Source organism: Bacillus sp. S4 (assembly GCF_040838205.1).
GTDB classification, from domain to species: Bacteria; Bacillota; Bacilli; order Bacillales; family Bacillaceae_G; genus Bacillus_A; species Bacillus_A cereus_U.
In genome coordinates, this window is sequence record NZ_JBFPJI010000009.1 from 1 (window position 1) to 46910 (window position 46910).

A 46910-nucleotide genomic window follows, 5' to 3' on the forward strand; every position below is an offset into this window, starting at 1 on the left:
CAACGGACTTTGACTCCGTCATGCGCTGGTTCGAATCCAGCTAGCCCAGCCATTTACGAGCCATTAGCTCAGTTGGTAGAGCATCTGACTTTTAATCAGAGGGTCGAAGGTTCGAATCCTTCATGGCTCACCATTTTCGCGGAAGTAGTTCAGTGGTAGAATACAACCTTGCCAAGGTTGGGGTCGCGGGTTCGAATCCCGTCTTCCGCTTAATTACTAAGGGGCCTTAGCTCAGCTGGGAGAGCGCCTGCCTTGCACGCAGGAGGTCAGCGGTTCGATCCCGCTAGGCTCCATATAAATAGGGAAAGCTTACATCAAATGATGTAAGCTTTTTTTGTGTTTAAATTCCATTTCAAAAGGAAACTTTTTCATATATCGTTTAAAATGAAAAAAGGGGATTGAATAAGGGGGAGGTAATTATGAAAGTTGTCATTGCATCGGATTCATATAAAGAAAGCTTGAAAGCTATAGAGGTATGTGAAGCCATTGAAAGAGGCTTTGCAGCAATTTTTCCTAAAGCAGAGTATGTTAAAGTACCAATTGGAGATGGAGGCGAAGGAACGGTTGAATCTCTTGTTGGCGCTACAATGGGGAGAATTATATCACTTAATGTGACAGGGCCGCTTGGAGAGAGCGTGCAAGCCTTTTATGGTATGTCTAAAGATAAGAAGACAGCATTTATTGAAATGGCGGCAGCATCAGGATTACAACACGTTCCAACTGAAAAGAGAAACCCACTTATTACAACGACAAAAGGGACAGGCGAACTTATATTACATGCATTAGATCAAGGAGCCAAACACATTATTTTAGGGCTTGGAGGAAGTGCTACAAATGATGGTGGGGCTGGTATGCTATCTGCCTTAGGCGCAAGATTTATAAATAAGAAAGGTGAGATAATAGAACCCTCTGGAGGGACATTGCATTGGATAACCACTGTTGACCTTTCTAGGATTGATTCACGCCTGGAGGATATAAAGTTAGAAGCAGCATGTGATGTAGATAACCCTTTAGTTGGACTGAGCGGGGCGTCTTTTGTATTTGCGAGACAAAAAGGTGCGAATGTAGAGATGATGAAAGAGCTAGATGAGAATTTAAAACATTATGCTAATATACTTAAACAACATGTGTCTTTTGATGTATCTGAGATACCGGGTGCGGGGGCAGCTGGAGGAATGGGAGCTGCTGTCGTTGCAGTGCTAAAGGGACAGCTAAGAAAAGGGATTGAAATTGTATTAGATTACACAAATTTTGATAAGTGTATAGAGGGTGCCGATCTTATTGTAACTGGTGAGGGAAGAATAGATGAACAAACAGCTTATGGAAAAGCTCCTGTTGGTGTCGCGAAGCGGGCGAAATGTCGTCATATCCCTGTAATTGCTATTGGTGGATCTGTATCTCCGAACTATGCAATTGTTTATGAAAAGGGAATTGATGCAGTGTTTAGTATTACAGCTAGTCCAATGACATTAGAAGAAGCATATAAAGCGGCAGAAGAGAATATCGAAATGACAGCAAAAAATATTGCAGCAGTGTGGAAACTAGCATCAGAAAAACGCTTCTAAATGTAGAAGTGTTTTTTTGTTCAGTTATTTGAGGATATTTTGTGTAATTCTAGGTGGTGATGGAGAAAAGCACTGATAAAAATATTAGCTGATAGAAAAGTTAGTTGGTTCATTAAGTTAACTTTATACATAGAATAGTTTTTAAATTGGGATTCTAACGTAAATATAAGTGAATAAAATGTATATCCATGCAGAAAAATGTCGAGTTGAGTCAGACTATATAAAAGATTTAAAATATTTAGTGAAGGCATAAAAGGGGGATACTATCTATGAAAAAAGAAATCTCAGTTATTGGAGTTCCAATGGATTTAGGACAGATGCGTCGCGGGGTTGATATGGGACCAAGCGCAATCCGTTATGCAGGGGTAATTGAAAGAATCGAAGAAATTGGATATAACGTAAAAGATATGGGAGATATATGTATAGAGAGAGAAAAAGAAATAGCTGAAAATACAAAGTTAAGAAACCTTACACAAGTTGCAACTGTATGTAATGAATTAGCAAGTAAGGTTGATCATATTATAGAAGAAGGTCGTTTTCCACTTGTATTGGGCGGCGATCATAGTATTGCTATCGGTACGTTAGCTGGTGTAGCGAAACATTATAAAAATTTAGGTGTTATTTGGTATGATGCACACGGTGATTTAAATACAGAAGAGACTTCACCATCTGGAAATATTCATGGTATGTCACTTGCTGCAAGTTTAGGATATGGGCATTCTTCACTTGTAGACTTATATGGGGCATATCCAAAGGTGAAGAAAGAGAACGTTGTAATTATCGGTGCACGTGCATTAGATGAAGGAGAAAAAGACTTTATTCGTGAAGAAGGCATTAAAGTATTCTCAATGCATGAAATTGATCGTATGGGTATGACGGCTGTTATGGAAGAAACAATTGCGTATTTATCTCATACTGATGGTGTTCATTTATCATTAGATTTAGATGGGCTTGATCCTCATGACGCACCAGGAGTTGGAACACCTGTAATTGGTGGTCTATCTTATCGCGAAAGCCACTTAGCGATGGAGATGTTAGCAGAAGCTGATATTGTTACATCTGCTGAATTTGTTGAAGTAAATACAATTTTAGATGAGAGAAACAGAACAGCAACAACAGCGGTTGCTTTAATGGGTTCTTTATTCGGTGAAAAACTGAAATAAATGTAAGAAAAGCAACTGTGAAGTTGCTTTTTTTATTGGAAAATAGGCGTATAATAACTTGTATTACACTGTGGGATAAGAAAGTTTGACATCTTACCAATTTAAGCTAAGGAGGCGTTTGTAATTGTCGTTTGTTTCATGTATGGTATAATTAACTAGTTGTTGGAAATACATACAGATAGAGCATAAAATAATATTTCAATATATGGATAGAATTGCTCGTAAGTAGGAGGAAGGGTTAGCATGCCTTTTGAAGATACGACCATTTTGAAATATCTTAGTACGGCATTAGATATTGCTGTTGTATGGTTTATTATATATAAGCTAATTCTTATAATCCGTGGCACGAAGGCTGTTCAACTTTTAAAAGGTATTACAGTTATTATTGTCGTCCGGATGATTAGTATTTTACTTGAATTGCATACGCTATATTGGCTAACGGAACAAGTATTAACGTGGGGATTCTTAGCTGTTATTATTATCTTTCAGCCAGAATTGCGAAGAGCACTTGAGCAGCTAGGAAGAGGTAGCTTGTTTTCGCGTGTAGGAACTCACGAGGACGATGAACCTGAAATTGTTGCAACAGCGATAGCGAAAGCAACGGAATATATGGGAAAACGTAGAATTGGTGCATTAATTACGTTGTCAAAAGAGACTGGGATGGGTGACTATGTGGAAACGGGTATTCCGCTGAACGCAAATGTGTCATCAGAATTACTCATTAATATTTTTATCCCTAATACGCCTCTTCATGATGGAGCAGTAATTATGCAGGGAAGTACAATTAAAGCAGCAGCATGTTATCTTCCGCTATCAGAAAGTCCGTTTATTTCTAAGGAGTTAGGAACAAGGCATCGCGCTGCAATGGGAGTTAGTGAAGTTACTGATAGTATTACAGTAGTTGTGTCGGAAGAAACGGGTCAAATTTCTTTAACGAAAAACGGTGAGTTACATCGTGATTTGAAGACAGAACAGCTGAAGGATATGTTGTTAGCTGAATTTAGTGGGAACGAAAAAACGACTTCTTCGTCTTTATGGAATTGGAGGAGAAAGCGTCATGGATAAGTTAATGGAGAATCATTGGTTTTTAAAAGGAATCTCATTACTATTGGCGTGTATGCTTTTTATGTCAGCAACTTTAACTGAAAAAAATACGACATCGAGTATATTACCTTTCGTAAATGAAACGAAAGAAACATTAACTGATTATCCTATTACCCTTAAGTATGATGAAGAGAAATATATTGTAAGTGGTATTCCAGCAGGTGGAGTCAAGGTGAAGTTGGAAGGCCCAAAATCAGCAGTTGCTACAGCAAAAGCAAAAAAACAATTTGATATATCAGTTGATTTGCGAGATAGTCCAAAAGGAACTTATGAAGTTTCTTTAAAAGCGAATGGGCTTCCAGAGGATGTGAAAGGAACAGTCCAACCAGCAACAATTAAAGTCACCCTTCATGAAAAAGCGAAAAAGTATGTTCATGTAGATTTAAAATTATCAAATGAAGACCAGATGCCAGCAGGTGCTACTCTTGAAAAATCAGTTATTAAGCCTGATACTGTTGAGGTAGTTGGGACGAAAGAAGAAATAGAAAGTATTTCATCTGCTAAGGCATATATCGATTTAAAAGGTGTTAATAAAACTGTTACAAAAACACCAGAAGTTACATTATATAATAAAGAAGGAAAACGCTTAAATGTAAGAACAAATCCATCTAAAATTAGTGTAACGTTGAATGTAGCAACGCAAGCTACAGCAAATAACGTCGAAAAAACAGTTCCTTTAACATATGCGAAAAAAGGGAATTTACCAGAAGGTTTAGCTGTTACAAATATTAGTGTTGAACCAAAAGAAGTAACGATAGCAGGTCCAAAAGACATTTTGGATAATATACAATCTATAGAGGGGGTCGAGGTAGATCTTAGTCAATTGACGGATGCTACAACATTCGATGCCTCTGTTTTATTGCCAAAAGGTGTAACAAGTGCAAAACCAAATCAAGTGAAGGTTTCCGTAGGGGTACAAAAGGTAAAACAAACGAAAAGTAAAACTATTGATGGTATCCCGATTCAAAAAAATGGAATTCCGAATGATGTTACTGCTCAGCTACTTTCGCCACAAGATGGAAAGATAAGCGTTGATATTTCAGGAGAAGCAAGTATAGTAGATAAAATAACAGCAGCTCAAATAACAGCAGCGATTAATCTGCAAAATGTATCTCCGGGGACGAAGGATGTTTCTATTCAAGTGAGCGGTCCTGGTAATATTTCGATAGAAGCAAAACAAAAAAGTGCTAAAGTCACAATTGTGAAGAAAGAAAAGCCGGATAAAGAAGTACAAGGTAATATTGAACCACCAGATTCAAAAAACAATCAAGAAAATCAAACTGAAAAACCAAAAAATCCTGAATCGGATCCAGAAAAGGATCAGGAAAAAGATAAAAATAAAGAACAAGAAAAAGATAAAGAACAAGACAAAGAAAAAGACAAAGAAAACGGCCAAGAAACGAGCCAAGAACCAATAGTAGATAATCAAAAAGAGCACGAAAAAGGAGCGAATAATAATGGGTAAATATTTTGGTACAGACGGAGTACGCGGGGTTGCAAATAAGGAATTAACACCTGAATTAGCATTCAAAATTGGACGTTTTGGCGGCTATGTATTAACAAAAGATACAGATCGTCCAAAAGTAATTATTGGTCGTGATACACGTGTATCTGGACATATGTTAGAAGGAGCTTTAGTAGCAGGTCTATTATCAACTGGAGCAGAAGTAATGCGTCTTGGTGTTATTTCTACACCAGGTGTGGCTTATTTAACAAAAGCTTTAGATGCACAAGCGGGTGTTATGATTTCTGCATCTCATAATCCAGTACAAGATAACGGAATTAAGTTCTTCGGTTCAGATGGTTTCAAATTAACAGATGAGCAAGAAGCAGAAATTGAAGCATTATTAGACAAAGAAGTTGACGAGTTACCACGTCCAACAGGTACTAACCTTGGCCAAGTGAGTGATTACTTTGAAGGTGGACAAAAATATTTACAATACATTAAACAAACTGTAGAGGAAGATTTCTCTGGTTTACATATCGCTTTAGATTGCGCACACGGTGCGACTTCTTCTTTAGCTCCATACTTATTTGCAGACTTAGAAGCTGATATTTCAACGATGGGAACTTCTCCAAACGGTATGAATATTAACGAAGGCGTAGGATCTACACATCCAGAAGTCTTAGCTGAATTAGTAAAAGAAAAAGGTGCGGATATCGGACTTGCTTTTGATGGTGATGGCGACCGTTTAATCGCTGTAGATGAAAAAGGAAACATCGTTGATGGCGATCAAATTATGTTTATTTGCGCGAAGTATATGAAAGAAACTGGTCAATTAAAACATAATACAGTTGTTTCAACAGTTATGAGTAACTTAGGTTTCTACAAAGCACTTGAAGCAAACAGTATTACAAGTGATAAAACAGCAGTTGGTGACCGCTACGTAATGGAAGAAATGAAACGTGGTGGATATAACCTGGGTGGAGAACAATCAGGTCACATTATCTTACTTGATTACATTACAACTGGTGATGGAATGTTAAGTGCACTTCAACTTGTAAACATCATGAAAATGACGAAAAAGCCATTATCTGAACTTGCAGGTGAGATGACAAAATTCCCACAATTACTAGTAAACGTTCGTGTAACAGATAAAAAACTAGCATTAGAAAATGAAAAAATTAAAGAAATTATTCGTGTTGTAGAGGAAGAAATGAACGGAGACGGTCGTATTCTTGTTCGTCCATCGGGAACAGAACCACTTATTCGTGTAATGGCAGAAGCACCGACACAAGAAATTTGTGATGGGTATGTACATCGTATTGTAGAAGTTGTGAAAGCTGAAGTTGGCGTTGAATAATTAGCCGATTTTATTTAAAAGGAGCACAAAAAGTGCTCCTTTTTCATATGTTTTATAGACAATGAAAAAAATTTCATTGACGATTTATATTGTTTGTTATACGATGGTCTTGTTCTTTTTCTCAAAGGAAATATTGTGAATTATAAAAGCGCCAGAACTACAAGTAGTGTAGTTGACGAGGTGGAGTTTATCGAGATTTCGGCGGATGACTCCCGGTTGTTCATCACAACCGCAAACTTTTACTTAAAACATTAAGGTGACTTAGTGGACAAAGGTGAAAGTGTGATGAGAGAAGAGGAACGGATGAATACTAGCTGTATAAGTATATACGGACTTTAACCCAATCGAGAGGAAGGTGAAAGCCGTTACAAGCTTACAGGGCTAGCAATATGTAATCCGTTTTTTAGTATAAATAAAAATGGTATCGGACTATGTCGTTACATGTTCGCAGAGCAGTGTAAGCATTTGTAACGGCGACTAAACATGTGTGGAATCGTAGGATTTATTGGAGAGCAAGATGCAAAGGAAATTTTATTAAAAGGTTTAGAAAAGTTAGAATATCGTGGATATGATTCAGCAGGTATTGCAGTACAAGCAGAGAACGGTGTTGTTGTATACAAAGAAAAAGGCCGTATTGCAAAACTTCGCGAAGTCGTAGAGGAGAATGTAGCAGCAAGCGTGGGAATCGGTCACACACGCTGGGCTACACATGGTGTTCCAAGCAAGCTAAACGCGCATCCGCATCAAAGTACATCAAAGCGTTTTACATTAGTTCATAACGGTGTAATTGAAAACTATGAGTTAGTGAAAAAGGAATATTTACAAGATGTAACGTTCGTAAGTGAAACAGATACAGAAATTATCGTGCAGCTTATGGAACAACAAGTAAGTACAGGACTAAGTGTAGAAGACGCGTTCCGTCAAACGTTATCTCTTTTACATGGTTCTTACGCAATTGGACTACTTGATGCTGAAAATCCAAACATGATTTATGTTGCTAAAAACAAAAGCCCGCTATTAGTAGGTGTTGGTGACAACTTTAATGTTGTGGCGAGCGACGCTATGGCGATGTTACAAGTTACAGATCAATTTATCGAGTTAATGGATAAAGAAATCGTAATTGTAACAAAAGAAAGCATTACAATTAAAAACTTACAAGGTGAAACGATTGAACGTGCACCGTTTACAGCGGAATTAGATGCAAGTGATATTGAAAAAGGAACGTATCCTCATTTCATGCTAAAAGAAATCGATGAGCAACCACTTGTAATCCGTAATATTATTCAAAAGTATCAAGGTGAAAATGGCGAGATTGAACTGGATGCAGATATCCGTAACGCAATTTTAGATAGCGATCGCATTTACATCATTGCATGCGGAACAAGTTATCATGCAGGTCTTGTTGGAAAGCAATTCATTGAAAAATTCGCGAAAGTACCAGTTGAAGTACACGTAGCAAGTGAATTCTCTTACAACATGCCATTATTAACAGAAAGACCGTTCTTCATTTACATTTCACAAAGTGGTGAAACAGCTGATAGCCGTGCAGTACTTGTGCAAACAAATGAAATGGGTCATAAAGCATTAACGATTACAAATGTACCTGGTTCTACGCTTTCTCGTGAAGCTGATTATACACTTCCGTTATATGCGGGACCAGAAATCGCAGTTGCATCGACGAAAGCATACACAGCACAGCTTGCAGTACTTTCAATCTTAGCGGCTGACATTGCAAAAGCAAAAGGTGAAGTTCTTGATTTCGATTTAACACACGAATTAGGACTTGTAGCAAATGCAATGGTAGTACTTTGTGATCAAAAAGAAGAAATGGACGCATTAGCAAAACAATTTTTAGCAACAACGCGTAACTGCTTCTTCATCGGACGTAGCGTAGACTTCTTCGTAGGTTTAGAAGGTGCGTTAAAACTAAAAGAAATCTCTTACATCCAAGCAGAAGGATTTGCTGGAGGAGAATTAAAACACGGTACAATCGCCTTAATCGAAAATGGTACACCAGTTATCGCACTTGCTACACAAGAGCACGTAAACCTTGGAATTCGTGGTAACGTGAAAGAAGTAGTAGCACGCGGAGCTAACCCATGTATCATCTCAATGAAAGGCTTAGAAATGGAAGGTGACAGCTTCGTATTACCAGCTGTACACGAAGCACTAGCACCGCTAGTAGCAGTTATTCCATTCCAACTTATTTCATACTACGCAGCGCTTCACCGCGAGTGTGATGTTGATAAGCCACGTAACTTAGCTAAGTCTGTTACGGTTGAGTAGGAAATTGGTAGAGTAACTAGTTTATTGTGGATTTAAAATAAAGTTGTGAAGCTTTGCCCTTTTGGATATTTTTATCTAAAGGGGTGTTTTTGTGTCGAAAAGAAAAAGAACAACTAAAATCGATAAGTGGCTTAAAGAGGTTAGTGAAGCAGATTATCAGCCTTGGCTTAAAATTTAAAGTGTTTCCTCATTAGGGTGTTCAACAAGATTAAAAGGTATAAAGACCGCCAGACAACAGGAATTTTTATCAGATTTGGAACGGAACTACTTTCATTTAACTGAATTTTCCGTTATCGTTTAGATATTCGTGAACAATTTCCTTTATTACCACAAGAAGAGGCGATTATTATTGCTGAAGAGCTTGGGATTAAACACCCAGCTGATCCAATTATTATGACAACGAACTTTTTATTAACAGTTAGTAAAGGTTGGGGTATTACAGTGGTGAAAGCTAAACACAGTTCTAAAGGGTTCAGCATATGGCAGAGGTTTTATCCCGCTAATTTCGGGCAGTAAGACTCCCCGAAATTCGGCGAATGCGAGGAAGTTAGGTGGGAGTCGGGCTGCCCGTAAAAACCCGATTGGTGGGGGCTAATAATCAGTGGGTGATGGAAACCATCCCCACTGATTAAAGTTTCACTTTATTGAACAAATTAGATTACTAGATATTACGAGGGGGTATTAATGAAAATGAAAGAAAAAACATATCTAAGTATAGAAGAGAGTATTTCATTACCAACCGTATCAAGTACAAACATAAGGGATGATGGCAAGAACGTAGCATTTGTTAAGAAGACGACTAACTGGAAAGACAATACATATAGGAATCATGTATGGGTATATGAAAAAGATAAGGGGCAGAGTAACCCATTAACAAATGGGGATATAGATAGTGCATGTCCATTATGGTCTCCAAATTCTAGGAACATCGCATACCTTAGCCCTGTTGGTAATGGGAAAAATCAGATCTTTGTTAAGTCGATAGATGGTTATGGCGTGGTTCAAATTACTGATGAGAAAGAAGGGGTCAGTAATTTTAAATGGGAGCCTACTGGCAAGGGTTTTTATTATGTTGCGCAGTCAAAAGAATGCGAGGAGATAAAGAAACGTAAGGAACTATATGGAGATTTTCAACATATAGGTAAGGAACACCAGAATAATTGTTTATACTACATTGAAATAGAAAAAGTGATACAAAATGATAAAGGGGAACGAGAAATTAGCGGTGTTTATCAATTAACGGAGGATAAGGATTTTTATATACATAACTTTGATATTTCAAATGATGGGACAAAGGTTGTATTTATGGCTACACCAAGCCTAAACGATCATATGAATGGTGATCTATACATAGTAGATGTTGAAGCTGAGGAACTACAAAAGATGAATGTAGATAAGTTGTTGGGCGGGAGCGTTTGCTTTTCTCCTGAGGGCAGCAAAATATGTTACTCAGCAAGCATAAGAGAGAAGGATTACTATAGAAACCATATACAAGAAAGTACATTAGAGATATATGATATGAATACTGGAGAGGTAATTCAGCCTCTAACAAACTTTGATAGTACGGTTATGCCATTACAGTGGACAGCTAAGGGGATTTTAATTAGATGGCAGGATAAAACTAACTATCGTATTGGATTGCTATGTGAGGATGGCACTGTGGAAATGTTAAGTGACAAAGTAGATGGCTTTATAATGGATGCTTCTATAACAAAGGATGGAAATCATATATCCTATAATAAAGCTATAACAAATGAAACCTTTGAAATCTATTTAGACGATAAAAAAATAACGGATGAAACTAGCTTTTTTAAAGGAAAACTGAAAAGTAACAGGGAAATAATCTCATGGAAAAGTAGGGATGGTCTTGAAATAGAGGGTGTTTTATCAACCCCAGTAGAGTTTGATGCCAATAAAAAATATCCCTTATTAGTAGTAATCCATGGTGGTCCAGCTTGGGCATCTTTTCCGATATTCTCAGACTGTTTTAATGAGAAATATCCGATTGAGCAGTTTATCGAAAAAGGTTTTATCGTTTTAGAGCCAAACTATAGAGGAAGTTCTGGTTATGGTAATGAGTTCTTAAAAGCAAACTATAGAAAACAGGGAATTGCTGACTACGATGATGTTATATCTGGAGTGGATAAACTAGTTGAAGAAGGGATTGCAGATAAAGATAGAGTAGGGGTTATGGGATGGAGCAACGGGGGATATATATCAGCTTTCTGTTCTACATTTAGTAATAGATTTAAAGCTATTTCAGTTGGAGGTGGAATTACTAACTGGAGTACCCATTATGTGAATACAGATATCCCTTACTTCATTAGGATGCATTTAGGAAATACTCCATGGAATGATCCAGAGATATATACGAAAACATCACCAATGACGTATATTAAATCAGCCTGTACGCCTACCTTAATCCAACATGGCGAAAAGGATGCAAGAATTCCAATTCTAAATGCATATGAGCTATATCAAGGATTAAGAGATATGGAAGTTGATACAGAATTAATTATATTTAAAGGAATGGCATATAGTTCTGACCAGCCAGGAATTCATGTGGCTATTATGAAGCAGAATTTGATGTGGTTTTCACACTATATTCTAGGAGAAAGTATGAAAGATTTTAGGGCTTTATAATGGATATTCTCACAGGATATATAAGGATGAAACAGTCGTCATAAGGAAGCTTTTTTCATATTTAGCTTGTGATTGTAGCTCTTGCTTCTGGTTCATCTGCAAGTATACGTATTATTAGATTTTCAGATAGCCTAACGTTTATATAAATATAAATTACTTCTATAGATAAATTTGTATTATATCGAATTGTGAATAGTTTAGGTGATTTATTGTATATCAAAAAACCGAAATCTGATTATAGATTTCGGTTTCGTTTTATCCCGCATTAACGGGCAGTAAAACTCCCACCTCAAAATTCGACTGGAGCAAAGAAGTTAGGTGGGAGTCGGGCTGCCCGTAAAAGCCCAATTGGTGAGGGCTAATAATCAGTGGGGGATGAACAAAACCCCACTGATTAAAGTTTCACTTTATGTGAGAAAATGATCGTGTTTCTTATTATTTGATATTTCAAAGATGAACTGTTCTTATGCAGTTTTACTTAATTTATATGCTTCACGGTTATTTTTTTTGAAAAGTTTTGGGAAAACATAACCATCTAATCCAATACATCCAGCATTCTGTCCTGCAACTAAAATGAACATAGTTAAAATAAGCAGGTTTGGGTTTACACTAACAGTTCCGCTTAATAAAAATGAAAGATTCATTATGATTCCGAAAAATGCAGCTGTTTTTGTTAATCCACCTAAAATCAAACCGAGACCTACTAAAATTTCTCCCCATTGAACTAAAAAGCTAAATAGGTCTGCGTTTGGAAGAACAAAATGTTGAAGGAAATCTGCCCACCAGCCTTGTACTGCAGGGTGACTACCTGATGCTTGAGCGATAGCGCCTTTTAGAAAACCACTTGCGTCAAAAGATTGTCCAAAAACTTTTCCTATTCCAGCAGCAAGCCATGCATATCCTATGTAAAGTCGTAAAAATAATAATATGAAAGTAGCCCGTTTATCAGTTCTTAAAAAATTGATAACCATTGAAATCCCTCCAGTATTCTATTTACATGTTTATTATATATCCATTGTGAATAAATTCACAATGGAGGAAATGTGAACGAAGATAGGTTGTGAGTAATTGTTTTATTTTTTGTAACATTTCATCTATTTTGGTAGACTAATAATAGAGATATATGGAGAGGGGGCAAAGACTCGATATGTGGATGAACTTGTAATGATTAGAAGTTGGATAGATGAATTTTTCTCTCTCATTAGCGAGGGTTTATTTAACTGTCTATAAATCATTCAAGGACTGCATATTTGGCTTGTACATCCCTTTTGTAAGGATAGATACCTATGTCGGGAAATTTATATCTCTCATATAAAATATGCGTCCTTTAATTTGGAGGAGTATATAATGAATCAATTAAAAAATAAAGTAGCAGTTGTTACAGGTGTTAGTCGTCTAGATGGTATTGGGGCAGCGATTTGTAAAGAATTAGCTGAAGCAGGATACGATATATTTTTTACGTATTGGACGAATTATGATAAAGAGATGCCTTGGGGCGTTGATCAAAATGAACAAATACAATTAAAAGAAGAGCTGATAAAGAACGGTGTTGAAGTATCAAGTATGGAGTTAGATTTAACTCGGAATGATGCGCCGGAACAACTTATAAATAAAGTTACTGAACAAATGGGGTACCCTGATATATTAATTAATAATGCAGCGTACTCTACGAATAATGATTTCTCCAATTTAACTGCTGAAGAGTTAGATAAACATTATATGGTAAATGTTCGCGGCACTACATTATTAAGTAGTAAGTTTGCTCAAGGATTTGATAAAAAATCCGGCGGTAGAATTGTTAATATTACTTCGGGGCAATTTAAAGGGCCTATGGCTGGAGAATTAGCGTATGCAACAACGAAGGGAGCTATCGATGCGCTCACTAGTACGTTGTCAGCAGAAGTGGCCCATCTAGGGATAACAGTGAATGCAATTAATCCAGGTCCAACTAATACAGGATGGATGACAGAAGAGATAAAGCAAGGATTAAAACCGATGTTTCCTTTTGGTAGAATAGGCGAACCGAAAGATGCAGCAAGGCTTATTAAGTTTTTAGTGAGCGAAGAAGCCGGATGGATTACAGGGCAGGTTATTCATTCAGAAGGTGGATTTAAGAGATAAATTTATAAATAAAAAGAAGGTATCTCATTTCAGTGAGATACCTTCTTTTTAATCTTTCTTCAATCTTCGTGCTATACCATTCCCTAATGACTGTAATCCTTGAACAAGAATGATTAAAATAAAGACTGTTGCATACATTACTTCAGGTTCGTAACGTAAATGACCGAATCGATATGCGAGATCACCAAGGCCTCCAGCACCTACAAGTCCAGCCATTGCTGTTGCACCGATTAAGCCAATCGTTGCGATTGTTAATCCAAGTACGAGAGATGGACGAGCTTCTTTAACCATGACGTGCCAAATGATTTTAATAGTAGAAACTCCCATCGCTTGATATGCTTCAATAACACCACGATCTACTTCTAGTAAAGCTGTCTCCATTAAACGTGCAATATAAGGGGCTGTGAAGACAACAAGTGGTACGATAACACCTTGCACGCCAATGGACGTTCCCATTAGAAACTTTGTAAAAGGTAAAATGAAGAATAATAGAATGATAAATGGAAGAGAACGAATGATATTAATAACTGTATTAAGAATAGGATAGATAATTTTATTTTCTCGCTGTCCACCAGGTCTCGTTAAAACAAGTGTGACACCGAGTGGTAATGCAATAAGGATAGATATAAGTAGTGAAATAGATGTCATTTGAAATGTTTGAATTGTTGCTTCCCATATTACGTTACCCCACTCATCCAAAAAGGACTTGTTTCCCATAATCTGTTCTACCTCCTTCTACGATAATTCCTTGTTCTTGTAAAAATGATAAGGCACGGTGTACTTCACTTTTTTCACCTTGCATATGAACGACCAGTTTCCCATATGCCTCATGTTTTAACTGCGTAATATTGCCTGATAAAATATTAGGATATACGTGGAAACGTTTTGTAGCGATAGCTAACGCGGGTTCTCCTGAAGCGGTTCCTATAAATGAAAGTGTTACGATTTCTCCAGTACTTTGTAGCTCTTTCTGTACCTCTTCTGGAATTTTAGCTGCAAATGCGCTATTTACAAATTTCTTCGTTGTTACATGTTGTGGGTTTGTAAAAATGTCCTTCACTGTTCCACTTTCAACGACAGATCCATGTTCCATTACAGCAACTTGGTCACAAATACGCTGGATGACATTCATTTCGTGTGTAATTAGCAAAATCGTAATTCCGATTTCTTCGTTGATCTTTAATAATAAATCAAGAATAGAATCGGTCGTTTCCGGATCTAATGCGCTCGTTGCTTCATCACTTAATAAAACTTCAGGCTCATGAGATAGTGCGCGAGCGATCGCTACACGCTGTTTTTGACCACCAGAAAGTTCACTTGGATAGGCATCTTTTCTATTGAAAAGATCAACAATACGTAAATACTTTTCTACCCTTTTTTCAATTTCATTTTTGGGAAGACCAGATAGACGTAAGGGTAGTGCGATGTTTTCATAAACGGTAACGGTTTTAAGTAAATTGAATCCTTGAAAAATCATGCCGATCTTTTGTCTCGCTTTTGCGAGTTCTTTTGTCGATAAGGTTGTTAAATCTTGTTCGTTTACAATGATATTTCCTGTCGTTGGTTTTTCTAATAAATTTACACAGCGAATTAATGTACTTTTACCAGCGCCGCTATATCCGATGATTCCAAATACTTCGCCCTTTTTTACTTTAAGGGAAGTTGGTTTAAGGGCCTCAACATTCCCTTTTTTTGTTGTAAATACTTTGGAGACGTTTTTTAATTCAATCATTATAGTCAGCTCCTACCAAGACGGTAAAATAGAACCATCGAATTTTTTCTCAATGAAATCTTTTACTTCTTTAGATTGATAAGCTTTCTTTAACTTATTTATAACTGCATCATCTTTATTTTCAGTACGAACAACGACCCAGTTCACATATGGTGAATCTTTTCCTTCGCGGAAAATCGAATCTTTTGCTGGACTTAATTTTGCACCTAATGCAAAGTTTGTATTAATCGCAGCTGCCTTCACTTCACCTAGCTGCGTTGGTAATTGAGATGCCTCTAATTCAACAATCTTTAAATTTTTCGGATTTTCAATTACATCTTTTGCAGTCGCTTTTTCTGTAGCTTTTGGATCCACTTTTAAAACCCCTGCTTTTTCAAATAGCTTTAAAGCACGAAGCTCATTTGTTGGATCATTTGGGACAGCAATTGCGTCGCCCTCTTTTAATTCTTTTATATCTTTTAAGTTTTTAGAGTATATACCCATAGGGAATGTTACTGTGGAAAATACTTCAGTTAATTTCATATTACGTTCAGTTTTAAATACGTCTAAATAAGATTTAGTTTGGTAGCTATTTACATCGAGGCTTTTTTCATCTAAAGATACGTTTGGTGCTACATAATCATTAAATACCTTTACATCGATTTGGAGGCCATCTTTTGCTGCAACTTCTTTCACCTTTTCAAAAATTTGTTCATGCGGTCCACCTGTTACACCAACGGTAATCTTTTTCTCATCTAATGCTTTTACCTCTTTATCAGAAGTAGCACCGCATGCGCCTAACAACAATACAGCTCCACTTACAATACTTACTAATACCTTTTTCATCTATAATTCCCCCTTAATATACGTTCCAAAATAAAAAGCACCTCTCAAAAATAAGAGAGGTGCCGAATAGACGAAATAGGTTCCTCTCTTATCTTCCAAAACGAAAATCGTTCTGCAGGAATTAGCACCTTAGCTTATACTTTATAAGCTCGGTTGCCGGGCATCATCGGGCCAGTCCCTCCGCCACTCTTGATAAGAGTATGTGTATGTAGTTTTTAAATATGGTACTAATAGTAAATCTTACAAAAAGAATTGTCAATGTTATTTTCTGAATATATTTTATTTTAAGGTAATAGAAACATTACCTTTTTTATGTCCGGTCTCTACGTACGTATGAGCCTTTGAAATTTCTTCTAACGGGTAAGTTTTATCAATAACTGGCTTTAATTTTTCTTCTTCCGTTAGCATTTTTAGTAGAAGCATATCTTCTTTGCTCACTTTTGCCATCGTTCCATTGACCGACACGTATTTACCGTTAGCGGTTAATGCTTTCTTACAATGGGATTTTTTAATTTTTCCAACTGCATCAAATATAATATCGTAGCGTTCAGCCCGCTTTGTAAAATCTTCTTTCGTATAATCAATTACGTGATTAGCTCCTAAAGATTGCACTAGTTCAAAATTTGAATTACTACAAACAGCTGTAACGGTCGCGCCAAAATATTTAGCAAGTTGTACGGCAGCTGTTCCTACTGAACCAGATGCGCCATATATAAGTACTTGTTGCCCTTTTCTTATACGTCCTTTTCTCAGGAAGTGTAATGCTGAAGTTCCGCCAAAAGGAATAACGGCAGCTTCTTCATACGTCACATTGGTAGGTTTTAATGATATCAATCCGCTTTCATGTACACATGTATATTCTGCATAACCACCGACATTAAGCTCTGTTAATGCGAAAACTTGGTCTCCTTTTTCAAATTGAGTTACATCTGTTCCTATTTCTTCGATTTCACCAGATAGCTCCACGCCGAGTATAGGTTTTCTTGGTTTTTTAAAACCTAATATAATCCGCATAGGAATCCAAAATAAAAGGGGGCTATTAAAGCCGCGCATTCTACAATCTCCAGTTGTTACACTTGTTGCGTGAATTTTAACTAATACCTCATTCTTTTTTGGAGTAGGTTTCTCTAAATCTTGAAGTTTGAGAACATTAGGCGGCCCATACTTTGTGCAAATAATTGCTTTCATAATGACCTCCTGAATTTAGTTGTTTTTATTTACAACATATTTAAGTATTTCTTTAAACATGTTGTTATTCGAGAAATAAAGTTAAATAGAAATATTAAAAATTATATAGATTTAAAAGGAAAATAGATGATACCCTTTTGGAAAGGAGGGAGAATTATGAAAAAACTTATTTTAACCTCTAGTTTAGTCCTTGCAGTTATTTTAGGTGCAGGGTGTAGTAATGAGAAAACAACAAAGACGGATGAACCGAAAAAAGAAGCCATGCAGAAAGAAAAGGAATTAGCAGCGAAGGATGTTTTCAAGAAAGCGAATGAAGCTTTTAAAAATGAAGAACATGTAACGATGGCATATGATGTAGGGATAAAAGCTGAAGGAACAGAGATGGATGTACTAAAGGCTAAAATGCAATTAGAGCCAAAGAAAAAGAATTCGCGTTCTGAAATGAATGTTTCTGGTACAGATGTTGTAGTGTATGCTGTGGATGGTAAAGTTGCTGGTCAGGTGAAAAATCCTAAAACAGGAGAAGTTATATCTGTACCGGAGGAGCAATTAAATGCTGGCGGGATGAAAGTCACTCAAGATATTATAGATAATTTAGAAGTGCCAGCAGTAGTTTTAGATAAAATGAAGATGGAGAAAAGCGGAGATAAATATAAGCTGAAGTTTATATTAAAAGGGCAAGAAACAGAGAGCATGCTAGCTAGCATGGATGAAACGCAGAAGAAAATGCTACAAGCACAAAATGCAAAGATAGAAGAAGTGGATGCAGAATATATCATTACAAAAGATTTTAAATATGAATCAGCGAAGATAGATATGATTATGAGTAGTAATGGTGAGGATAAGGCACACATTATTACGAATGCAAAATATACATCGTACGAAAAGTTTGAGCCAATACAGCTGCCAGCAGCAAAGTAACAGTCTTGATGAGGGAGGGACCTAAAATAAAGGGTCGCTCTCTTTTTTGTTAATACTTTTTTAAAGGAAAATAGGTAAAATATGAAGAGGAAGAACGTTAGAAAAGGAGAGTGCCATTTGAAAAAAAGAAAGATAGCAGTTGTCATTGTAGTATATACAGTGTTGCTCGCGACTTCTATATATACATATAAAGAGAAACTAGAACATCCTATTATGAGCGATGTAGGAAAGTTGCTTCCAACGAAAATTAAACGTGTTGAAAATGCTGAGGATGAAAGTTCATTAAAAAAGTTAGTGCAAGATGCAAATGTTTCTGGAGAGAAGATTTCTATTGCAGGTATGCAACATAGCCAAGGCGGGCAGACGTATTATCCGAACGGTACGATGCTTGATATGAAAGGGTATAATGAAATATTAGAATTCGATCCGGAGAAGAAGAGGATTAGGGTGTAAAGCGGTGTCACATGGAATGACATTCAAAAGAAAATCAATCCATATGGTCTTGCAGTTCAAGTGATGCAATCTCAAAATATTTTTACTGTTGGTGGTTCATTAAGTGTAAATGTACATGGGCGTGATATTCGTCATGAAGCATTGATTGATACAGTAGAGTCGTTCAGATTGTTAATGGCAGATGGTACAGTGCGTAATGTAAGTAGAGAAGAAAATGCTGATTTGTTTCCGTATGTAATTGGGGGATATGGATTGTTTGGTGTGATTTTAGATGTGACGCTACAGTTAACAAACGATGAATTGTATGAAACGCATACGAAGGTACTAGATTATAAAGAATACTCTTCATACTTTAAGAATAAAGTGCGAAGGGACGAGAATATACGTATGCATTTAGCACGTATTTCTGTTGCCTCAAATTCATTTTTAAAAGAAATGTATGTGACAGATTATGTACTAGCAGAAGATCAACAGAAGTTGAAAGAGTACAGCAAATTAAAAGAAGAAAATATTATAGCTGCGCCGAAATTCTTACTTGGATTATCACGTTATAGTGACTGGGGAAAGGGCGCATTTTGGGATATACAAAGAAGTTATTTTGAACGTACAGATGGTAAGTACGAAACTCGAAATAACGTAATGAGATCTGATAGTGCTTTTATGGAATACGATAATCCAAACTTGACCGAAGTTTTACAAGAGTACTTTGTACCGATAGATGGTTTTGCAGAGTATATAGATGATTTGCGAAGCGTTTTAAATGAAGAGGAATTAAACCTTCTTAACATTACAATCCGCTATGTAGAAAAGAATGAGAATGCGGTGCTATCTTATGCGAAAGATGATATGTTTGCGCTTGTGCTTCTAATTAATCAAGGGCGTTCTGAGGATGAAATAAAGAAAACAAAAGTGGTCATTCAGAAGATGATTGATGTTACTTTAAAGCATAATGGAAGTTATTATTTACCGTATTATTCTTATCCGGAAAAGGAGCAACTAAAGAAAGCGTATCCTCGCATAGAAGAATTCCTTCAGAAAAAGAAGGAAGTAGACCCAGAGGAAAGGTTTGTGAATTTATTTTATAAGGAGTATAGCAAATGACATATAGAAGATTTGTGGCCTCACAAAGCATTATTATGATGGCGGGTAGCATGGTATTTCCTTTTTATATACTATTGCTTCGAAATGTTGGAAATAGTTTCTCGCAATTTGGCTGGGCGTACGGTTTATTTGCCTTAACTTCAGCTCTAGTATATCCGTTAGTTGGAAGAACCTCTGATAGGATAGGTGATAGAAAGTTATTAATTATATACGCATGGTCCGTGGCTATATTAATGCTTTGTTTCCCTATTGCAACAGAAGTTTGGCATGTATACATTCTCCAAATTTTAATGGGTATTTTAGGTGCTGTGCAGCGTAATACGGAGAAGACATCGTTAGCACGAAAGGTAGCGCATAAGGAAGCTGGTTACGAAATTGGAAAATACCATGTATGGACATCAATTGGTGGCGGAGTAGCTATAATTGCAACTGGTTACCTAGTGGATTTCTTTACGATAGGGACTATTTTTTACATTGCTTCAGTTTTATATGTAGTGAGTGGAATTGTATTAAGTAGCAAAAAAATATAATCATACCCATTTTTACCTGATTACCCTTTATTTGTTATACTTATGGAGAAGACAAAAGAAAAGGGGACATTGCCTTTGATGAAATTTATAGTTTTAGCTATTCTCACTTTATTTTTGATTCCATGGACTAGAAGCGGTAATAAAATTCGCGCGGTGGATAAAGGAGGAAATGAGAAAGTTGTAAAGGGTAAGAAATCATCTATTTTAGTTATTCCTGTTTTATTTTGGATAGGTATTGCAATCTATGAATATTTTTGGCTAATTGATGATCGAGCAGATTCTATTCTTACTCATTATTCTGTTGCAGTAGCGATTTTAATTGGGCTTGTTTTATTCTCACAAGAGCAGGTAGGGAAATTAGAAGGTACGTTAAAAGGACTTCTAATGTTTGTTTTACTCGCAAGTTACGGCTATTTTGGTTATTTGCACGATATAGTAATCTCGCAAAAGAAATATGATTCGGTCGTGAAGGTAGAGAAAGATATTTCGGAGCCATTTACTGAAAATGACCAACCGTTTACAGTTCCGCCTAAAACAGCGGAAAATAAAATGAAAAAGGTATTTGGTGATATTCCGAAAGTAGCTTATTTTGAGCTAGGGGAATTAACGCCACAAATGGTAAATGGTGAAGCCTTGTATGTAGCACCGATAGAAGTTTCGGGATTTTTTAAAGCACGTAAAGCGGAAACAATTCCAGGTTACGTAACAATGTCAGGTACAAATCCTGATGCGGAAGCGAAATTACATCTTGGATATAAAATGAAGTATGTACCAAGCATGTTTTTCGGTAATAAATTAGAACGTGTTGTTCGAAAAGCAGAGCCAGATTTAGTTTTTAAAGGGAAACCAAAATTTGAAGTTGATGATAAAGGAAAACCGTATTATACAATGACATACGGTGAGTTTATTTCAGGAAGATCAGGGTTTGAAGTAGAAGGCGTTGTCGTTGTTGATGCACAAACAGGTGATGTGAAACGATATGATAAAGGGAATGCACCTAAATTCGTTGATGGTGTATTAAATCATGAAACAGCATCTACGTTAAATACGTACTTCGGAAAATATATTCACGGATTTTGGAATACGAAATTCTCACAAACTGACATGAAGATTCCGACTGAGTGGGGGACGAAGGAAGGCGTTACGCCAATCTTCGGAAAGGATGGTAAACTGTATTACTTTACAGATTTCACCTCTCCGAAAGAAGGAGTAGATTCTGCCCTCGGTTACTCATTAGTTGATGCACGTACAGGAAAGTTGTATTACTATAACGGAAAAGAAGTGAAGGGAATTATGGACGGTTCGGCTGCTACAGAAGTAGTGGATAATTCCTTTAAGAGAGAGAAATGGCATGGAACAATGCCGGTTATTTATAACGTATATGGTAAGCCTTCTTGGATTGTACCGGTTATTGATGACGGGGGATTAGTACGTGCTCATACTGTTATATATGCTTCTAATGCAAAAGTGTTTGCAACAGGTTCAACGCAAAAAGAAGCACTTGAGAATTATAAAAATGCGCTGAGTGGAAGTGGTGATTCATTTAGACCGACTTCAAATGGGAAAGAAGCGCAAAAAGAAGGTACTGTACAACGTGTGTATAAAGAAAAATCAGGTGAAAATACGATTGTGTACGTACTATTAGAAAACGAGCAAAAAGTATTCATGGTACCGGCGAAGAAATTCCCATATGCAATGTTTACAGAAGTAGGAGATCCAATTCAAATCACATATTTAGACACAGGAGAAATGATGGCATCTGTATCTAAATTTACAAATAGTAATTTGAAAAAGTAAAGCGATAGAGATTCTATCGCTTTTTTTACATTATTAAACAGGAAAATACGGTATACTTGACGTATATTTATGTTGTAACTATAATTGTTACGGTTAAGTAGTTATATGAAAGGGTGAATGGAAAAAGTGAATGAAGTTAATCACGAAGTATATAAACCTGTAAAAACAAACAGGTTATGGATGATTCTTGTATTAGGGACACTTACGGCAATTGGGCCATTATCTATTGATATGTATTTGCCTTCTTTACCAAAGTTAACGGATGATTTACAAACGAGTGCATCCCTTGCGCAGCTTACATTAACTGCTTGTCTGCTTGGGCTTTCAGTGGGACAGTTATTTGTTGGTTCAATTAGTGACATTTACGGAAGACGCAAACCTCTTATTATCGCTCTTATTATTTATGTTGCTGCTTCTTTACTTTGTGCTGTTGCACCATCTATTTGGAGTTTAGTACTTTTACGTTTCTTACAAGGTGCTTCAGGATCTGCTGGTATCGTTATATCACGTGCAATGGTACGTGATATGTATTCGGGTTCTGAAATGACGAAGTTTTTCTCACTGCTTATGCTAGTAAACGGAGCAGCACCTATTTTGGCACCGATTATTGGAGGGCAATTATTACAGTTCACATCATGGCGCGGCGTTTTTATCGTTCTTGGAGCAATTAGTGTATTCATGCTAATATCATCTACTTTCGTATTACGTGAAACATTACCTCCTGAAGAAAGAGAGACAGGTGGTTTGTCGGGAACGCTGGCGACATACGGAAAGCTTCTGAAAGATCGTTTATTTATGGGTTATGCATTGTCGCAAGGATTAGTAACAGCTGCAATGTTTGCTTATATTTCTGGTTCACCGTTCGTGTTGCAAAATATATACGGGGCATCACCACAACAGTTTAGTTTGTTCTTTGCAATTAACGGTATCGGTATTATTATTGCTAGCCAAGTTACTGGCCGCTTAGCAGGGAAAGTGAATGAGAAGACATTATTTGTTTCCGGTATTGTTATTGCGGCTGTTGGCGGTCTATCGTTACTACTTACAATCGTATTAGGAATAGGTCTAATCGGTGTTTTATGCTCGCTATTTCTCGTTGTATCAAGTGTTGGGGTTGTATCAACAACTGGCTTCTCGTTAGCGATGAGAAATCAAAAACAAGCAGCAGGAACAGCATCAGCTTTACTAGGTTTATTACAGTTCATTTCAGGAGCGCTTGTTGCACCGCTAGTAGGTATTGGCGGAAGTAATACAGCACTTCCTATGGGTGTTGTTATAGCTCTTTGTGAAATTGGTGCTGTGTTATGCTATTTATTCATGGCAAAAAGAAGTGAGCAGCAGTTTGAACTGCAACAAAAACAAAATTTAGAGGCTTAACAAAAAAGAGCTGATTCAAACATTTCTCTGAATCAGCTCTTTTTTTCATTTCTTTGAAATAACTCATACATATTATTCATGATCGCATCATATAAGAAAGCAAGTTTATCCCATACCCAGCGGTTACTGTCGACCTCTTTCTCCCCGCAGTCAATAATATCAGTATGATCTGTAATTCTATATGCCCTCTCAACGATAATAGGAGCAATCTTCGGTATGCGTGGAATTTCTTTTAAGACATCTGCAAAATTTCCAATGTAGACATGACCGATAATCTCGATTGTTAATGATTTATCCGATATATTTAGCACAGTATGAAATTGATTTGTATGTTGTTGTTTTAAATATTGGGCTAACTTAAATGGAGCATGTTGCTTTTTTAATACGCGGCGAAGGTTTTCTGTGTTTTCAATATGAAGTGATCTTTCACGAATAAGGACACGAATATCTTCTCCCATAAAAGGTATTGTATTGTACATAGGTGATTCTCCTTAAAAACTTAACTACGCTTGCGTTATGCATATGTAAGTCTAGCATGGTTTGTTCTCTATGTGTGCTTACAGTTTTGTAAGGTAGAGTGGTGAAGTTACTTGCATAAAGTGACGATAATGTGACAAAAATGTGTGTATATTTATTAAGAGATCATCTTAAGTGCAAAATTTAGGACGTTCTCGGTATAATAAAACAAGTGGAGATAAGAGAAACTGTAATTCGTAGTAGATGTAGATAAAAGGAGAATAAGAGATGAAGAAGGTTTTCGGTATTGCAATGCTTGGGGGTATGCTCCTTCTAGCGGGATGTAATGGAAATAAAGACACGAAAGATACGAAGGAACCGAAAGAAAAGGTAGAGCAATCTACTGAACAGACAGAAGATACGAAAGTGTATCGTGAGGTACATGAAAAGTATGATGCGAAGATGAACAAGGAAATTAATAAAGCGTTACAGTTATTTGAAGTGGCAAAAGAAAAGGGCGGTAAGGAAATAACTAATGCTAAATTTAAGGAAGACGTGCAAAATGTAACAACGGGCATGTTAGAAGATATAGATCATATGCGTAAAGAAATTCATGTACCGAAGTCGAAAGAACAAGAACATGAAATGTATGTTGGTTTCTTAAATGAATCAGAACAAGCGATGAAAAAATTACAGAAGTTAGCTAAAGAAGAAGATTCATCGTTGATTCGTGATATAGAAATTAATTTTTCAACAGCATCGACATACTATAAACGTTTTCAAACAGAAACGAAAAAATAACCTTGCGCATGCGCAAGGTTATTTTTTCTTCTTACCATCTCCGTCTTCATCCTCGCATACTAATACCTTCTGCTCTTCGTGAAATTCTGAAATTGTTTGTCCAGTAATATTATCGAAGGGTGTATAAAAAGAAGTGATACGTTTCTTTTTAATGAAGAGTTTATAGAAACCAATGATAACGAGTATGACAATTGTTAATGGCAATCCTATAGTAGCCAGAAGTAAGGGATCCATCTTATAACTCCTTTAAAGTAATTACCTTTATTATAAGTTAAAGTAGTGATTTTAAGAAATAATGCCATCAAAAACTGATTTTTCTAAATATATCCAATTAGATTGACTTTTCATTTTTTCAGAATTATAATTCAAAATATACAATTTGAACCAAATAATAATATAGCAATTTACTTATCCAGAGAGGTAGAGGGACTGGCCCTATGACACCTCAGCAGCGGGTTCTGTAATAGAACACCGTGCTAATTCCAGCAAGCAAGGCTTGAAAGATAAGTGATGGGCATAGTTTTATTAAGCCTTGATCTTATTTTTTAAGATCAAGGCTTTTTGTGTTTTAAGAAGTGGAAAAGGAGTAATAGGAACAAATATGTCAATAAAACAAAGTAAATTCATTTGTTTAGGGGGTTATCGAAGTGTATGTTATTAAAAAACTATCGGTTATGGTGTTTACGCTATGGGTCATTACGACAGTAACATTTTTAATTATGCATATTATTCCAGGGGATCCATTTTCGTCAGATGCGAAAATCTTTCCTGAAGAAGTGATACAAAACATGAGAGCTAAGTATCACCTGGATGAACCGTTATGGAATCAGTATGTTGCTTATTTGGATGGGGTAGTTCATTTTGATTTTGGTGAATCTGTTCAATCAACAGGTCAAGGTGTATCGGAAATTATAACAACTGGTTTTGGACCATCGGCAATTATTGGTTTACAAGCACTTGTTATTTCATTGTTAGTCGGAATTGCCGCAGGTACATTTGCCGCGCTATATCATGGGAAAGTGATTGATTATAGTGTGAGCTTGCTTGCGATTCTCGGTATTTCTATTCCTAGTTTTATTTTAGCGCCACTATTTATACAAGTGTTCGCCATCCAATTTGAATTACTACCAGTGGCGTCGTGGGGAACGTTTGAGCATACTGTATTACCTTCTTTCGCATTAGCGCTCGGGCCAATCGCAGTTATTACAAGATTTGTTCGCTCTAATATGATTGAAGTGTTGCAGAGTGATTATATTAAGCTAGCGAGAGCAAAAGGTATACCAATTAAGAAAATCATTATAAGACATGCTCTTCGAAATGCAATTGTTCCGGTACTTACATTTGTTGGCCCATTAATGGCTGGACTTTTAACAGGAACTTTCATTATTGAAAAAATCTTTTCAATTCCTGGTTTAGGAAAATATTTTGTAGATAGTATTTTTAACCGAGATTATCCGGTAATTATGGGAACAACCATTTTCTATAGTTCGCTATTAATTGTATGTATTTTTATTACAGATATCATTCATCGTATTGTTGATCCGCGTATTCGTTCTATTACGTAAGGAGGGGAATGTTTAAATGGGGGCTTATGAAATTAATGACCAGTTATTAACGAATGAAGAGAAAAAAGAATTAACGATAAATAAAGATCAGCAAACGATTAGCCGAAAAAAGGAAGTGTTTCGCAAGTTTATATCAAACCCTATAGCAGTTTTAGGGGCAGTGACGTTATTACTAATTATTGTTTTCTCGCTTATTGGCGAAAGTTTAACGTCATTTACTGCGAGTGAACAAGTAAAAGAAGCAACTAATTTACCGCCTAGTAGTGAGCATTGGTTCGGAACAGACGATTTAGGGAGAGATATTTGGGCGCGTACTTGGGCTGGTGGGAAAATTTCATTAACAGTTGGATTGGTAGCGGCAGCTCTTGATATAGGGCTTGGTGTACTTATCGGAGGTTTTAGTGGATATGTGAGAGGGCGTAATCGTCTTGGAACGTTAATTGATGAGTGGATTATAAGAGGGATTGAAGTGTTATACGGTATCCCATATTTATTAATTGTTATTTTACTATTAATCGTTATGAAACCAGGACTTTTTACAATTATAATCGCCCTTGCGTTAACGGGATGGATTGGCATGGCACGTCTCATTAGAGCACAAGTCTTGTCTTTAAAGCAAAGAGAATTTGTTGTCGCAGCAGAGCGATTAGGTACACCTCATATGAAAATTATATATGGGCATTTAATTCCAAACTTAACAGGGATTATTATCGTAAATTTATCATTTACAATTCCAGCAGCTATTTTCTCAGAATCATTTTTAAGTTTTATCGGACTTGGAGTACAATCACCAGCAGCGAGCTGGGGCACGATGACGAACGATGCACTCGGGACATTACTAAGCGGAGAATGGTGGCAACTTTTCTTCCCGGCAATCATGATTGCACTAATCATGTTCGCATTTAATGCGATTGGTGATGGTTTGCAAGATGCGATTGATCCGAAAATCGTAAAACGTAATCGAAAGGAGAAAAAACATGGCACAAATCTTATCTTTAGAAAACGTAACGTTGGCCGTTGAAAAAGAGAATAGTAAGCAAGCAATTGTGAAGCATGTTTCCTTTTCTATTAACGAAGGTGAAATAGTTGCACTTGTTGGAGAAAGTGGTTCAGGAAAAAGTGTTACAGCACAATCAATTATCGGCTTAAATCAAGAATCGATTCATATTGATGATGGAAATATATCTTTCCAATCAAAGGAATTAACGGATTTACAAGAATCAGAATGGAATCAAATTCGCGGGAAAGATATTTCCTTTATCTTTCAAGACCCGCTTTCCTCTTTAAATCCGACGATGAAGGTGGGAAGACAAATTACAGAAGTAATTGTGCAGCATGAAAAGAAATCGAAAAAAGAGGCAAAAGAAATTGCAATTAACTTACTAAATGATTTAGGGATACATGAAGCAGAGAAACGCTTTGAACAATACCCGTATCAGTTAAGCGGAGGTATGAGGCAGCGTATTTGTTTAGCAATTGCGTTTGCATGTCATCCGAAGCTCGTTATTGCAGATGAACCTACAACGGCGTTAGATGTAACAATTCAAAAACAAATTATGGGGTTATTAAAAGAGCGAAAAGAAAAACAAAATACTAGTATTTTGTTAATTACTCACGATTTGGCACTTGTGCGTGAAATAGCTGACCGAGTAATTGTTATGTACGGGGGGCGCATTGTTGAAAAAGGAACGATAGGGGAAGTAATTGGCTCTCCTAAGCATCCTTACACGAAAAGCTTATTGCAAGCAATTCCAAATATGGATGATTCAGAAAAGGTACTTAGAGCAATTGAGGGAACAACACCTTCAATTGAAACGTTAAATAGTTTTGGGTGCCCGTTTGTGAATCGTTGTCCAGTAGCGATAAAAGAATGTATTCATCGTTTCCCAGAGAGAACAACATATTCTGAGGAGCATAGTTCACATTGCTGGCAGCATATTCTGGAGCATAATAAAGCGAAATCAAAAGAGAAGGTGAATGCTTCATGACGACAGATTTAATAGCTGTAAAACAAGTCATAAAAACATATGGAAGTAAAAATAAAGAAATTGCGGCGCTAAAAGGTATATCACTTTCTATTCCGAAAGGAACAACTCTTGGCATTATCGGAGAAAGTGGTTCAGGAAAAACAACACTTGGTAAGCTCATAGCTGGGATTGAAAAACCAACGTCTGGTGAAATTGATTATAACGGTCAAGTTGTTCACACGCTGAAGTCAGCTAATAAGCGGAATTTCTTACAGAAAGTACAGTTTATTTTTCAAGATTCCACAGCTGCATTAAATCCGCGCTGGAAAGTACGCGATAGCGTAACGGAAGGATATATTTCATTCGGTTTAGGCGATAAAGGATTGAAAGATAAAGTCGCAGGTGATGCACTAGAGCGTGTTGGATTAGATAGACGATATATTGATCGTTATCCCCACGAATTTAGCGGTGGACAACGTCAACGTATTGCCATTGCAAGAGCGCTATTATGTGAGCCAGAAGTATTAATCCTTGATGAACCAATTTCAGCATTAGATGTTTCACTGCAAATCCAAATTGTACATTTGCTGCAAAAGATTCAAAAGGAACAAGGCTATACATATTTATTTATCGCACATGATTTACCGATGGTTCACTATTTATGTGAAAAAGTGGCTGTCTTATACAAAGGAGAACTTGTTGAATTTGGAAATACGGAAGAAGTATTCCGTAATCCACAACATTCTTATACAAAAACATTATTAGCATCAACACCAAAAATTTCAGGTTAAAGGAGAATGTAGGATGAAGAAGTTTTTACTGTTTGTCATTATGACTGTTTTAGCAATAACTTCTGTCGCTTGCGGTAAGAAAGAGACGCAAAAGGCAAGTGCTGGTAAAGGGGAGCGTTTTGTAACAAACCTTGGTAGTGATCCTTATACACTAGACGCAGCAATTTCAACAGATAATAACTCAAATTATGTCATTGAACACTTATTTGTAACTTTGTATAGACAGACAAGCGATGGGAAATTTGAAAGGGATTTAGTAGATAAAGAGGAAGCTGGGGCAGATGGAAAAGAGTATACGTTCTATTTGAAAAAAGGCTTAAAATGGTCTGATGGTTCCCCATTAACAGCAAAAGATTTTGAATTTGCTTGGAAGAGGATATTAAATCCTAAAACAGGTTCTATGAATGCGACAGAACTATATTTCATTAAAGGTGGAGAAGCGTTTAATACAGGAAAGGGTGCAGAAGATGCAGTAGGAATTCAAGCGATAGATGACGTAACTCTAAAGTTACAATTTGAACATCCAGTTTCGTCTATTAAACAAAAATTAGCACAGTCATTATATATTCCGCTTCATAAAAAATCTATTGATGAAAAAGGTAAATTAAAAGTAGATCCTAAAGAATTAATTACAAATGGTCCTTTCACGTTGAAAGAGTGGAAGCATAATCAAGCTATTATTCTAGAAAAAAATAAAGAGTTTTATGATAAAAAAGTAGCATCAAAAGAAATTGAATTCCGTATTATTTCTGAAGGGAAAACAGCGTATCAATTATACAAATCTGGAGAATTGGATTTATTATCTAACATACCGACAGATTTAGTTGAAAAGGAACAAAATAATAAAGAATTCAAAAAAATGCAAGACTACTCAACTCATATTTATTCATTTAATTCAGAGAAGCCACCATTTACAAATGCTAAAATTCGTAAAGCTTTTGCATTAGCTGTAGATCGTAAATTTATCGTAGAGAAAATATTAAAGAATAATGCGAAAGAAGCATATGGCTTTGTCCCAGAAGGAGCAAAAACAGAAGGTGGGCGCGATTTCCGTAAAGAGAAAGGCGATTATTTTAAATATGACCCTACAGCAGCTAAAACTCTATTAGAAGAAGGAATGAAAGAGGAAGGCTGGACTACTCTCCCAGAAGTAACAGTGAAATACTCAGATAAGAAAAAAATAGCTGAAGCACTTCAAGAAATGTTTAAGAAAAATCTTGGTGTAGATGTAAAACTAGAAGGTAAAGAATGGAAAAGTTACATTGATATGTATAAACAAAGTGATTTCCAACTTGCATATATGGGATGGGGGGGATCTACATTAGATCCAGCTGCTCAATTAGAGATTTATGCAGGTGATGGACCAAGCAACTATGCAAAATGGTTTAATAAAGACTTTGATAATTTAATTAATCAAGCAAAATCAGAACAAGATGAAAATAAACGCTTTGATTTATTACATCAAGCAGAAGATATTATGTTTACAGAATATCCTTTAATTCCGCTTATATTCCCAACAGACTCTTATTTACAAAAGTCATCGGTATCTGGATTGGAATACTTTGTAGGTTCTCAACCAAGTTTACGATATGCTAAAAAATAAAGAAGTAGGCAACCGCCTACTTTTTTATTTTATTTCGCGTTTATATTCTTTTTTCGTTCCATCAGAAAAGACAACTTCTAAATCGAATTTTTGGTAGTCTTTATCAAGTTTGAACACATTTACTACTTGATCGATTACTTCTTGGTCAGGAGTATCTTTATTAAATTTCAGCTCTTGTAGAAGAGGGCTTAATTTCGTAATAGCCTCGTCACCTGTGAACTTTACATCTGTTTTATGGTCTTCAATTTTTGCTTCCATTTTCTTATCCGCGGCTACATTTTTATAATCAGCTTCGTAGTCTTTCTTCGTATCTTGATAGTCTGCTTTTAAATCAAATTCATTAAAGTTTAGTTTTAAATCTGCAGGAGCCTCATTTTTTGCTTCTTCAGTTGTCTTTTTATTAGAAGTTGTATCTTCTTTTGCAGGAGCTTTACATCCTGTTAATGCAGGTACTAGCATAAGAGCTAATAAAGCTGATAGTAAAATTCTCATTATAAATTCCTCCTTATGTAACTTCTTTCTATACAAGTTTTTCCTAATTTCATGTAATTATGTATGTGTTGAAAATAAATTATTTTCTCATAGCTTTAAGGGTTAATCCGCAATTTAAATCAAAAATGATTTGTATGTATATGGTAAATTGAAGTTGTAAGGAGGTACTGAAATGCATGAAGAATATAAAGAGATGATAAAAAAAGCGATTGAATATATAGAGAATCATTTACATGAAGAGCTTACAACAGAAAGAGTGGCATTTCACGGTGCAGTATCGATGTACCATTTTCATCGTATTTTTCAAAGTTATATCGGTATGAGTGTAACGGATTATGTTCGTAAGAGAAGATTAACTCATGCTGCACAGGCTTTAGTATCGACTGAAAGAGCAGTCATTGATATTGCAGTGCAATATGGCTTTTCCTCACAAGAGGCATTTACTAGAGCTTTTAAAAGAATGTTTCAATTACCACCAAAAAAATATCGAAAGTATTTCCAGTCATTTTATATAGAAAGAGAGGGCGTTTCAATGGAAAAAGGTATACCGAAAGGATGGGTATTAAGTGGAAGTCATCCTGCTGAATATGAGATGGGTTTAGATTACGAAGTTGTTCATCAAGGAAAAGTATCTGCATATATAAAAGGAAAAGAGAACGTTACACACGGAGGGTTTTCAACATTAATGCAAATGTTCCGAGCGGATAAATATGTAGGTAAGAGATTACGTTTAACAGCATTTATTAAGAGTGAGAGTGTAAGAGACTGGGCGGGATTATGGATGCGAGTAGATGGAAAAGATACAGAGCCACTTGCTATGGATAACATGCAAAATCGCCCAATCAAAAATACGAATAACTGGCAATCGTACTCGGTTGTATTAGATATAAAAGAAGAAGCACTTGGTATTGCATTTGGTGTTTTATTATCAGGAGAAGGTTGTGTGTGGCTAGATAGTATTCGATTTGATGAAGTGGATGAAAAAATTCCTTCAACAGATTTGGCAGAAAACTTTTATGAAACACTCCTAGAAGAGCCGGTGAATCTGCAATTTGAAGAAATAGAAAATTAAAAAGTAAGGAGAAAAGATATGCTCGAATATGTAAAACTAATAAGTATTAGTTTAGTAGTATCGTCTTGTATTATGGGAATTAATTATTTAATTAGCTATCTTTGGTCAGGGCATATACCTTCTTTGACATGGAGAACATATTTGATATTTATCGTTATATTTATGATGAGTTTTAGTTCAATGCAAAAGGAAGGGGAAGAGGATTATTGACAATGATTAGAAAAGGTATACAATCTAAATGCAAGTGATCACTTGCATGAGGAAGAGAGGATTTTATGGCGCGCTCAAAGACAGCAGAAAAAATCATCCAAGCAGCAATTGAATTAGTGAAAGAAAAGGGATATACAGCAGCGACAACGAAAGAAATTGCAATGCGTGCTGGTGTTAATGAAGTAACGATATTCCGCAATTTTAAAAGTAAGAAGGGTGTTATTGAAGCCGCGGTTGCTGAGTTTTCATATGTACCGCATTTAAAGCAGTTTTTAGAAACAGAAATTGTGTGGGAATTAGAAACGGATTTAAAGAACTTAGCAAGGCATTATCATAAATTTTTAGATAGCATAAAAGATATTATTTCTATCGGTATACGTGAGGCAAGGGAATTTCCTGAATTAGACGAGGAAATCTCCAAGATTCCAAAAGGGTTAAAAGAAGAATTAATAATATATTTTGCTAAAATGCAGGAACAGGGAAAGATTATTCATACAAATATTGAAGCGCAAGTAATGAATTTTATATGGATTAATTTTGGTTACTTCCTATCTAAATTGCGTTTTGAAAACCGGCTTATGGAAATCGATGATGAGAAATTTATTGAGAATAATATAGTTTTATATGCTAGGGCTTTAAGACCCTAGTATTTATTTAAAATAAAATGCAAGTAAGTACTTGCTTGCTATATAGGAGAGCGGGAAGATGGATACATTAAAACAATTTTTAAAGCGACCAGGTACGTATGTGGGAATGGTAGTAGCGCTATCGTTCCAACTTATTTTCTTTTGTGTTTGGTTAACGGCATATGATGGAGTGAATGAAAGAGCAGATCAAATGCGTATCGCTATTGTGAATGAAGATGGAAGTATCGGTAGTAAAATAGCAGAAGGCTTACAGAAGAATTTACCATTTCAGGTGAAAGCAGAACAGTCTGTGGAAAAAGCAAATAAAGAAATGAATGACCATATGTACGATATGATTATTGAAATTCCTGCTTCTTTTTCAAAGGATATAAATGAAACAGGAAAATCAAATTTAAACTTTCACATTAATCAAGCGAATGCCATGATGGCAAAGCAAATGATGGAAGGAGCTGCAAAACAAATTCGAGACAATGTAAATAAAGAGATAACAAGTTATAAGAAACAAGCGATTGTTGGGAAATTACAAGCTGTAGGGCCTGAGAATGTAGAAGTGATAAAAGGGTTAACCGAAGATTCAATTGGTTTTACAGTTCATAAAGTAAATGAGGCAAAAGGATTTTCGGCTAACATGGTACCACTAATGATGGTATTAGCTTCATTTGTAGGAGCAATGATCATGAGTATGGAACTATCAAAAGTTGCAAAGGAAGTAAAGAACGGGTGGAGTAATTTCGTATCAAGACAAATTATTAATAGTACAGTATCAATTTTACTTGCATGTATTACAATTGGTTTGATGAAAGGATTTCAAATTGAAATACACGAAGCAGTATGGAGTATATGGGTGTTTCAAGCAATAGTCTTCTTCGCTTTTCTTTCATTAACACAAATGTTCATAACTGTTTTCGGAAATGCAGGTATGATCTTTAATATAATTTCACTATCGTTACAACTTGTAAGTTCGGGTGTAATTGTACCACATGAGATGCTTTCTAAAACATATCAAACAATCGGCGAATTATTTCCCGCAACATATGCAGCGAATGGCTATTATACAATAATATTTGGAGGAGTTAGTTTAGAGAGAAATATTATTTCATTATTAGTTATTGTATTGGTTACACAATCAGTAGCAGTGATGACTTTAGCTATAAAAGGAATGGTAAAGGGAAGAAGAAGCTCTGTAGTTAAAGAAGCATAAAATAAAAAGGTATCCTTCTTGGGATACCTTTTTTACTTTATTATTTTGCAACTTCTGTCCACTTGTAGTTAAATTCACCGCCGAAGTCAGTTGTTACAAGTCCTTTAATAAATCCGCGTTGTAAGTAAGAACGACCTTGTTGGTATAAAGGAGCGACAGCACCATCTTGTAATAAGATTTTTTCAGCTTGCTTCATTGCTTCAAAGCGTGCTTTTTCATCACCAGCTAAATCAGTTTTTACTTTACGAATAAGCTCATCGTACTCTTTGTTAGAGTATTTATCGAAGTTATAAGCGCTATCTGTTGTGAATAGATCTAAGAATGTAATAGGATCCGCGAAGTCAGGGCCCCAGCCATCGATTCCGATTTCGTAATCACCACTTAATAGTAGTTTTAACTGTTGTTTACGTGGTTGAGGCTTTAAGTTCACTGTTAATCCATCTAGATTCTTTTCTAGTTCACCTTTTAAATATTCGCCAGTCTTTTTAGCTAAAGCATTATCACTTGTTAATAGTTCAATTGTTACTTTGTCAGTACCAAGTTCTTGTTTCGCTTTTTTCCAGTTTTCTTTTGCTGTTTTCACATCATCTTTAACTAGGTTTCCGTTTTCTTTACGGAAGTCGTTGCCATCTGGACTCTTTGCGAACTTCGCAGGAACCATTCCTTCGGCTGGAATTGCACCGTTATTTAAAATTGTTTCTACGTAAGCCTTTTTATTCATTGCTCCGTTAATAGCAAGACGTGCATGTTGATTCTTTAATACTGCATTTTTTTGATTTAGTCGTAAGAATTGAATACCGACTTCAGCGCGTTCCTTGAAGTTTGAATCGTTCTTATACTTATCAACAAACTCCGCAGTTAAAGCAACACGATCAATTTGTCCTGAATCATATAAGTTAACTTCTGTAGACTTATCTTTAACGACATTGAAGTTGATTTCTTCTAGTTTTACAGTTTTAGCATCCCAATAGTTAGGGTTCTTCTTCAATTGGAAGCTTTGTTCATGTTTCCAGTTATCTAATGTGAAAGCCCCGTTGTAAATTAGATGCTTCGTTTCTAAACCGTATTTATCACCTTGAGATTTTAAATACTCTTCATTAATTGGTAAGAATGTTGAAAATGTCGTTAAGCTTAAGAAGTAGGGAACAGGTCGGTCCAGTTGTACTTCTAAAGTTTTATCATCAAGAGCTTTAACACCTAATTGATCGATCGCTGCTTCTTTTTGATTTATTTGTTTTGCATTCTTTATATCGAAGAATAAGAATGCATATTCGGCAGCTGTTTCAGGATTTACGGCACGTTGCCAAGCGAAGACAAAGTCTTTTGCTGTAACAGGAGTCCCGTTTGACCATTTCGAATCACGAAGATGGAAAGTATACTTTGTTTTATCTGGACTAATGTCAACCGACTCAGCAACACCAGGAATCGGTGTATTATCTTCTCCCATTGCATATAAACCTTCAAAAACATTTCGCATTACATTCATGGATTCCCCGTCCGTTGCTTTTGCAACATCCATTGTTGGAATTTCTGAAGCAAATGATAAGTTAATCGCTTGTTTATTAGGTGCTTTATCGTTTGCTTTCGCTCCGCTTGCATTATCTTTATTTCCTCCGCAAGCTGTTAGTAGTAGACTTGCCCCTAAAACAGATGCAACAACAGGTACAACTTTTTTCTTCATTGTTCTTTCCTCCCTAAATGTGTTGTTCGTAACGTCATAATGTCCATGTCTTGAAGTGTAGCTATAGAAGAAGAGAAAACCTATTATAAATATGTGTATATAGGTAATCGGGTGTTCTATATGTATATACAAGTTGAACTATAATCTATCGTTATATGTTTCAACTTAGTAGACATTACATTTTGATGGTAAAATATTTCGTTTCTTTGATTATTTAGAATATTAACACTGGAGAGAACTATATGTCAATAATAAAAAGTGGAGTGTTAATTTCTTGGAATAATATATTAAAAAAGCAGATTTCCTCGTATTAGGGAATCTGCTTTTAATATATTTTGCTAAAAAAACAATGGGTGTGGGTGGGAACACGATGATCCAAATTGCATTTTATCCCGCATTAACGGGCAGTAAGATCCCCACCTCAAAATTCAGTGAAAGCAAAGAAGTTAGGTGGGGGATCAACTGCCCGTAAAAGCCCGATTGGTGAGGGCTGATAATCAGTGGGGATGAAGAACCCCCCACTGATTAAAGTTTCACTTTATTTTTCAATTTTTGCCCATTTGAAGTTTAATTGACCAGCAAAGTCTACTTGCACAATGCCTTTTACAAAGGATCGCTCTAAATAAGATTCTCCCTTTTGGTAAAGAGGAGCGATAACAGAGTCTTTAAATAATATTTTTTCTGATGCTAGTAACGCTTCCCAGCGAGCTTTTTCATCACCAGCCAAGGTAGTTTTAACTTTTTCAATTGTGTCATCAAACTCTTTATTAGAGTAATGATCTAAGTTGTAAGGGTTATTCGTTGTAAACAATTCAAGGAATGTAATTGGATCAGCAAAGTCAGGGCTCCAACCGTCAATTCCAATTTCGTAATCACCTTTTAATAAGAGTGAAACTTGTTGTTTACGTGGTTGCGGTTTTATATTTACTGTTAAGCCATCTAAATTCTTTTCTAGTTGTCCTTTTAGGAACTCACCAGTTTTCTTTTCAAGGTCACCATCACTAGTTAATAATTCTAATGTTATCTTTTCAGAACCAAGTTCTTTTTTTGCTTTTTTCCATAATTCTTGTGCAGCTTTTGTATCAACTTTTGTTAAATCGCCGTTTACAGCACGGAAGTCTTTTCCATCAGATCCCTTTGCAAAGTTTTTTGGTACGAGACCGTAAGTTGGTGTAGATCCATCGTTTAATAGCGTATTTACAAAGGATTTTCTATCGATTGTTTGATCGATTGCTTGGCGTGCAGAAACGTTTTGAAGTACTTTGTTTTGTTGATTCATACGCAAAAATTGTACGCCTACGTTCGGACGTTCTTTAAAGTTAGCATCTTTTTTATATTTATCAACGAAGTCAGATGTTAGTTTTATACGGTCTAATTGTTTAGATTCGAATAAATTTACTTCTGTTGATTTTTCTTTTACGACGTTAAAATTAATTTCTTCCAGTTTGACATTATCTTTATCCCAATAGGTAGGGTTTTTCTTAAATTTAAAGCTTTGTTCATGCTTCCAATCGTTTAGTGTAAAAGCTCCGTTGTATAAGATTTTATTATCTTCTAAAGCGTACTTATCACCTTGTGCTTTAAAGAATTCCTCGTTGATTGGTAGAAATGTTGGGAACGCCGTTAAGCTAATAAAATAGGGAACAGGACGCTCTAATTCTACTTCAAACGTATGGTCATCAACTGCTTTTACACCAAGTTGATCGGCTGGAAGCTCTTTGTTGTTAATCTTTGTTGCGTTTTTAATATCAAAGAATAAAAATGCATATTCAGAGGCTGTTGCTGGATCGACAGCTCTTTGCCAAGCGAAGACAAAATCTTTTGCTGTAACAGGAGTACCGTTTGACCATTTTGAATCTCGTAAATGGAATGTGTATTTCGTTTTATCACCACTTACTTCATGAGATTTTGCAACACCAGGAACAGGTTTATTACCTTCACCAAGATTATACAAACCTTCAAATACGTTTCTCATTACTTGACCAGAATCAGTATCTGTAGCACGAGCTGTATCCATTGTTCGAATCTCAGTAGGTGAAGATAAGTTTAAAACTTGTTTACTAGGTGCCTCATCTTTTGCATTTGCTCCGCTCGCTTCGTTTTTATAACTACCGCAACCAGATAATAAAATACTTACTCCTACAACTGATGCAATACCGGGTACAAACTTCTTTTTCATTTGATTTTCCTCCTAAATAGTTAATAAGATTGGATGATGATGAGGGAAATGAAAAACAAAAAATCCCTCTTTTCGTATTGAGAAAGAGGGATTTCTACGTACAAGTTATGCACCCGTATATAAACGAAGTCCCTCATTCTATCTTTCAAGCACAAAGCTTGCAGGAAGTGGCACAGTATTCAAAATGAACCTGCTGCCGAGGTTTCAAAGGGCCAGTCCCTCCACCTCTCTTGATACAATGAGTAAACAAATAAATTTTATTAATTTTTGTGTTTCTTTGATAATTCAAAATATTACACCTTAGATAATGAAGTGTCAATCGAATGAAATATAGTTTAAATTTTCAGTTTTATTAAAAATAAAAAAACCACTGCATATGGCAGTGGTTTCCTTACTAAAAGTTAAAGTTATCTGGATCTGGACCAACGCGATGATTTTCATTTAAAGCTTGAATTGCTTTCATATCATCCGAGCTTAATTCAAAATCGAAGATGTTTGCATTTTCAATAATGCGGTGTTCTTTAATAGACTTAGGGATTGTTACAACTTCATTTTGTAGATCCCAACGTAAAATAACTTGTGCAGTCGATTTATTATATTTTGTAGCGATTTCTTGTAATGATGGGTGATCAAGTAGCTGCCCCTGCATTAATGGTGACCAAGCTTCAAGTTGAATGCTATGTTCTTTACAGAAAGCATGTAGTTCTTCTTGTGCCAAACGTGGGTGGTATTCCACTTGGTTAACCATTGGTTTAATTTCTGCAATTTCAAATACGTCTTGCAGATGATGAATATGGAAATTACTCACACCGATAGCACGAACACGACCGTCTTTATAAAGTTTCTCTAAAGCTTTCCATGATTCAGTGTATTTTCCTTTTACAGGCCAATGCACTAAGTATAGATCTAAATATTCTAGACCTAATTTTTCTAATGTAGTTTCAAATGCTTGTAATGTTGACTCGTAACCTTGATCACTATTCCACACTTTTGAAGTGATGAATAACTCTTCACGAGGAATACCAGATTCGCGAATTGCCTGTCCAACGCCTTCTTCGTTTTTATATATGGCAGCAGTATCGATGCTACGGTATCCATTTTTTATAGCTGCTTTTACAGAATCAATTACTTCTGTACCATCTTCAACTTTAAAAACACCTAAGCCGAACCAAGGCATTTTCACGCCGTTATGTAATGTTGTATAGTCGTTTAAACTTGTTAAAGTCATATTAATTCCCCCTAGCTTTTTTATTGGTCGCTTCAACTGCTTGTTGAATGACTTCTGAAAAATTATTTTCATATAGAACTTTTAAGCCTTCAGCCGTTGAACCTCCTGGTGTTGTTACTTGTTCGCGGAGCATAGCTGGATCCTGATTTTGCTGGAGCATAGCGGCAGAGCCAGCAATCATTTGAATGACAAGGTGTTTTGCTGTTTCCTCATCAATACCATAGCTTTTCGTTGCTTCAATTAAACCTTCAGCAAAGTGATAGAGAAAAGCAGGTGCACTACCAGTAACTGCGGTAAGTTGGTGAACTTCCTCTTCGGTACAAAACTGTGAGGTACCAATACCTTTTAAAAGAAGTTGTAACGTTTCATGATGTCTTTCATCTACGGAATTTCCCGTCGTGTATAAGGAGATAGACTTTCCAATGCCAGCAGCTGTATTAGGCATAATCCAGGCAACAGGTGTGTTTTCTGGGAGTCTAGCTTCTAAATAAGATGGGCCAATGCCAGCAGCTACTGTTACAACAAGTTGATTTGATATTAACGGAGATAACTCTGCTAATAGCTCTTCATGTGCAGAAGGCGGCATTGCTAAAACAATCGTATCTACAGATTTAATATGCTGCTTCCAATCCGTTGTAATCGAGAGATCATATTGAGTTTGTAATTGTGTTAGTTTTTCTCTGTTACTTCGGTTGGAAACAATAATTTCTTCGATGTATTCTTTACTTGTTGTAAGTAGTCCAGCAAATATAGCTTCTGCCATACGACCGGCACCAATAAATAAAATTCGATGTTTATTAGGCATATCCTTTATTCCTTTCTGATGAGAATATGTTATAAAAAACGATACCATTTTTAAGAGAATTTTGTAAAAAGAAACGGCTTATAGTAGAGGGAATACAATTGGAGAGAGGGCAGGTTATATAAAAAGGGCTATGAAGATTATTATATTTAAAAAATAGTTATAATCAAAAATCCCTGAAGCATTTATGCTTCAGGGATTGATAAATTATAAGCTTATGCTTTCGTCATACCAAGCAATACAGCGCCGCCGATAATTAAAACACTACCTAGTGCAATAAAGATCAATTGACGTTTTGTTTTCTTTTCACCTAAGAAGACAATCGCACCGAATGTTGAGATAACGATTCCAGTTTGAGATAATGGGAAGCTTGTTGCTACTCCAACACGTGGTAATGAAAGAAGTAAGAATAAGTTTCCTGTTCCCCATAGTAAACCAGATAAAGCATTACGCATTGCATATTTGTTAAATGGTTTATGTTTAGATGTCAGTACAACCGCACCAACAAACATACCAACTGCCTGTGGTAAAATAGCAGACCAACCATCAATGTTATACCAACGAATAATAATTACATATACAAGATAACCGAAAGTAGAAACAATTAAAGTAAGAAGTCCCTTTTTCAATTGTCCTGGTGGCTGTGCATTTTCTTTATCATCTAGTGATGTGAATACAACACCAACTACGATTAATAGGATTGCAATCGTTCCCAGAACAATCGTTGTAGTAGTAGTCCACTCACGAAAAGCGATAACGCCAAAGATAGAAGTTGCAACAAGTTGCATACCAGTAGAAATAGTTACAGTAGTTGAAACACCTAGTTTTTCAACTGTTTTTAATTGGTTTACTTGTCCTAAAGCCCAGAATAAACCTGAAATAAAGCCAACAATCAAGATTGTCATTGTTAAAGTTGGTTGAGTAAATACATACATAGTTGTTGCGAAGAATAGAGCACCGATTGTCATACCTACCGTTTGGCTATATGCACCACCGCCCATTTTTACGCTTACTAATAAGATGTTTCCCCATGCGATTGCAGGAAGAAGCGCTAATAAAATGTCCATTACAAGACTCCCTTCGGTTTTCTATACCAATATAATTACATATCGTTCTAACGATCGGTAATGCCCCACTAATAGAGTAGAAGATTACCGATCGCTAAAACAGGATGAAGAATTCACGATATAAATGCGTTTTCATTTCTTCATTTTTTGAAACACTTTCATATAATAACAGGAAATTACCTATTTTAGAAAGTGAATTCAAATAAAATGTATATTTAAATAAGAGGTAAAATTCAGTCATTAATCAAATCATTTTATTTTTCGGGAAATAAAAAGCAACTTTTGTCGAAAGTTGCTTTAAGAAGTAGTAATTCTGCTATTAATGAGTTGAATACATAGTAAGAATAGAAGGGACATACTAATCGTTATGATTACAAGTGTCCAAGCTAGTTGCATATTACTTGCATCAATAGCCATATAAATCGCCGTTGGAATCGTCTGAGTTTTGCCAGGTATATTTCCTGCAAACATTAAAGTTGCACCAAATTCACCAAGTGCGCGAACAAAGCTTAAAATCATACCACTTAGTAACGCAGGAAATGCAAGCGGGAGTGTGACATGTAGAAAAACTTGGTATTCACTTGCACCAAGATCGCGCGCGCCATCTTCAATTTGTACATTTGCGATAGAAAATCCTGTTTTTGCTGATTGGTACATGAGCGGAAATGCAACAACTGTAGAAGCAATGATAGCAGCAGTAGATGTAAACATAATGGACTGCTGAAATAATGATTCAATCCACTTTCCAATGGGACTGTTATTTCCGAAAATGATAATTAGAAAAAAGCCGATAACAGTTGGTGGAAGCACCATTGGTAATAAGAAAATAGTTTCTAGTAGTACTTTATATCGCCACGAGGAGCGCGCTAATGCTCGTCCAATAATCGTTCCCAAAATCGTAACGATAATGGTGGCGCACGCAGCTACTCGTAAAGATAGAAAGACAGGTGACAGAATTGTATCAAAGCTCATAGCAATTATGGCAGGAGTGTAAATCCATATTTCTTAAAGATAGATTGTGCATTTTTTGACTGTAAATATTCATAGAATGAAGTCGCCTCTTTCTTATGCTTAGATTCCTTTATAACACCTAAAGGATAGCGGATTGGCTCATGAGAATTAGCCGCTGCCGCCTCTACAATTTTCACCTTGTCTGAAACGAGAGCGTCTGTTTTATATACAATACCAGCATCAACATTACCTGTTTCTACATATGTTAACACTTGGCGAACATCTTTTGTAAATACGATTTTATTTTGAACATCATTCCAAAGATTTTCATGTGTGAGAGAAGCTTTTGCATATTTTCCTGCAGGTACGGATTCGGGTGTACCAAGTGCGATTTTCTTGATTTTCTCATCTTTTAAATCTTGAAATTTTGTAAGAGAACTATCTTTTGGAACGACTAGAACTAGTTCATTTCCAAGAAGGTTTTTCCCTTCTTTTTCATTAATGAATCCTTTTTTAACAAGGGTTTGGAATTTATCTTCTGCTGCAGAGAAGAATAAATCAGCAGGCGCACCTTGTTCAATTTGTTGTTGAAGTGCACCAGAAGCACCGAAGTTAAAAGAAAGCTTAATGTTTGGTTCTTTTTCTTTATATTGCTGTTCAATTTCTTTTAATGCATCTTGTAAACTTGCAGCCGCTGATATAGTCAGCTCCACTGATTCTCCCTCTTTAGCAGCTGACTTTTCTTCGCTTGAACAAGCTACACTGAATATAAGAAGAAAAGAAAGTATAAGTACCCCAATGGATCGTAATGTAAATTTGTTCATAAAAAATCCCCCTTCGTTTACTAAATTAATTATAACTAAATATAACTAATTATAACTAGTTATAATTGAATATAATTTGAACGATATAGTTGTTTTTAAAAACTAGGAGAAATATTCTTTTCTTTGTTACAATGAAGGGAGAAAGTGAGGAATCGTCTATGGATCATCATTCCTACACAACGGAAGAAGTAGCAAAGCGATTAAAAGTATCAAAATTAACTGTATACGACCTAATTAAAAAAGGAGAACTTCCTTCTTATAGGGTTGGTAGACAAATGCGTATTGATGCAGCGGATTTAGAACAATATATCAAGCAAATGAAAACAGGTAAGGTGCAATTTACTTCTGTAAAGAAGTACGAAATTAGTAGTTCGAATACACGCATCATTAGTGGTCAAGAACTAACGTTAGATATGTTGGCAAAACATATAGAAAATCGTCTGCCAAATTCTAATATATTAAGAGCATATCAAGGTAGTTTAACGAGTTTAGTGAAGATGTACCAAGGAGAAGGAAGCGTCGTTAGTTTGCATTTATTTGATGGCGAAACAGGTACATATAATGTTCCTTACGTAAAACGTATTTTAGTTGGACAACCATATATTATGATTAATTTATTAGCGAGAAATGTTGGGTTTTATGTGCAAAAAGGGAATCCACAAAATATAAAAACATGGGCTGATTTAGCTCAGTCATCTATACGATTTGTAAATCGAGAAAAAGGTTCTGGTATTAGGGTGTTAGTGGATGAGCAATTGCGAATTCAAAAATTAAGTAAAGATATTAACGGGTATGAATGGGAAGAATCGAATCATCTTGGTGTTGCCTCGCAAGTCGCGAATGGAAAAGCTGATGTTGGGGTAGGTTCAGAAAAGTTTTCCCAAATTGTGAACGTAGACTTTATTCCGATAATGAAAGAGCAGTATGATTTAGTACTTCTGAAGAATAAAGAAAATGAGGAACTTATTGAGGTTATAAAAGGGATTTTGCAATCTGAAGAGTTTCACAATGAATTAAAAGCAATTGGTGGATATGATATAAGCAAAACAGGCCAAATTATATATGAAACAAACTAAAAGGCTGCTTGTCTATAAGACGAGCAGCCTTTTCTATATAAAGGGGGTTGGGGAAACAAAGTGTTAAACAAGACTTTGAGCAAGTGCGTAAATGAAAGCCGTAAGAAGAGCTGCGCCACTTGCAAGTCCGATAAAGTCTGATTTGTTGAAAGTAATGTTGTTCATTATAATCTCTCCTTATTTGTTTAATGTAGTTGCAACTGCTTTTGCATCGATAAGTGCGGATAGCACCATGCCCATTGTATTGAAAAATTTGTTTGTTTTCATTTTGTTCATCATGCGTATCCGCTCCTTTTCGAATTTTTGTTGCCCTGCTTCATGTCTTAATTATAGGGGAGAGGATGAATTACAACTATCGAATTAGCTTACGGAAGACTTACACTTTTGTAAGAAAAAAAGACATTCGTGTAAGAATGTCTTTTAAAGCATATTGATGTGATGATGCTCTTTAATTGTTTTTAAAAAGCTTCGCATCGAATTGGTCATGTAACTATCTTTACGGCGTATGAAAACAGTTGAAATACTACCGTATTTCTCGGGAATCGGATGACAGTGTACTTTACCTGCTGTAGAAAGATGCTGAACGGCAGACTGTGGTACGAGTGTAATTCCAAGACCGAGTGCAACACTGTTTAATATTGTTTCTAATATGTTAAATTCCATAATTCTTTTTGGTAGCAAACCTTCATCTTTAAGCCATCGTTCTAGCTTGGAACGGTACCCACATCCTTGATTAAAAACGAGTAGGGGCGTCGTAGTAAATTCTTCTATATGAAAAGCTTTATTTTGTGTAACAAGCATTAATTTCTCGGTACTAACATCGTATTGTTCAATTAGTGGGTGTTTTATTGGTCCTGATATAAAAGCACCATCTAATTGATGATCGAGTACTTCTCTAATAAGTTCTTCCGTTAGACCGGCTTGTAATGATAAATCGACATTTGGATAGCTTTTATAGTAAGAAGACAAAATGGTAGGTAATGTACTTACTGTTTCGACTGTACCAATTTTTAATATACCAGATGGTGTTTCACCATCTAAAAATACTTGTTTTAGCTCGTCAACATCTTGCAAAATTTTATTAACATAGACGAGCATTTTTCTACCTTCAGCTGTTAAAGTCATGCCTCGTTTATGACGGTAAAAGAGCGGTGTTTTTAATTCGTTTTCTAACTGTTTAATACGTGCTGTTACATTTGATTGTACGTAATTTAATTCTTTTGCTGCGCTACTTACACTACCTCGGTCAGCAACGCTCTGGAAGATTTGTAAGTCTCGTAATTCCATTGTATGCTCCCCCTTGATGTTAACTATCATTATAAATGATAGTTAACATCATTTTGAATCATTTTACGTGATATATTTTTTCTTTTACAATTCTCTTTGTGCAAATAGAAAGAAGTGAGGGATTGCGGTGAGAAGAAGTCAAATGATAATAGGTGCGTTGGCATGTTTAATTGCAAGTATGTCATGGGGAGCGATGTTTCCGGTTGCTGATCATGCGCTAGAATACATAGATCCGTTTTATTTTTCGTTTATTCGTTATGGGGCGGTAGCAATTGTACTGATTGTATTATTGCTAATGAAAGAAGGAAAGAAAGCATTTCGCTTAGAAGGAAGAGGAAAGTTACTCATCTTTTTTGGAACAATGGCGTTTACCGTATACAATGTATTAATTTTTCTAGGACAAATGTTAATGGGAAAATCAGGTGTAATGGTAGCTTCTATTATGGAGGCGCTTATGCCGATGATTTCAATTTGTATTTTATGGGGATATAAAAATATAAAGCCGAAGAAGTATATGATAACGAGCATGATTATCGCGTTTGTAGGGGCTGTATTTGTTATTACGAAAGGTGATATGAGTTTCTTTTTAACATTGAAAGATAATATGTTTTCACTAGCATTTATATTTGTTGGTGTTGTAGGCTGGGTTATTTATACGATGGGTGGTCAAACGTGTAGCGATTGGTCAACATTACGTTATTCAACATTAACTTGTGTATTTGGGACAGCAGTTACAGGAATTATAACTATGATCATTACCTCACTTGGATATGTATCAGTTCCAAGTATGGGAACGATTTCTGTTGTGAAGTATGATTTGTTATTTATGATGACATTACCAGGTATCGTAGCACTACTTGCTTGGAACTACGGTGTGAAAATTTTATCATCAATTAATGGTATTTTATTTATTAACTTTGTGCCAATTACTACGTTAGTTATTATGATGATGCAAGGGTATAAAATAACAACATTTGATATTGTAGGAACATTATTTGTTATTGCAGCGCTTATTCGTAATAATGTTTGTCAGAGAAAAGAAGAAAATATAAATAAACAAGTTTTACAAGAAGAGCAATTGCGTCAAGCTGTTTAATAGGCAACTGGAGGATTTTTACATGTTAGAAAGTTTATTGTTTTTCTTTGCTGCTGGAGTTGCCTGCGAGCTTGCAGCAATTAATCGAAATGGTCGTAAGAATATAAAACAACAAGCTGAACTGATACAGCTTTTAAAAGAATTGAAGGAAAGAAAAAATTAAAAAGACGACCGGCATTGAAGTGACCCCAAAAAGTTAGACACGTTATTTCATTAGGCAGCTTCTTGGGCATGGGTCCGGTATTGTACGAGGGCACTGAAAAACTCCATCTAGTTCCACTTTGCGAGACATTCGACGATTCAA

At 35.9% G+C, this 46910-nt stretch carries 42 protein-coding genes, 3 tRNA genes, 3 pseudogenes and 3 riboswitches; of the genes and pseudogenes, 31 read left to right on the plus strand and 17 right to left on the minus strand.

Annotated elements, in window-relative coordinates; translation table 11 throughout:
- Positions 1 to 57: 57 nt before the first annotated feature.
- From AB3X48_RS02555 to AB3X48_RS02610, 12 genes and pseudogenes are all read left to right on the plus strand, one after another.
- A tRNA-Lys gene (locus tag AB3X48_RS02555) sits at positions 58 to 133 on the plus strand.
- 5 nt (positions 134 to 138) lie between these two features.
- A tRNA-Gly gene (locus AB3X48_RS02560) sits at positions 139 to 210 on the plus strand.
- Positions 211 to 220: 10 nt separating this feature from the next.
- Positions 221 to 293 (plus strand) — tRNA-Ala (locus AB3X48_RS02565).
- A gap of 126 nt (positions 294 to 419) precedes the next feature.
- A complete protein-coding gene (locus AB3X48_RS02570; RefSeq protein ID WP_016103306.1) occupies positions 420 to 1565 on the plus strand; it encodes a glycerate kinase in 1146 nt (381 codons plus the stop codon).
- Positions 1566 to 1834: 269 nt separating this feature from the next.
- Positions 1835 to 2728: an arginase gene (gene rocF, locus AB3X48_RS02575; protein ID WP_002113337.1), complete on the plus strand. Its 894-nt coding sequence runs from the start codon at positions 1835 to 1837 to the stop codon at positions 2726 to 2728.
- A 243-nt stretch (positions 2729 to 2971) separates the two neighbouring features.
- The gene (gene cdaA / locus AB3X48_RS02580; RefSeq protein WP_002115347.1) at positions 2972 to 3793 is read left to right on the plus strand and encodes a diadenylate cyclase CdaA; all 822 of its coding nucleotides are present in this window, start codon (positions 2972 to 2974) and stop codon (positions 3791 to 3793) included.
- Positions 3786 to 5297 carry a CdaR family protein gene (locus AB3X48_RS02585; RefSeq protein ID WP_367958722.1) on the plus strand — a complete coding sequence of 504 codons (1512 nt, stop codon included), beginning with the start codon at positions 3786 to 3788 and terminating at the stop codon, positions 5295 to 5297. The genes cdaA and AB3X48_RS02585 overlap by 8 nt, the downstream gene beginning before the upstream one ends.
- Positions 5290 to 6636 carry a phosphoglucosamine mutase gene (gene glmM / locus AB3X48_RS02590; protein ID WP_002113341.1) on the plus strand — a complete coding sequence of 449 codons (1347 nt, stop codon included), beginning with the start codon at positions 5290 to 5292 and terminating at the stop codon, positions 6634 to 6636. The genes AB3X48_RS02585 and glmM overlap by 8 nt, the downstream gene beginning before the upstream one ends.
- Before the next feature lie 285 nt (positions 6637 to 6921).
- Positions 6922 to 7107, plus strand: a pseudogene (locus tag AB3X48_RS02595) (hypothetical protein).
- Positions 7108 to 7119: 12 nt separating this feature from the next.
- On the plus strand, positions 7120 to 8922 hold the full coding sequence (glmS, locus tag AB3X48_RS02600; protein WP_016103308.1) for a glutamine--fructose-6-phosphate transaminase (isomerizing): 1803 nt from the start codon (positions 7120 to 7122) through the stop codon (positions 8920 to 8922).
- A 91-nt stretch (positions 8923 to 9013) separates the two neighbouring features.
- A pseudogene (locus AB3X48_RS02605) lies at positions 9014 to 9360 on the plus strand (PDDEXK family nuclease); the annotation flags it as partial.
- 246 nt (positions 9361 to 9606) lie between these two features.
- Positions 9607 to 11565, plus strand: coding sequence for a S9 family peptidase (locus tag AB3X48_RS02610; protein WP_016103309.1), 1959 nt, complete (start codon positions 9607 to 9609; stop codon positions 11563 to 11565).
- 464 nt (positions 11566 to 12029) lie between these two features.
- Here the strand turns inward: AB3X48_RS02610 and AB3X48_RS02615 are convergent, their stop codons facing one another.
- Positions 12030 to 12536, minus strand: coding sequence for a DoxX family membrane protein (locus AB3X48_RS02615; RefSeq protein ID WP_016103310.1), 507 nt, complete (start codon positions 12534 to 12536; stop codon positions 12030 to 12032).
- A gap of 376 nt (positions 12537 to 12912) precedes the next feature.
- On the opposite strand from AB3X48_RS02615, the gene AB3X48_RS02620 reads away from it, so the two are divergent.
- Positions 12913 to 13686: an SDR family oxidoreductase gene (locus AB3X48_RS02620; RefSeq protein ID WP_016103311.1), complete on the plus strand. Its 774-nt coding sequence runs from the start codon at positions 12913 to 12915 to the stop codon at positions 13684 to 13686.
- 48 nt (positions 13687 to 13734) lie between these two features.
- Here AB3X48_RS02620 and AB3X48_RS02625 read toward each other — a convergent pair whose 3' ends face one another.
- From AB3X48_RS02625 to AB3X48_RS02640, 4 genes are all read right to left on the minus strand, one after another.
- The gene (locus AB3X48_RS02625; RefSeq protein ID WP_000527155.1) at positions 13735 to 14403 is read right to left on the minus strand and encodes a methionine ABC transporter permease; all 669 of its coding nucleotides are present in this window, start codon (positions 14401 to 14403) and stop codon (positions 13735 to 13737) included.
- Positions 14378 to 15418 carry a methionine ABC transporter ATP-binding protein gene (locus AB3X48_RS02630; protein ID WP_078180253.1) on the minus strand — a complete coding sequence of 347 codons (1041 nt, stop codon included), beginning with the start codon at positions 15416 to 15418 and terminating at the stop codon, positions 14378 to 14380. The genes AB3X48_RS02625 and AB3X48_RS02630 overlap by 26 nt, the downstream gene beginning before the upstream one ends.
- Before the next feature lie 12 nt (positions 15419 to 15430).
- On the minus strand, positions 15431 to 16243 hold the full coding sequence (locus AB3X48_RS02635; RefSeq protein WP_016103313.1) for a MetQ/NlpA family ABC transporter substrate-binding protein: 813 nt from the start codon (positions 16241 to 16243) through the stop codon (positions 15431 to 15433).
- 85 nt (positions 16244 to 16328) lie between these two features.
- Positions 16329 to 16442, minus strand: a riboswitch (SAM riboswitch).
- Positions 16443 to 16522: 80 nt separating this feature from the next.
- Positions 16523 to 17431 (minus strand): NAD(P)-dependent alcohol dehydrogenase, encoded by a 909-nt coding sequence (locus AB3X48_RS02640; RefSeq protein WP_016103314.1) that lies wholly within the window; start codon positions 17429 to 17431, stop codon positions 16523 to 16525.
- 156 nt (positions 17432 to 17587) lie between these two features.
- On the opposite strand from AB3X48_RS02640, the gene AB3X48_RS02645 reads away from it, so the two are divergent.
- From AB3X48_RS02645 to AB3X48_RS02665, 5 genes and pseudogenes are all read left to right on the plus strand, one after another.
- Positions 17588 to 18352, plus strand: a complete 765-nt coding sequence (locus AB3X48_RS02645) for an outer membrane protein assembly factor BamD (RefSeq protein WP_016103315.1) — start codon at positions 17588 to 17590, stop codon at positions 18350 to 18352.
- 117 nt (positions 18353 to 18469) lie between these two features.
- A pseudogene (locus AB3X48_RS02650) lies at positions 18470 to 19906 on the plus strand (FAD-binding protein).
- Entirely contained in the window at positions 19903 to 20436 is a 534-nt protein-coding gene (locus AB3X48_RS02655; RefSeq protein ID WP_367958728.1) for an MFS transporter, read from the plus strand. The pseudogene AB3X48_RS02650 and the gene AB3X48_RS02655 overlap by 4 nt, the downstream one beginning before the upstream one ends.
- A 78-nt stretch (positions 20437 to 20514) precedes the next feature.
- Positions 20515 to 22233, plus strand: coding sequence for a DUF3981 domain-containing protein (locus AB3X48_RS02660; protein WP_002159579.1), 1719 nt, complete (start codon positions 20515 to 20517; stop codon positions 22231 to 22233).
- A 117-nt stretch (positions 22234 to 22350) separates the two neighbouring features.
- On the plus strand, positions 22351 to 23610 hold the full coding sequence (locus tag AB3X48_RS02665; protein ID WP_367958730.1) for a Bcr/CflA family multidrug efflux MFS transporter: 1260 nt from the start codon (positions 22351 to 22353) through the stop codon (positions 23608 to 23610).
- Positions 23611 to 23642: 32 nt separating this feature from the next.
- Here the strand turns inward: AB3X48_RS02665 and AB3X48_RS02670 are convergent, their stop codons facing one another.
- Positions 23643 to 24089, minus strand: a complete 447-nt coding sequence (locus tag AB3X48_RS02670) for a hypothetical protein (RefSeq protein WP_002113359.1) — start codon at positions 24087 to 24089, stop codon at positions 23643 to 23645.
- A gap of 265 nt (positions 24090 to 24354) precedes the next feature.
- Here AB3X48_RS02670 and AB3X48_RS02675 point away from each other — a divergent pair, with 265 nt between their 5' ends.
- The gene (locus AB3X48_RS02675; protein ID WP_002113360.1) at positions 24355 to 24867 is read left to right on the plus strand and encodes a hypothetical protein; all 513 of its coding nucleotides are present in this window, start codon (positions 24355 to 24357) and stop codon (positions 24865 to 24867) included.
- An 18-nt stretch (positions 24868 to 24885) separates the two neighbouring features.
- On the opposite strand, the gene AB3X48_RS02680 is transcribed toward AB3X48_RS02675, so the two are convergent.
- Positions 24886 to 25101, minus strand: coding sequence for a DUF3951 domain-containing protein (locus AB3X48_RS02680; protein WP_000371385.1), 216 nt, complete (start codon positions 25099 to 25101; stop codon positions 24886 to 24888).
- Between the two features lie 171 nt (positions 25102 to 25272).
- A riboswitch (SAM riboswitch) is annotated at positions 25273 to 25377 on the plus strand.
- A gap of 137 nt (positions 25378 to 25514) precedes the next feature.
- On the opposite strand from AB3X48_RS02680, the gene AB3X48_RS02685 reads away from it, so the two are divergent.
- The 5 genes from AB3X48_RS02685 to AB3X48_RS02705 are packed head-to-tail and all read left to right on the plus strand — an operon-like array spanning position 25515 to position 30793.
- Positions 25515 to 26432, plus strand: a complete 918-nt coding sequence (locus AB3X48_RS02685) for an ABC transporter permease (protein ID WP_016103318.1) — start codon at positions 25515 to 25517, stop codon at positions 26430 to 26432.
- Positions 26433 to 26448: 16 nt separating this feature from the next.
- Entirely contained in the window at positions 26449 to 27453 is a 1005-nt protein-coding gene (locus AB3X48_RS02690; RefSeq protein WP_016103319.1) for an ABC transporter permease, read from the plus strand.
- On the plus strand, positions 27410 to 28420 hold the full coding sequence (locus AB3X48_RS02695; RefSeq protein ID WP_016103320.1) for an ABC transporter ATP-binding protein: 1011 nt from the start codon (positions 27410 to 27412) through the stop codon (positions 28418 to 28420). The genes AB3X48_RS02690 and AB3X48_RS02695 overlap by 44 nt, the downstream gene beginning before the upstream one ends.
- Positions 28417 to 29190 (plus strand): ABC transporter ATP-binding protein, encoded by a 774-nt coding sequence (locus AB3X48_RS02700; RefSeq protein WP_016103321.1) that lies wholly within the window; start codon positions 28417 to 28419, stop codon positions 29188 to 29190. Before AB3X48_RS02695 ends, AB3X48_RS02700 begins: the two co-directional genes overlap by 4 nt.
- 13 nt (positions 29191 to 29203) lie before the next feature.
- A complete protein-coding gene (locus tag AB3X48_RS02705; RefSeq protein ID WP_256416253.1) occupies positions 29204 to 30793 on the plus strand; it encodes a peptide ABC transporter substrate-binding protein in 1590 nt (529 codons plus the stop codon).
- 24 nt (positions 30794 to 30817) lie between these two features.
- Here the strand turns inward: AB3X48_RS02705 and AB3X48_RS02710 are convergent, their stop codons facing one another.
- A complete protein-coding gene (locus AB3X48_RS02710) occupies positions 30818 to 31285 on the minus strand; it encodes a YusW family protein (protein ID WP_002113370.1) in 468 nt (155 codons plus the stop codon).
- Positions 31286 to 31457: 172 nt separating this feature from the next.
- On the opposite strand from AB3X48_RS02710, the gene AB3X48_RS02715 reads away from it, so the two are divergent.
- From AB3X48_RS02715 to AB3X48_RS02730, 4 genes are all read left to right on the plus strand, one after another.
- Positions 31458 to 32357: a helix-turn-helix transcriptional regulator gene (locus AB3X48_RS02715; protein WP_002113371.1), complete on the plus strand. Its 900-nt coding sequence runs from the start codon at positions 31458 to 31460 to the stop codon at positions 32355 to 32357.
- Positions 32358 to 32375: 18 nt separating this feature from the next.
- Positions 32376 to 32567, plus strand: coding sequence for a hypothetical protein (locus AB3X48_RS02720; protein WP_016103323.1), 192 nt, complete (start codon positions 32376 to 32378; stop codon positions 32565 to 32567).
- A 65-nt stretch (positions 32568 to 32632) separates the two neighbouring features.
- Positions 32633 to 33214, plus strand: coding sequence for a TetR/AcrR family transcriptional regulator (locus tag AB3X48_RS02725; RefSeq protein ID WP_016103324.1), 582 nt, complete (start codon positions 32633 to 32635; stop codon positions 33212 to 33214).
- A 58-nt stretch (positions 33215 to 33272) separates the two neighbouring features.
- Positions 33273 to 34415, plus strand: coding sequence for a YhgE/Pip domain-containing protein (locus tag AB3X48_RS02730; RefSeq protein ID WP_016103325.1), 1143 nt, complete (start codon positions 33273 to 33275; stop codon positions 34413 to 34415).
- A 40-nt stretch (positions 34416 to 34455) separates the two neighbouring features.
- On the opposite strand, the gene AB3X48_RS02735 is transcribed toward AB3X48_RS02730, so the two are convergent.
- The 7 genes from AB3X48_RS02735 to modA form a co-directional block, all read right to left on the minus strand.
- Positions 34456 to 36096: a peptide ABC transporter substrate-binding protein gene (locus AB3X48_RS02735; protein WP_016103326.1), complete on the minus strand. Its 1641-nt coding sequence runs from the start codon at positions 36094 to 36096 to the stop codon at positions 34456 to 34458.
- Between the two features lie 538 nt (positions 36097 to 36634).
- The gene (locus AB3X48_RS02740; protein WP_367958738.1) at positions 36635 to 38275 is read right to left on the minus strand and encodes a peptide ABC transporter substrate-binding protein; all 1641 of its coding nucleotides are present in this window, start codon (positions 38273 to 38275) and stop codon (positions 36635 to 36637) included.
- Between the two features lie 135 nt (positions 38276 to 38410).
- Positions 38411 to 38515: riboswitch (SAM riboswitch) on the minus strand.
- 154 nt (positions 38516 to 38669) lie between these two features.
- Positions 38670 to 39503: a glyoxal/methylglyoxal reductase gene (gene pgoN / locus AB3X48_RS02745; RefSeq protein WP_016103328.1), complete on the minus strand. Its 834-nt coding sequence runs from the start codon at positions 39501 to 39503 to the stop codon at positions 38670 to 38672.
- A 1-nt stretch (position 39504) separates the two neighbouring features.
- Entirely contained in the window at positions 39505 to 40308 is an 804-nt protein-coding gene (proC, locus tag AB3X48_RS02750; RefSeq protein ID WP_002113376.1) for a pyrroline-5-carboxylate reductase, read from the minus strand.
- A gap of 212 nt (positions 40309 to 40520) precedes the next feature.
- Positions 40521 to 41372, minus strand: coding sequence for a GRP family sugar transporter (locus tag AB3X48_RS02755; RefSeq protein ID WP_016103329.1), 852 nt, complete (start codon positions 41370 to 41372; stop codon positions 40521 to 40523).
- A 297-nt stretch (positions 41373 to 41669) separates the two neighbouring features.
- The gene (gene modB, locus AB3X48_RS02760) at positions 41670 to 42344 is read right to left on the minus strand and encodes a molybdate ABC transporter permease subunit (protein WP_002151307.1); all 675 of its coding nucleotides are present in this window, start codon (positions 42342 to 42344) and stop codon (positions 41670 to 41672) included.
- 5 nt (positions 42345 to 42349) lie between these two features.
- Positions 42350 to 43147: a molybdate ABC transporter substrate-binding protein gene (modA, locus tag AB3X48_RS02765; RefSeq protein WP_367958741.1), complete on the minus strand. Its 798-nt coding sequence runs from the start codon at positions 43145 to 43147 to the stop codon at positions 42350 to 42352.
- Positions 43148 to 43278: 131 nt separating this feature from the next.
- Between modA and AB3X48_RS02770 the strand changes: the two genes are divergently transcribed.
- Positions 43279 to 44223, plus strand: coding sequence for a helix-turn-helix transcriptional regulator (locus AB3X48_RS02770; protein WP_033710535.1), 945 nt, complete (start codon positions 43279 to 43281; stop codon positions 44221 to 44223).
- Between the two features lie 63 nt (positions 44224 to 44286).
- Here the strand turns inward: AB3X48_RS02770 and AB3X48_RS02775 are convergent, their stop codons facing one another.
- Together AB3X48_RS02775 and AB3X48_RS02780 are read right to left on the minus strand one after the other, a co-directional pair.
- Positions 44287 to 44388, minus strand: a complete 102-nt coding sequence (locus AB3X48_RS02775; protein WP_016103331.1) for a DUF3948 family protein — start codon at positions 44386 to 44388, stop codon at positions 44287 to 44289.
- 255 nt (positions 44389 to 44643) lie between these two features.
- Positions 44644 to 45510 carry a LysR family transcriptional regulator gene (locus tag AB3X48_RS02780; protein WP_016103332.1) on the minus strand — a complete coding sequence of 289 codons (867 nt, stop codon included), beginning with the start codon at positions 45508 to 45510 and terminating at the stop codon, positions 44644 to 44646.
- Positions 45511 to 45637: 127 nt separating this feature from the next.
- Here AB3X48_RS02780 and AB3X48_RS02785 point away from each other — a divergent pair, with 127 nt between their 5' ends.
- Positions 45638 to 46606, plus strand: coding sequence for a DMT family transporter (locus AB3X48_RS02785; RefSeq protein ID WP_016103333.1), 969 nt, complete (start codon positions 45638 to 45640; stop codon positions 46604 to 46606).
- Between the two features lie 22 nt (positions 46607 to 46628).
- Complete coding sequence (locus tag AB3X48_RS02790; RefSeq protein ID WP_002151322.1) at positions 46629 to 46769, plus strand: YrzO family protein; 141 nt, start codon at positions 46629 to 46631, stop codon at positions 46767 to 46769.
- The last annotated feature ends 141 nt before the right edge of the window (positions 46770 to 46910 follow it).

Bases quoted from the DNA above. Each gene is read 5' to 3' on its own strand.
- AB3X48_RS02695 (WP_016103320.1), top strand. From the start codon at position 27,410: ATGGCACAAATCTTATCTTTAGAAAACGTAACGTTGGCCGTTGAAAAA.
- AB3X48_RS02630 (WP_078180253.1), bottom strand. From the start codon at position 15,418: ATGATTGAATTAAAAAACGTCTCCAAAGTATTTACAACAAAAAAAGGG.
- AB3X48_RS02625 (WP_000527155.1), bottom strand. From the start codon at position 14,403: ATGGGAAACAAGTCCTTTTTGGATGAGTGGGGTAACGTAATATGGGAA.
- AB3X48_RS02780 (WP_016103332.1), bottom strand. From the start codon at position 45,510: ATGGAATTACGAGACTTACAAATCTTCCAGAGCGTTGCTGACCGAGGT.
- glmM (WP_002113341.1), top strand. From the start codon at position 5,290: ATGGGTAAATATTTTGGTACAGACGGAGTACGCGGGGTTGCAAATAAG.
- AB3X48_RS02665 (WP_367958730.1), top strand. From the start codon at position 22,351: ATGGAAAAAGTGAATGAAGTTAATCACGAAGTATATAAACCTGTAAAA.
- AB3X48_RS02770 (WP_033710535.1), top strand. From the start codon at position 43,279: ATGAAGGGAGAAAGTGAGGAATCGTCTATGGATCATCATTCCTACACA.
- AB3X48_RS02680 (WP_000371385.1), bottom strand. From the start codon at position 25,101: ATGGATCCCTTACTTCTGGCTACTATAGGATTGCCATTAACAATTGTC.
- AB3X48_RS02635 (WP_016103313.1), bottom strand. From the start codon at position 16,243: ATGAAAAAGGTATTAGTAAGTATTGTAAGTGGAGCTGTATTGTTGTTA.
- AB3X48_RS02675 (WP_002113360.1), top strand. From the start codon at position 24,355: ATGAAGAAGGTTTTCGGTATTGCAATGCTTGGGGGTATGCTCCTTCTA.
- AB3X48_RS02730 (WP_016103325.1), top strand. From the start codon at position 33,273: ATGGATACATTAAAACAATTTTTAAAGCGACCAGGTACGTATGTGGGA.
- AB3X48_RS02585 (WP_367958722.1), top strand. From the start codon at position 3,786: ATGGATAAGTTAATGGAGAATCATTGGTTTTTAAAAGGAATCTCATTA.
- AB3X48_RS02775 (WP_016103331.1), bottom strand. From the start codon at position 44,388: ATGAACAACATTACTTTCAACAAATCAGACTTTATCGGACTTGCAAGT.
- modB (WP_002151307.1), bottom strand. From the start codon at position 42,344: ATGAGCTTTGATACAATTCTGTCACCTGTCTTTCTATCTTTACGAGTA.
- AB3X48_RS02620 (WP_016103311.1), top strand. From the start codon at position 12,913: ATGAATCAATTAAAAAATAAAGTAGCAGTTGTTACAGGTGTTAGTCGT.
- AB3X48_RS02705 (WP_256416253.1), top strand. From the start codon at position 29,204: ATGAAGAAGTTTTTACTGTTTGTCATTATGACTGTTTTAGCAATAACT.
- modA (WP_367958741.1), bottom strand. From the start codon at position 43,147: ATGAACAAATTTACATTACGATCCATTGGGGTACTTATACTTTCTTTT.
- AB3X48_RS02660 (WP_002159579.1), top strand. From the start codon at position 20,515: ATGAAATTTATAGTTTTAGCTATTCTCACTTTATTTTTGATTCCATGG.
- AB3X48_RS02715 (WP_002113371.1), top strand. From the start codon at position 31,458: ATGCATGAAGAATATAAAGAGATGATAAAAAAAGCGATTGAATATATA.
- pgoN (WP_016103328.1), bottom strand. From the start codon at position 39,503: ATGACTTTAACAAGTTTAAACGACTATACAACATTACATAACGGCGTG.
- glmS (WP_016103308.1), top strand. From the start codon at position 7,120: ATGTGTGGAATCGTAGGATTTATTGGAGAGCAAGATGCAAAGGAAATT.
- AB3X48_RS02740 (WP_367958738.1), bottom strand. From the start codon at position 38,275: ATGAAAAAGAAGTTTGTACCCGGTATTGCATCAGTTGTAGGAGTAAGT.
- proC (WP_002113376.1), bottom strand. From the start codon at position 40,308: ATGCCTAATAAACATCGAATTTTATTTATTGGTGCCGGTCGTATGGCA.
- AB3X48_RS02735 (WP_016103326.1), bottom strand. From the start codon at position 36,096: ATGAAGAAAAAAGTTGTACCTGTTGTTGCATCTGTTTTAGGGGCAAGT.
- AB3X48_RS02670 (WP_002113359.1), bottom strand. From the start codon at position 24,089: ATGTACAATACAATACCTTTTATGGGAGAAGATATTCGTGTCCTTATT.
- AB3X48_RS02615 (WP_016103310.1), bottom strand. From the start codon at position 12,536: ATGGTTATCAATTTTTTAAGAACTGATAAACGGGCTACTTTCATATTA.
- AB3X48_RS02725 (WP_016103324.1), top strand. From the start codon at position 32,633: ATGGCGCGCTCAAAGACAGCAGAAAAAATCATCCAAGCAGCAATTGAA.
- cdaA (WP_002115347.1), top strand. From the start codon at position 2,972: ATGCCTTTTGAAGATACGACCATTTTGAAATATCTTAGTACGGCATTA.
- AB3X48_RS02700 (WP_016103321.1), top strand. From the start codon at position 28,417: ATGACGACAGATTTAATAGCTGTAAAACAAGTCATAAAAACATATGGA.
- AB3X48_RS02645 (WP_016103315.1), top strand. From the start codon at position 17,588: ATGAAAAAACTTATTTTAACCTCTAGTTTAGTCCTTGCAGTTATTTTA.
- AB3X48_RS02690 (WP_016103319.1), top strand. From the start codon at position 26,449: ATGGGGGCTTATGAAATTAATGACCAGTTATTAACGAATGAAGAGAAA.
- rocF (WP_002113337.1), top strand. From the start codon at position 1,835: ATGAAAAAAGAAATCTCAGTTATTGGAGTTCCAATGGATTTAGGACAG.
- AB3X48_RS02755 (WP_016103329.1), bottom strand. From the start codon at position 41,372: ATGGACATTTTATTAGCGCTTCTTCCTGCAATCGCATGGGGAAACATC.
- AB3X48_RS02655 (WP_367958728.1), top strand. From the start codon at position 19,903: ATGACATATAGAAGATTTGTGGCCTCACAAAGCATTATTATGATGGCG.
- AB3X48_RS02610 (WP_016103309.1), top strand. From the start codon at position 9,607: ATGAAAATGAAAGAAAAAACATATCTAAGTATAGAAGAGAGTATTTCA.
- AB3X48_RS02720 (WP_016103323.1), top strand. From the start codon at position 32,376: ATGCTCGAATATGTAAAACTAATAAGTATTAGTTTAGTAGTATCGTCT.
- AB3X48_RS02570 (WP_016103306.1), top strand. From the start codon at position 420: ATGAAAGTTGTCATTGCATCGGATTCATATAAAGAAAGCTTGAAAGCT.
- AB3X48_RS02710 (WP_002113370.1), bottom strand. From the start codon at position 31,285: ATGAGAATTTTACTATCAGCTTTATTAGCTCTTATGCTAGTACCTGCA.
- AB3X48_RS02790 (WP_002151322.1), top strand. From the start codon at position 46,629: ATGTTAGAAAGTTTATTGTTTTTCTTTGCTGCTGGAGTTGCCTGCGAG.
- AB3X48_RS02640 (WP_016103314.1), bottom strand. From the start codon at position 17,431: ATGAAAGCAATTATTTGCACAAAGTATGGGCCGCCTAATGTTCTCAAA.